Source organism: Paenibacillus sp. 1_12 (assembly GCF_900114475.1).
GTDB lineage: Bacteria > Bacillota > Bacilli > Paenibacillales > NBRC-103111 > Paenibacillus_S.
Window position 1 is genome coordinate 585,681 of sequence record NZ_FOTE01000003.1, and the last position, 57,671, is coordinate 643,351.

At 43.3% G+C, this 57,671-nt stretch carries 48 protein-coding genes (2 of these 48 cut by a window edge); 41 read left to right on the plus strand and 7 right to left on the minus strand.

Annotation, left to right across the window (positions count from 1 at the left end; translation table 11 throughout):
• From BM210_RS10215 to BM210_RS10270, 12 genes are all read left to right on the plus strand, one after another.
• A protein-coding gene (locus BM210_RS10215; protein WP_091167550.1) for a lipopolysaccharide biosynthesis protein crosses the window boundary here: on the plus strand, window positions 1–192 show its 3' portion. It extends 1,374 nt beyond the left edge of the window; the window shows 192 of its 1,566 coding nt (coding positions 1,375–1,566); its start codon lies beyond the left edge, outside the window; the stop codon is at window positions 190–192.
• A gap of 324 nt (window positions 193–516) precedes the next feature.
• Window positions 517–2,343, plus strand: a complete 1,827-nt coding sequence (locus BM210_RS10220) for a polysaccharide biosynthesis protein (protein ID WP_091167551.1) — start codon at window positions 517–519, stop codon at window positions 2,341–2,343.
• Between the two features lie 25 nt (window positions 2,344–2,368).
• The gene (galU, locus tag BM210_RS10225; RefSeq protein ID WP_091167553.1) at window positions 2,369–3,250 is read left to right on the plus strand and encodes a UTP--glucose-1-phosphate uridylyltransferase GalU; all 882 of its coding nucleotides are present in this window, start codon (window positions 2,369–2,371) and stop codon (window positions 3,248–3,250) included.
• Window positions 3,251–3,278: 28 nt separating this feature from the next.
• Window positions 3,279–4,445 carry a glycosyltransferase family 4 protein gene (locus BM210_RS10230; RefSeq protein ID WP_091167555.1) on the plus strand — a complete coding sequence of 389 codons (1,167 nt, stop codon included), beginning with the start codon at window positions 3,279–3,281 and terminating at the stop codon, window positions 4,443–4,445.
• Window positions 4,408–5,475: a glycosyltransferase gene (locus BM210_RS10235; RefSeq protein ID WP_091167556.1), complete on the plus strand. Its 1,068-nt coding sequence runs from the start codon at window positions 4,408–4,410 to the stop codon at window positions 5,473–5,475. The genes BM210_RS10230 and BM210_RS10235 overlap by 38 nt, the downstream gene beginning before the upstream one ends.
• Window positions 5,476–5,522: 47 nt before the next feature.
• Window positions 5,523–6,596, plus strand: a complete 1,074-nt coding sequence (locus BM210_RS10240; RefSeq protein ID WP_256223462.1) for a glycosyltransferase family 1 protein — start codon at window positions 5,523–5,525, stop codon at window positions 6,594–6,596.
• A 20-nt stretch (window positions 6,597–6,616) separates the two neighbouring features.
• A complete protein-coding gene (locus BM210_RS10245; RefSeq protein WP_091167559.1) occupies window positions 6,617–7,510 on the plus strand; it encodes a glycosyltransferase family A protein in 894 nt (297 codons plus the stop codon).
• Window positions 7,507–8,574, plus strand: coding sequence for an EpsG family protein (locus tag BM210_RS10250; protein WP_091167561.1), 1,068 nt, complete (start codon window positions 7,507–7,509; stop codon window positions 8,572–8,574). Before BM210_RS10245 ends, BM210_RS10250 begins: the two co-directional genes overlap by 4 nt.
• Window positions 8,575–8,716: 142 nt before the next feature.
• Window positions 8,717–9,313, plus strand: coding sequence for a sugar transferase (locus tag BM210_RS10255; protein ID WP_091167563.1), 597 nt, complete (start codon window positions 8,717–8,719; stop codon window positions 9,311–9,313).
• An 18-nt stretch (window positions 9,314–9,331) separates the two neighbouring features.
• Complete coding sequence (locus BM210_RS10260; protein ID WP_091167713.1) at window positions 9,332–9,979, plus strand: acetyltransferase; 648 nt, start codon at window positions 9,332–9,334, stop codon at window positions 9,977–9,979.
• Window positions 9,980–10,094: 115 nt separating this feature from the next.
• A complete protein-coding gene (locus BM210_RS10265) occupies window positions 10,095–11,258 on the plus strand; it encodes a DegT/DnrJ/EryC1/StrS family aminotransferase (RefSeq protein ID WP_091167564.1) in 1,164 nt (387 codons plus the stop codon).
• Window positions 11,259–11,532: 274 nt separating this feature from the next.
• The gene (locus BM210_RS10270) at window positions 11,533–12,093 is read left to right on the plus strand and encodes an acyltransferase (RefSeq protein WP_091167566.1); all 561 of its coding nucleotides are present in this window, start codon (window positions 11,533–11,535) and stop codon (window positions 12,091–12,093) included.
• Between the two features lie 139 nt (window positions 12,094–12,232).
• Here BM210_RS10270 and BM210_RS10275 read toward each other — a convergent pair whose 3' ends face one another.
• A complete protein-coding gene (locus tag BM210_RS10275; protein WP_091167567.1) occupies window positions 12,233–13,666 on the minus strand; it encodes a SpoVR family protein in 1,434 nt (477 codons plus the stop codon).
• Window positions 13,663–14,823 carry a sporulation protein YhbH gene (gene yhbH / locus BM210_RS10280; protein ID WP_091167569.1) on the minus strand — a complete coding sequence of 387 codons (1,161 nt, stop codon included), beginning with the start codon at window positions 14,821–14,823 and terminating at the stop codon, window positions 13,663–13,665. Before yhbH ends, BM210_RS10275 begins: the two co-directional genes overlap by 4 nt.
• Before the next feature lie 566 nt (window positions 14,824–15,389).
• On the opposite strand from yhbH, the gene BM210_RS10285 reads away from it, so the two are divergent.
• From BM210_RS10285 to BM210_RS10340, 12 genes are all read left to right on the plus strand, one after another.
• Window positions 15,390–16,445 (plus strand): tartrate dehydrogenase, encoded by a 1,056-nt coding sequence (locus BM210_RS10285; RefSeq protein ID WP_091167571.1) that lies wholly within the window; start codon window positions 15,390–15,392, stop codon window positions 16,443–16,445.
• Between the two features lie 89 nt (window positions 16,446–16,534).
• The gene (locus BM210_RS10290) at window positions 16,535–17,152 is read left to right on the plus strand and encodes an SGNH/GDSL hydrolase family protein (protein ID WP_091167573.1); all 618 of its coding nucleotides are present in this window, start codon (window positions 16,535–16,537) and stop codon (window positions 17,150–17,152) included.
• A gap of 69 nt (window positions 17,153–17,221) precedes the next feature.
• Complete coding sequence (locus tag BM210_RS10295) at window positions 17,222–18,442, plus strand: mandelate racemase/muconate lactonizing enzyme family protein (protein ID WP_091167574.1); 1,221 nt, start codon at window positions 17,222–17,224, stop codon at window positions 18,440–18,442.
• A 738-nt stretch (window positions 18,443–19,180) separates the two neighbouring features.
• The gene (locus BM210_RS10300) at window positions 19,181–20,092 is read left to right on the plus strand and encodes a hypothetical protein (protein ID WP_091167576.1); all 912 of its coding nucleotides are present in this window, start codon (window positions 19,181–19,183) and stop codon (window positions 20,090–20,092) included.
• Window positions 20,093–20,115: 23 nt separating this feature from the next.
• Window positions 20,116–21,666 carry an extracellular solute-binding protein gene (locus BM210_RS10305; RefSeq protein ID WP_091167577.1) on the plus strand — a complete coding sequence of 517 codons (1,551 nt, stop codon included), beginning with the start codon at window positions 20,116–20,118 and terminating at the stop codon, window positions 21,664–21,666.
• 88 nt (window positions 21,667–21,754) lie between these two features.
• Window positions 21,755–22,663, plus strand: coding sequence for an ABC transporter permease (locus BM210_RS10310; RefSeq protein WP_091167715.1), 909 nt, complete (start codon window positions 21,755–21,757; stop codon window positions 22,661–22,663).
• An 86-nt stretch (window positions 22,664–22,749) separates the two neighbouring features.
• Entirely contained in the window at window positions 22,750–23,628 is an 879-nt protein-coding gene (locus BM210_RS10315) for a carbohydrate ABC transporter permease (protein WP_091167579.1), read from the plus strand.
• 53 nt (window positions 23,629–23,681) lie between these two features.
• Entirely contained in the window at window positions 23,682–24,572 is an 891-nt protein-coding gene (locus BM210_RS10320; RefSeq protein ID WP_091167580.1) for a hypothetical protein, read from the plus strand.
• Window positions 24,573–24,967: 395 nt separating this feature from the next.
• Window positions 24,968–27,268 carry a helix-turn-helix domain-containing protein gene (locus BM210_RS10325; RefSeq protein WP_091167582.1) on the plus strand — a complete coding sequence of 767 codons (2,301 nt, stop codon included), beginning with the start codon at window positions 24,968–24,970 and terminating at the stop codon, window positions 27,266–27,268.
• A 520-nt stretch (window positions 27,269–27,788) separates the two neighbouring features.
• On the plus strand, window positions 27,789–33,350 hold the full coding sequence (locus BM210_RS10330) for an S-layer homology domain-containing protein (RefSeq protein ID WP_091167583.1): 5,562 nt from the start codon (window positions 27,789–27,791) through the stop codon (window positions 33,348–33,350).
• Window positions 33,351–33,791: 441 nt separating this feature from the next.
• Window positions 33,792–34,589, plus strand: a complete 798-nt coding sequence (locus BM210_RS10335) for an S-layer homology domain-containing protein (protein WP_091167585.1) — start codon at window positions 33,792–33,794, stop codon at window positions 34,587–34,589.
• Between the two features lie 449 nt (window positions 34,590–35,038).
• Complete coding sequence (locus BM210_RS10340; protein WP_177237738.1) at window positions 35,039–35,728, plus strand: MgtC/SapB family protein; 690 nt, start codon at window positions 35,039–35,041, stop codon at window positions 35,726–35,728.
• Window positions 35,729–35,821: 93 nt separating this feature from the next.
• Here the strand turns inward: BM210_RS10340 and BM210_RS10345 are convergent, their stop codons facing one another.
• On the minus strand, window positions 35,822–37,051 hold the full coding sequence (locus tag BM210_RS10345) for an alpha/beta hydrolase family protein (protein ID WP_091167587.1): 1,230 nt from the start codon (window positions 37,049–37,051) through the stop codon (window positions 35,822–35,824).
• Between the two features lie 129 nt (window positions 37,052–37,180).
• Here BM210_RS10345 and BM210_RS10350 point away from each other — a divergent pair, with 129 nt between their 5' ends.
• From BM210_RS10350 to BM210_RS10360, 3 genes are all read left to right on the plus strand, one after another.
• Window positions 37,181–37,732, plus strand: a complete 552-nt coding sequence (locus BM210_RS10350; protein WP_091167588.1) for a PadR family transcriptional regulator — start codon at window positions 37,181–37,183, stop codon at window positions 37,730–37,732.
• Window positions 37,733–37,999: 267 nt separating this feature from the next.
• Entirely contained in the window at window positions 38,000–39,082 is a 1,083-nt protein-coding gene (locus tag BM210_RS10355) for an alcohol dehydrogenase catalytic domain-containing protein (RefSeq protein WP_091167590.1), read from the plus strand.
• Between the two features lie 470 nt (window positions 39,083–39,552).
• Window positions 39,553–40,566, plus strand: a complete 1,014-nt coding sequence (locus BM210_RS10360) for an SDR family oxidoreductase (RefSeq protein WP_091167591.1) — start codon at window positions 39,553–39,555, stop codon at window positions 40,564–40,566.
• An 80-nt stretch (window positions 40,567–40,646) separates the two neighbouring features.
• Here BM210_RS10360 and BM210_RS10365 read toward each other — a convergent pair whose 3' ends face one another.
• A complete protein-coding gene (locus tag BM210_RS10365; RefSeq protein WP_091167593.1) occupies window positions 40,647–41,123 on the minus strand; it encodes a MarR family winged helix-turn-helix transcriptional regulator in 477 nt (158 codons plus the stop codon).
• Between the two features lie 114 nt (window positions 41,124–41,237).
• Window positions 41,238–42,017, minus strand: a complete 780-nt coding sequence (locus tag BM210_RS10370) for an ABC transporter ATP-binding protein (RefSeq protein ID WP_091167594.1) — start codon at window positions 42,015–42,017, stop codon at window positions 41,238–41,240.
• Window positions 42,018–42,200: 183 nt separating this feature from the next.
• On the opposite strand from BM210_RS10370, the gene BM210_RS10375 reads away from it, so the two are divergent.
• The 3 genes from BM210_RS10375 to BM210_RS10385 are packed head-to-tail and all read left to right on the plus strand — an operon-like array spanning window position 42,201 to window position 44,892.
• Window positions 42,201–42,500, plus strand: a complete 300-nt coding sequence (locus tag BM210_RS10375) for a hypothetical protein (RefSeq protein ID WP_091167596.1) — start codon at window positions 42,201–42,203, stop codon at window positions 42,498–42,500.
• A gap of 27 nt (window positions 42,501–42,527) precedes the next feature.
• The gene (locus BM210_RS10380) at window positions 42,528–42,908 is read left to right on the plus strand and encodes a DUF423 domain-containing protein (protein ID WP_091167598.1); all 381 of its coding nucleotides are present in this window, start codon (window positions 42,528–42,530) and stop codon (window positions 42,906–42,908) included.
• 55 nt (window positions 42,909–42,963) lie between these two features.
• Entirely contained in the window at window positions 42,964–44,892 is a 1,929-nt protein-coding gene (locus tag BM210_RS10385; protein ID WP_256223465.1) for an EAL domain-containing protein, read from the plus strand.
• A 46-nt stretch (window positions 44,893–44,938) separates the two neighbouring features.
• On the opposite strand, the gene BM210_RS10390 is transcribed toward BM210_RS10385, so the two are convergent.
• Window positions 44,939–45,478: a hypothetical protein gene (locus tag BM210_RS10390; protein WP_256223466.1), complete on the minus strand. Its 540-nt coding sequence runs from the start codon at window positions 45,476–45,478 to the stop codon at window positions 44,939–44,941.
• Window positions 45,479–45,654: 176 nt separating this feature from the next.
• On the opposite strand from BM210_RS10390, the gene BM210_RS10395 reads away from it, so the two are divergent.
• Window positions 45,655–45,957, plus strand: coding sequence for a YunC family protein (locus BM210_RS10395; RefSeq protein ID WP_091167600.1), 303 nt, complete (start codon window positions 45,655–45,657; stop codon window positions 45,955–45,957).
• Between the two features lie 185 nt (window positions 45,958–46,142).
• On the opposite strand, the gene BM210_RS10400 is transcribed toward BM210_RS10395, so the two are convergent.
• Entirely contained in the window at window positions 46,143–48,119 is a 1,977-nt protein-coding gene (locus BM210_RS10400) for a beta-galactosidase trimerization domain-containing protein (protein ID WP_091167602.1), read from the minus strand.
• Between the two features lie 251 nt (window positions 48,120–48,370).
• On the opposite strand from BM210_RS10400, the gene BM210_RS10405 reads away from it, so the two are divergent.
• From BM210_RS10405 to BM210_RS10450, 10 genes are all read left to right on the plus strand, one after another.
• Window positions 48,371–49,243 carry a helix-turn-helix transcriptional regulator gene (locus BM210_RS10405; protein ID WP_177237739.1) on the plus strand — a complete coding sequence of 291 codons (873 nt, stop codon included), beginning with the start codon at window positions 48,371–48,373 and terminating at the stop codon, window positions 49,241–49,243.
• A 519-nt stretch (window positions 49,244–49,762) separates the two neighbouring features.
• Window positions 49,763–50,476: a FadR/GntR family transcriptional regulator gene (locus BM210_RS10410; protein ID WP_091167605.1), complete on the plus strand. Its 714-nt coding sequence runs from the start codon at window positions 49,763–49,765 to the stop codon at window positions 50,474–50,476.
• A gap of 943 nt (window positions 50,477–51,419) precedes the next feature.
• A complete protein-coding gene (locus BM210_RS10415) occupies window positions 51,420–52,166 on the plus strand; it encodes a (Fe-S)-binding protein (protein ID WP_091167607.1) in 747 nt (248 codons plus the stop codon).
• Entirely contained in the window at window positions 52,147–53,661 is a 1,515-nt protein-coding gene (locus tag BM210_RS10420) for a LutB/LldF family L-lactate oxidation iron-sulfur protein (RefSeq protein WP_091167608.1), read from the plus strand. Before BM210_RS10415 ends, BM210_RS10420 begins: the two co-directional genes overlap by 20 nt.
• Window positions 53,651–54,598, plus strand: a complete 948-nt coding sequence (locus tag BM210_RS10425) for a LutC/YkgG family protein (RefSeq protein ID WP_091167610.1) — start codon at window positions 53,651–53,653, stop codon at window positions 54,596–54,598. Before BM210_RS10420 ends, BM210_RS10425 begins: the two co-directional genes overlap by 11 nt.
• 278 nt (window positions 54,599–54,876) lie before the next feature.
• On the plus strand, window positions 54,877–55,599 hold the full coding sequence (locus BM210_RS10430; protein ID WP_091167611.1) for a response regulator transcription factor: 723 nt from the start codon (window positions 54,877–54,879) through the stop codon (window positions 55,597–55,599).
• A gap of 20 nt (window positions 55,600–55,619) precedes the next feature.
• Window positions 55,620–56,168 (plus strand): SiaB family protein kinase, encoded by a 549-nt coding sequence (locus BM210_RS10435; RefSeq protein ID WP_091167613.1) that lies wholly within the window; start codon window positions 55,620–55,622, stop codon window positions 56,166–56,168.
• 15 nt (window positions 56,169–56,183) lie between these two features.
• Window positions 56,184–56,573, plus strand: a complete 390-nt coding sequence (locus BM210_RS10440) for a DUF1987 domain-containing protein (RefSeq protein WP_091167614.1) — start codon at window positions 56,184–56,186, stop codon at window positions 56,571–56,573.
• An 8-nt stretch (window positions 56,574–56,581) separates the two neighbouring features.
• The gene (locus BM210_RS10445; RefSeq protein ID WP_091167616.1) at window positions 56,582–57,595 is read left to right on the plus strand and encodes a sensor histidine kinase; all 1,014 of its coding nucleotides are present in this window, start codon (window positions 56,582–56,584) and stop codon (window positions 57,593–57,595) included.
• Window positions 57,592–57,671: the 5' end (the start) of a SpoIIE family protein phosphatase gene (locus BM210_RS10450; protein WP_091167618.1), read on the plus strand. Its footprint extends 1,735 nt past the window's final position; 80 of the gene's 1,815 nt are visible here — the first part of the coding sequence; the start codon lies at window positions 57,592–57,594; its stop codon lies beyond the right edge, outside the window. Before BM210_RS10445 ends, BM210_RS10450 begins: the two co-directional genes overlap by 4 nt.

Below are 57,671 nucleotides of genomic sequence, written 5' to 3' on the forward strand. Positions count from 1 at the left end.
GATAATCTATCGAAGCTCATATTAACGGTGTTGATCGTTTTGATAGTCCCTAACATCATCTACATATGCATATTTCGTAAAACAGAGGAATTTAAATATCTACGTAAAATAGCTGTGCGGTTAATTGGCTTGGCAAGCGAAGCGGTAAAGAAATTGCTCAAAAAGAAAAAATGGGACAAAATGTCGACTTAATCAAAAATATTTTGGATGAAAATGTAAAGTTTTTATTACTTAATGAGTAAAAAAATGCCGAAATACCAGATAAATCAAGGGTTTCCCCATTCTCCATAGAGTATAAATAAGGAATATATGTATTGACTTGTTATTTATTAGCAACTACAATAAACTTGCAGGGAATAGGCTTTTGGACCTACTTCAGGGCTGAGTTTATTCGATAATTGGACGGTATTTTAGCTCTCAACATTTCAGACTACATAACTCGGGCTTGCTTTTAAACACAAGACCTTACAATTCAAGGGCTTTATTCAAAATCAATTGACTGAGAGGGTGGAGGCTTTGTCTTATCGCCAGAGGTATTTTTTGTTAATCTTGTTGGATTCCTCTATTGTGTTAACCGCCGTATTCTTCAGCAGCTTTCTAGTTAACGCTACGCTTCACGTCATTACCTTCCCGATCATTGTTAGTTCTATTGTCTTAGTAATTAGCCATCACTTTTTCTCATACGCCTACAAGCTTTATAAAAAGGCATGGGAATATGCTAGTGTAGGTGAACTCATCATTATCTTGAAGGCTGTTACGTATTCTATTCTTATCACAGGCGTCATACAGGTCATTATGATACAAACCGCTTACTTTCGTTTACTAGCTGTCACCTGGATGCTGCACATGCTCTTAATTGGAGGTTCAAGGTTTTGTTGGAGGATGGTCAGGGATACCTATATTACATCGAGTAAGAATAAGAGCCGAACATTGATCATAGGTGCTGGATCTGCGGGGACTATGGTGGCAAGACAGTTGATCCAAAATCAGGATTCTGAATTAGAACCTATTGCTTTTATTGATGATAATTTAAGTAAACAAAATCTTGATATCTTGGGCATTCCTGTGATTGGTGGAATTGACAGGATTGAGCAAGCAGTTAAAGAATGGAAAATCGATAATATTATTATTGCTATTCCATCCTTGAGCAAGAAAGAACTAAATATTATCTTGCAGGAATGCGCGAAAACAAAGGCGAAATCAAAAATTCTTCCAATGCTGGAGGATTTGATTACTGGGAAGGTTTCAGTTAGTCAATTCAGGGATGTTCAGGTAGAAGATTTATTGGGGCGCGAGCCGGTTGAGCTTGATATCAATAGTATTTCAGAATACATAAAGGATAAAGTTGTGTTAGTCACAGGAGCGGGCGGCTCCATTGGCTCAGAGATTTGTCGTCAGATCGCAAACTTTCATCCTGAAAAGATGGTTTTATTGGGTCATGGCGAGAATAGCATTTATTCAGCTGAGATGCAGCTAAGGGACATGTTCGCTGGTACCAACATTAAGTTCTACACAGAAATTGCAGATGTTCAAGACGCGGATAAGATGCAAGATATCATGGCTTTCCATCGTCCAGACGTTGTATACCATGCTGCAGCACATAAGCATGTGCCATTAATGCAGCGTAATCCGGAAGAAGCGGTAAAGAACAACATCATCGGGACCATGAACGTAGCACGGGCTGCAAGCAAAAGCGGCGTTGGGAAATTTGTTATGATCTCTACGGATAAGGCGGTAAATCCAACCAGTGTCATGGGGGCTACCAAGAGGTTGGCCGAAATGATCGTTCAGTATATGGACACGATTAGCAGCACTACGTTCGTTGCAGTTCGCTTTGGTAATGTACTAGGCAGTCGTGGTAGTGTAATTCCAAGATTTAAAACTCAAATACAAAATGGTGGACCCGTTACCGTTACTCACCCTGATATGGTTCGTTATTTTATGACGATACCCGAAGCTTCCAGACTCGTCATTCAAGCAGGCGCTTTAGCAAGAGGAGGAGAGATATTCGTCCTTGATATGGGTGAACCGGTTAAAATAGTAGATTTAGCAATAAACCTGATTAAATTATCGGGTAACACGATTGAAGATATCGGAATAGAGTTTAACGGGATGAGGCCTGGAGAGAAGCTTTATGAAGAGCTTTTGTCCGAAGATGAGATGAATATTAAACAGCAAGTGTTCCCCAAAATCTATATCGGAAAAACATCGGATCTCTTTATGCCGGAGATTGAAGAAATTATTAAAACTTATGCGACTCTGGATATAGAAACGCTTAAGAATAAGCTGCTGAATACAGCCAATGGTCGAGTGGATCCAAAAGAATTAGTTTCTACAGGTTAATTAAATTTAATAGGAGGGTGTCACCATGAAGGTAAGAAAAGCAATCATACCTGCAGCAGGGCTTGGCACAAGATTTCTTCCGGCTACGAAGGCGATGCCTAAAGAAATGTTGCCGATTGTTGATAAACCAACCATTCAATATATTGTTGAAGAAGCTGTAGAATCCGGTATTGAAGATATTATTATTGTTACAGGTAGAGGAAAGAGGGCAATTGAAGATCACTTCGATAACTCTTTTGAGCTGGAGCAAAATTTGCTGGAGAAGGAAAAGTTTGAACTGCTCAGCGAGGTACGTAAATCCTCCAATATGGTAGATATCCACTACATACGTCAAAGAGAACCGAGAGGTCTTGGTCATGCAATCTGGTGTGCACGTAAGTTTATAGGTAATGAGCCCTTCGCTGTATTGCTTGGTGATGACATTGTTTCAGCCGAGAAGCCTTGTCTCTTACAGATGATAGAGCAATTTGACCGCTATCATGCATCGATTATTGGGGTCAAGCATGTGTCGGATGAAGAAGTTTCAAGATATGGGATTGTAGACGGAAAGGCAATGGACGAACGGATCTATAATGTAAGCAATCTGGTTGAGAAGCCTAAGCAAGAGAATGCACCTTCCAATCTGGCTATCATGGGTCGCTATATCCTTACTCCTCGCATATTCGAGATCTTAGGAAAACAGGAACCAGGTGCTGGGAATGAAATTCAACTTACCGATGCGATTGCCCGTTTAAATCAACATGAAGCGGTTTATGCTTACGAATTTGAGGGTGTTCGATATGATGTGGGTGATAAAATGGGCTTTATTCAAACAACGATCGAATTTGCACTGCAGCGCGAAGACTTGAGGTACAATCTTTTGGAGTATTTAGCTAAAGTGGTGGCAAAAGAAACGATACAAAAGTAATCCTATTGATTTGGAACGGATGAGAAGTATGCCTAATAAAATATTGTTTGTTGCAACTGTGGATTATCATTTTAAAGCGTTCCATTTACCACATATGAAATGGTTCAAGGAACAAGGATGGGAGGTTCATATTGCAGCACGCGGAAAATTGGAGCTCCCATTCGTAGATCAGAAATATGATCTGCCGATTGACCGCTCTCCATTCAAGAGAAGCAATTGGAAAGCTTATCGTGAGCTCAAAGAGATCATTAATGCTAATAAGTACAATATTATCCATTGTCATACCCCTGTAGGAGGCGCCTTGGCACGTCTAGCTGCACGTGAGGCCAGACTACAAGGAACAAGCGTAATTTATACGGCACATGGCTTCCACTTCTATAAGCGCGCACCGCTCATCAATTGGATGATTTATTATCCGGTTGAGAAAATGCTCGCTCGTTATACAGATTGTTTGATTACGATTAATGAAGAAGATTATCAAAGGGCAGTGAGCCACCGATTTAAGGCGGGACGAATTGAGCGAGTCCATGGTGTGGGTGTTAACACTGAACGTTTTAAGCCTGTGGATCTAGCGCAGAAGCTCGATATGAGGACGAAATTAGGTTTTCAACACAATGATCATTTAATGTTTTATGCTGCTGAATTTAATAAAAATAAGAATCAACAGCTTCTTATTGAAGCTCTTGCACGAATAAAACACGATGCGCCTCATGCAAAGCTTTTACTTGCAGGTGTTGGGGTGCTTGAGGAGTCTTGCCGAGAGCTTGCTGATAGATTGGAAATATCGTCCAGAGTATTTTTTCTTGGATATCGGGATGATATCGATCAAATCTTACCGATGTGTGATATTGCGGTTGCTTCTAGCTTAAGAGAAGGGTTACCTGTAAATATTATGGAAGCGATGGCATGTGGCTTACCAGTCGTTGCCAGTAGCAACAGAGGTCACTCAGAGCTTGTACAGGAAAGTGTAACTGGTCATGTGGTATCACCAAAAGATAGTACTTTATTGGCAAAACAACTGCTGGAGCTTATCCGATCGGAAGAGCTTCGTGAACAAATGAAGATTGAAAGCTTACGCAGAGTGCAGACATACTCGCTGACCCAGGTTGGAATGGAATTAATTGAAATTTATACCCGGTATATGGTGGGAGATATAGATGAATCCAAAAGTCAGCATCGTAGTGCCTATATTTAATATTGAGAACTATTTAAGACGATGTCTGGATAGCCTGCTCATGCAGACCTTAAAGGATATTGAGATTATTGCAGTCAATGATGGATCAACAGACGGAAGTGGAGCCATTCTTGCTGAATACGCAAGTAAAGATGCAAGGCTAGTTGTCATTGATAAACAAAATGGTGGTGTATCGGCAGCACGTAATGATGGAATCCTTGCTTCTCGCGGGGATTATATTGGTTTTGTGGACCCAGATGATTGGATAGACCTTGATATGTATACAAGCTTATATGAGACAGCCGTCCAAGAAAAAGCAGACATTGTGATGTGTTCTTATTTAAGAGAGTTCGGTACGCACTCCAAGTTAAAGGAATACCAGCTTCCTGAAAAAGTATGTTTTCGTAATGAAGATGTTCAAACTATGGTAATGAGACGTATAGTCGGACCATTAAACGAAGAAATTGCCAATCCGGAGATGTTGGATGCTTGGGGGACTGTATGGTCTAAGCTGTACCGCAGTGATTTGATTAAGGACAATCAAATTCAATTTATTGATTTAAGTATTATAGGCACGAATGAGGATTCCCTCTTTAATATTCATGCAGTGTATTATGCTCACTCATTCGTTTTTCTTAACAAGCCTTATTACCACTATTGGCGGGTTAATGGTACCTCATTGACCTCCGGATATAACCCAGATTTACAAAATAAATTTTTAAAACTATACGAGCAGATTGAAACCTTTCTTCAAGAAAAAAAGCTTGATTCAGATTTTTTTACTGCTTTAAATAATAGGATTTGTCTGAATGCCCTAGGGCTTGGTTTAAATACGATCAGTTTGAACAATAAGGCTTCCATTTGGCAAAAAATGAGCAAGCTTCGTTTTATTTTAAATGATAAGCGTATCAAAGATTCCTTTCAACATCTCGAGATGAAGCATTTTTCAACGATCTGGAGGGTGTTTTTCTTTTCTGCAAAATTCAGGCTGGTACCGGCATTTTATTTCATGTTGGTAGCCATAGACAATCTTAGAAAGATGGTTAGATAGGAGGGATTCCTCTGGAACCCATACGAGTATTACAGGTAGTAACCCATATGAACCGTGGTGGACTGGAAACGATGCTGATGAACTATTACCGGCAGATGGATCGCAGCCAAATACAGTTTGATTTTATGGTGCATCGTAACGCTGAAGGACATTATGATCAGGAGATTCTGAGTCTCGGTGGACGGATTTATCGAATGCCGCAGATCAGGCCAGGCAATTACCGACGCTATTTCAAAGTTTTGAATCATTTTTTTGAAAATCACCCTAATTACCGTGTAGTTCACTCGCATATTAACGAAAATAGCGGCTTTGTGCTTCGTGCGGCCAAGCAGGCGAATATTCCCTACCGCATCGCGCACAGTCACCTGAGTGATCTGGGCATCGATTTGAAGCTTCCGTTTCGTTTATATGCCAGACATATCATGAAGGATCAGCCGAGCGAATATTTCGCTTGTTCTGAGAAAGCTGGTCAATGGCTATTTGGTGGTAAAAAATCAGTTGCGAATGAAGTGACCGTTCTCAACAACGCTGTGAATGTAGCAGAATTTAAGTATGATGAGGAAGTCCGCAAATCCATAAGAAATGAGCTCGGTATAGGCGACCAATTGGTGATCGGACATATCGGTAGATTCAACAAGCAGAAAAACCATAAATATTTGATTGATATATTTAAAGCCGTTACGGAAAGTTGCCCACAAGCGTTGCTTTTAATGGTTGGTGACGGTGATCTTCGGGCTTCCATACAAAAAAAAGCAGATCAATTAGGATTGTCGAACAACGTTCGTTTTTTGGGAGTTAGAAGTGATATTTCTGTATTGATGCAAGCAATGGACTTATTTTTATTTCCTTCCTTATTCGAGGGGTTACCCGTTGTTCTCGTAGAAGCACAAGCGGCAGGCTTACAATGTGTGGTTGCGGATACAATCACTAAAGAGAGCGATGTGACAGGTCGTGTTCAGTTTGTAAGCTTGAATGAATCACCTGACAAGTGGGCACAACGGATTCTAAATGCCTCCTATGAGCATGCAGATACATCCGAGCTGCTAAGTGTTAAAGGATACGATACCCAAACGATGTCCAAATGGTTGATGAGCTATTATTTACAACCTAAGCTTATATAGATTTACGGAGGTTATTTGTCGTGACTGCTATTTTAACTATTTTCACCCCTTCGTATAACCGTGCGTACACGCTTCACCTTTGTTATGAAAGCTTATTAAGACAGACATTCAAAGATTTTGTGTGGCTCATCATCGATGATGGTTCTACTGATAATACCAAAGAATTAGTCGATTCTTGGATTTCCGAGGGAACCCTTAACATCCGCTATCATTATCAAGACAATCTGGGGATGCATGGAGCACATAACACCGCTTATGAATTAATCGATACGGAGCTAAATGTGTGCATTGATTCCGATGACTATATGTCTGATAATGCCGTGGAAACCATCATTTCATTTTGGGATAAAAACGGAAGTGACGCGTACGCCGGAATGGTAGGATTAGATGCGACACCTGCTGGAGAAGTCATAGGAACTAGGATGCCGGAAGGGCTGCGAGTGACAACGCTCACTGATCTTTATGATAAGCACAAGGTTCAAGGTGACAAAAAACTCGTATATAGGTCCGAACTAACGCGAAAGTGCCCACCCTATCCAATATATCCTAATGAGAAATATTGCCCACTCAGCTATAAATATGTTCTTATAGACCAACAGTACCCGCTATTGGTTGTTAATGAAGTTCTTTGTTATGTAGAATATTTGCCTGATGGCTCGAGCTTGAACATGATCAAGCAGTACCAAAAGAACCCACGCGGATTTTCATTTTTTAGAAAAGTGGCCATGCAGTATGCTCCTTCTTTCAAGGAGAGATTTCGGGAATCCGTACATTATATTTCGAGCAATATTATGCTTGGTAATTATAAGTATTTGTTAGAGTCGCCTTGCAAATGGACGACCTTAATGGCAACTCCACTCGGTGCGATGCTCTATGTTTATATCCAATATAAGAATAAAAGGATTGCGAAATGACGGTATTTTGGATTACTTTATGCAGCACGTTTATGATTGCGCTATTAGCCAGATTTGTTGCTAAACCAACTTTGACAGGTCATCTATTTGTCGAGCCTAATAAGGTGCTTGTATTTATTGTGATCACTGTGATGGTTCTGGTTTCTGGATTGCGAAATGGCATAGGCGATACGTATTTCTACATGTATTCTTATCGTACAACGGTATTTAGTTTGGAAAATATCCTGTTTAAGGCTGATTTTGGATTTAATCTCATACAATATGTGTTACAATACATTTCGATGGACCCACAACTGCTTATATTCGTAGTTGCATTGGTGACCAACGTACTCATCCTTCTTGTATTACTTAAATACTCAAGGTTTTTTGAATTAAGTATTTTTCTCTACATTACAAGCGGACAATATTTGGTTTCCATGAATGGAATTAGACAGTTTCTTGCGGGAGCTCTTCTCTTTGCTGCAACGAAATATATATTTGACGGCAACTGGAAGAAGTACATGGTTATAGTGCTCATTGCTTCAACTATACATCAATCGGCACTTATTCTAATTCCTATTTACTTTATCGTACGTCAAAAGGCCTGGACAACTCAAACCTATTTACTTCTCACATTAGCCGTGTTATTTGTATTTGGCTATGGTCAATTCTCACAAGCTTTTTTCAGCGTAATTAAAGATACCAAATATAGCGAGTATGAAAACTTGGAAACGCATGGCGCCAATTTTTTAAGAGTTATTGTGACAGCTGCGCCTCTCATCATTGCTTATTTTGGACGAGAAAAATTAAGGCGAATTTTTCCAAAGAGCGATTACATCGTCAATATGTGCTTAATTAATGTCGTAGTGATGTTGATTTCGACGCAACAGTGGATATTTGCTAGATTTAGTATTTATTTCGGGTTGTATATCCTTATTCTTATCCCTTGGATCATAGAATTGTTTGTGCCCAAAGATCGTAAGCTCGTTTATTACGCTATTTTGGTATGTTATTGTATCTATTACTACTATGAGAGTGTTATTAGTTTAAATATTAGATATACAAGTAACTTTTTTAAATTATGAATGAACTGAGATACTTTTAAAGCAATATGTGATTGGAATGGGAACTTTAAGCGGTCGCAGTTCAATCGTTTCCATGTGTAATGGTGGAAATAACCTGAAAGCATGTATTGCTGGTTCGATTGTCACTTGAGGAGTGGAGAAGATGAAAAGACTTTTTGATATAATGGTTTCTGTTATGATGCTATTGCTATTATTTCCATTGATCATCGTATTGGCCATTCTAGTCAGATTCAAGTTAGGTTCACCGATTCTCTTTAAGCAGGAGCGTCCTGGTTTACATGGTAAGCCGTTTATTTTATATAAGTTTCGTACGATGACGGATTCAAGGGACCGTGATGGGAACTATTTATCGGATTCTGTAAGACTGACGTCCTTCGGTCAAATTTTGCGTAAATATAGTCTGGATGAGCTTCCTCAGCTCGCTAACGTCATTAAGGGGGATCTGAGTTTAGTAGGACCTCGACCATTATTAATGGATTACTTACCACTATATACGGAGGAGCAGGCGAGGCGTCATTTAGTGAGACCGGGGATAACAGGGTGGGCTCAGATTAATGGAAGAAATGCGATTTCATGGGAAGAAAAATTCAAGCTAGATGTGTGGTATGTAGACAATCAAAGTGGAGCACTAGATGCCAGAATCATCGTGGCTACATTTCTTAAAGTCTTCAAACCCGAAGGGGTCAGCCATGCTAATCATGTAACGATGGAGAAGTTCATGGGGTCGAAGCTTTCTTAGGAAAAGGATGTGGAAAAACTGAACATCGTAATAATTGGATCAGGCGGACACAGCAAAGTTGTTCGAGACATCATAAGCTCAAAGGAGGACTATTGTGTAAAAGCTGTCCTGGATGATAAATATGATCAGTTAACATCGAACGGAGACATATATACAGGACCTATATCTTCAGCGCAGCATATTATTAGCTTATATGAAGGGATCAAATTTATTATCGCTATTGGGAATAATGAGATCAGACAGTCGATTGTCTCGAAGTTAGGACTATCTCATGAATCTTATATCTCACTGGTACACGAAACAGCTGTAATCAGTCCAAGCGCCTTCGTTGGTTCGGGAACTGTTATCATGGCCAATGCCGTTGTTCAGGCTGACGCAATAATTGGTCGATACACGATTATTAACACGTCTGCTATTATTGAGCATGACAATTGTATTGGAGATTATGTGCACATTGCTCCTCGGGCAACCCTTACTGGAGATGTTAAAGTTAAACATGGGTGTATGATCGGTGCGGGGGCAACTATTATTCCTGGACTTTCCATTGGGGAGAGGTCGGTAATAGGCGCAGGCTCTACCGTTATCCACTCCATTCCCTCGGACTGTACAGCCGTTGGAATTCCGGCGAAGGTGATTAATAAGAATAAAAGATCGATGGACAGTTGATCGTAAGAATGATCAATGCGCTGAAACTTTACCAATACGACTATTTGGCCGTCCGGAAATTACGGTTTATCATAAATCTTAATCCCACATTTTAATATGAAAGGTGTTTCGTCATATGACATCAATAAAAAAGCGAATATATTTGTCTTCTCCCCATATGAGTGGCCAAGAGCAAGAATACATTGCACAAGCCTTTCAAACCAACTGGATTGCTCCATTAGGACCTCATGTTGATAACTTTGAAAACGAATTTGCGGCTTACGTCGGTATCCAAAATGCGGCTGCTGTAAGCTCTGGAACAGCGGCTATTCATCTGGCTCTGCGTTTGCTGGATATAAAAACAGGAGATTTCGTTTTTTGTTCAAGCTTAACTTTTGTGGCTAGTGCAAATCCTATCATCTATCAGGGAGCCCAACCAGTGTTTATTGACTCGGAACCGGAAACCTGGAATATGTCACCTGTTGCTTTGGAACGTGCACTAAAGGATGCTGATCGGATAGGAAAGCTGCCTAAGGCAGTTATTGTAGTGAATTTATATGGACAAAGCGCTAAGATGGATGAAATTCTGACTTTGTGTGATCACTATAGGATACCTGTTATTGAGGACGCAGCAGAGTCATTAGGCTCAACGTATAAAGGTCGTGCAAGTGGTACATTTGGTAAATTTGGTATCTACTCCTTTAACGGCAATAAAATTATTACGACCTCCAGTGGTGGAATGCTTGTATCTAATGTTGCAGATGCCATTACGAAGGGGAGGTTTTTGGCGACTCAAGCAAGAGATGCTGCCGCTCACTATCAGCATAGCGAGCTGGGATACAATTATCGAATGAGCAATGTGTTGGCAGGTATTGGCAGGGCTCAATTAAAGGTACTGGATGAGCGAGTGAATGCAAGAAGAGCTATTTTTGATCGATACCGTCAATGCTTGTCGGATATTTCTGGTATACAATTTATGCCGGAGCTAGAGAATACAAGGTCAAACCGTTGGCTTACTGCAATCACAATTGATGAAAGTCAACTCGGTGTAACTATTGAACAATTACTTGAAGCGTTGACTGAAGAAAACATCGAAGCTCGTCCGGTCTGGAAGCCGTTGCACCTGCAGCCTCTCTATGAAGGGACTTCGTATTATTCACATAGCGAAAACGTAAGTGTTTCTGAGAGATTGTTCCGTACAGGGATGTGTCTTCCATCCGGGTCCAATATGACGGAAGAGGACCAAATGAGAGTTATCGATTGCATTAAAAGCTCCATACTGAATAAACTCATTACCTAGTAAATAAGGGGCTGTTCAAGAGGTTTACAGAGACCCACGGGATAGCCCTTTGTCTAGGTTTTTAGTTGTTTTTGCGAAACAATAAGGTCTATGTATCTTCTGATCCTCAGCATCGAACTCACCCAATTCAGCCACGAAATACACAACCTTCAGTCTTTCGATTTTTTCAAAATTTCAGTTAGTGCGCCCTCACTTTAATTTCCGTGGTTTCAACTGGTAAAAGCGATCCAAAGTCAACTTTAAAAATCCATTTCCTGAGGTGGGTGACTAAAGCATGATCAAAAAAATAATCGTATTTTTGATTGTAAGGACAAGGAAAAAAGTATTAGAAGAAATTTGGATGGAAGACTACATTAAATTAGGAATGAAGGTTGGTAAGAACTGTTCAATTCAACCAGATGTGCTCTTTGATTACTCGCATTGCTGGCTTATTCGAATTGGTAACAATGTGACTATCGCCCCTCAAGCTTATTTATTAGCACATGATGCCAGCACAAAACAATTAATTGGCTATACAAAAGTTGGCGATGTAATAATTGAAGATAATGTGTTTATTGGAGCAAGAGCCATTATCATGCCAGCAGTCACCATAGGCAAGAACTCTATTGTAGCTGCGGGAAGTGTTGTAACAAAATCTATTCCTGATAATAGTGTTGCAGCGGGAAATCCAGCAAAAGTAATATGTACCATTGAGGAATATATCGAAAAGACTAAATTGAATCAAAAGACATCTCCGATATACGATTATGACTATACACTCGGTGGGGAAATAACTGATCAAAAGAGGGATCAGATGTTTGAGGAACTGAAAAATCGAATTGGTTTTGTGAAATGAAATAACATCAAGCAAAGTCAGAAAATGGAGACGGTTTCAGGTATCATATCCGAAGTTGACAAAAGGATCTGAGAGATTGTTGTCCTCCCTCAGATCCTCATTTTTTACAAGGGTTCACGAGCTGTTTTCTACATCATAGTCACAAAAACTTCCTGTTGTGCTTCTTACCGTCATAGCTGAACAGCACAGGCTTTGCTTCCACAATCGATTCCAAATGCACCGTTTTTCCCCACAGCTGTTGAATGTAGGGCATCGTTCTTTCTACATATTTCAAATCCAGCTCCATACCTTCGTAAGCATGCTTTAAGTATAGCTCCCCGTTGCGGTCATAATTCCCATCCTCCACAACGATGTAGGGAAACCCGCCATTCACACGGGAATAAATCAACTGATCACGGATGCTTTCCCACGATTTATCGGTTATTTTCCACTCGGGCCCCTTTTTCTCGAATACATACAGATCCAGCTCATCAACCAGCTTCTTGGTCATATAGTTGCGGACGAACGATATATCTGAATCATATTCGCGGACATCGAACATTTTTTGCCGACCTTCACCACCCTTGCGGCCTAAGCGATCCCGTTCCTCCTGGGTGGGCTGATCCCAGCGTTTCTCAATATCCTCGAACATTTTTAAGCCCAGATAATAAGGATTCAAGCTGTGCTGTGATGGAATAACGACGGACGAATTCAGCTTCGCATATTCAATGGTTTCTTCCACGTTAAGATCCAGCTCCCGCAAAATCCTTTGATGCCAATACGAAGCCCAGCCTTCGTTCATGATCTTCGTTTCCAGCTGCGGCCAGAAATATAACATTTCATCGCGAAGCATTGTCATAATGTCACGCTGCCACGGAGCCATGTGAGGAGCATGCTCTTCTATAAACAGGACAAGGTCCTTTTCGGGAGCGGGCGGGAACTTCGGCAGCTCTTGACTACGCGTTTCCTTCTCCTTGACAGGGTGATCCAAATTCCACAAGTCCTCATAGCCGAGCTTGCGGTCGCGATTATCCGGATCGGGAGATTGCTCTTTGTTCTTACCGCCTCCATAACGTCCTGCCTCATAGGGTTTGGAGATAATCGGGTCAACATGCTCCTGAATCGCAAGTACGGCATCGATAAAACGCTCGACCTCATCGGTTCCATATTCAACCTCATACTGCCGGATACGCTCAGCGGTTGCAGACATACTTTCGACCATGTTGCGGTTGGTTTTGGAAAAGCGCATATTGTTTTTGAAAAAATCGCAGTGGGCCAGCACATGAGCCACAATCAGCTTGTTCTGGATTAAAGAATTGCCATCCAGCAGGAAGGCATAACAAGGATCGGAGTTAATGACCAACTCATAGATTTTACTGAGTCCAAAATCGTACTGCATTTTCATTTTGTTAAATGTCTTACCAAAGCTCCAATGGCTGAAGCGGGTCGGCATGCCATAGGCTCCAAATGTGTAGATGATGTCGGCGGGGCAAATTTCATACCGCATCGGATAGAAGTCAAGTCCAAAGCCGCTGGCAATCTCCGTAATCTCAGCAATAGACGTTCGAAGCTCCTGCATATCGGTACTATTCATTGCACAGCCCTCCCTGAAGAGGCATTAGGAAAAAAGGTACGCAGTGCTTTGTATACTTCATTTTTCTCTTTGATCACGTAATGAACGAACTTGGGATTATGAATATTGCGATAGGCCGACATCAGTGTGCTGCTGCGGTTATATTGATTGACCTCCCCGTAGCCGAACAGATTGCAGCGTGCGACAAGCTCTCCGATCAATCTCACGCAGCGGTCGTTATCCGAGGTCAGATTATCGCCATCAGAAAAGTGAAAAGGATATATATTGTAACGGGAAGGTGGATAGCGGCGGTCGATCATATCCATAGCCAGTTGATAAGCAGAGGAGCAAATGGTGCCGCCGCTCTCGCCCTTGGTAAAAAATTCCTCCTCGGTTACCTCCTTGGCTTCAGTATGATGAGCAATAAATACAATCTCTACATGCTCATATTTGGTACGCAAAAAACGCGTCATCCAGAAAAAGAAGCTGCGCGCCATATATTTTTCAAAGGAGCCCATGGAACCAGACGTATCCATCATAGCGATGATCAGTGCGTTGGATTGCGGTGTAATCTTTTCATCCCAGGTTTTGAAACGGAGATCGTCGGGATTAATATGGTGAATGCCGGGATCACCTGCTGTTGCATTGCGTCGCAAATTTTCGAGAATCGTCCGCTTTTTATCGATATTGGACATGATCCCTTTTTTGCGTATATCGTTAAAAATAACTTCTTTGGAGGTGAGCACATCCTTTTCCTTCTGCTGTAAATTGGGCAGCTCTAATTCCTCGAAGAGCAGCGATTGTAATTCTTCCATCTCAATTTCCGCATCATAATAATCCTCCCCAGGCTGATCGCCAGCACCTTCTCCCTTACCGGGTCCCTTGGCAGGAGTCGGGTCAACGCCTAAGACGTCTCCGACCTGACTATCTCCATCTCCTTGACCAACATGTTTGCTCTTATTGTAATTATACCGAAGGCGATATTCGTCGAGACTGCGAATGGGCACTTTGATGATTTGCTTGCCATCGGACATAATAATGCTCTCATCGCTAACCAGATCAGGCAGGTTCTGCTTGATTGCTTCACGTACTTTTTGCTGATGGCGGGTTTGATCCTGATAGCCTTTGCGATGCAGGGACCAATCCTCGCGGGATACGGTAAACAAGGGCTCTGTCATGACGGACACCTCCTTAGAGTTTTGCGAAGCAAAACTAACTCCGTAAGCATTTGTTGAGTTTGCGGAGAAACTGACTGCGTAAGCTTTCACTGAAATTTGGGAAGCCAAACAGACTTCGCAAGTCTTAAATGGCTTAAGAGCAAGCAGCGGGAAAATGAGTGCTTGTTACTAAATATATTCAAGCAGCAGGGGGATATGTGATAGGACGCATGGCTATTTTTGAAAGGTTTTTTCTATCGGCAAATTTTTAATAAATATAAAATTTAGTAAATAAATGATAAATTTAACAGAGTGGTCTATCTTAATGCTCCCGATATGGGCAGTAGGAGAAGATTATAGATATGCTTGCTAATGATTATTGACATGCACAAAGTACTATTGGATAAGGCTCTTTGAAGATGTAAGCTAAAGATTATATCATGTAATCGCTTGTTGTATTAAAATGAGTATAAGATTTACCTTACTGTGCTCTGTCCAACGCATCATGCTAAGCAGAGTTCACTGTGAGTGTAGGGTGCAGGAAGAAAACTAAGAAATGAATAGAGCAGAGAGGAGAGGTGAAGTGGTTGAAAAAATTTGAGCTTGCGGTTATTCCAGGAGATGGTATCGGTAAGGAGGTCGTGCCGGCTGCACTGGATGTACTGGATACTTTGGCTGAGGTGCATGGAGGGATTTCTTTTACCTATACAAGCTTCCCTTGGAGCTGCGATTATTATATGAAGCATGGACAAATGATGCCGGATGATGGCATGCAAACTTTACAAGGCTTCGAAGCGATTTTTCTGGGTGCGGTGGGTGATCCAACACGTGTGCCAGACCATATTTCGTTGTGGGGCCTTTTGATCAAAATTCGCCGTGAATTCGAACAGGTCATTAATGTACGTCCAGCGAAATATTTCCGTGGGTTGGAGTCGCCGCTGTTAAAGCCCAATGATTTTGACCTGCTGGTAGTCAGAGAAAATAGTGAGGGTGAATATAGTGAAATCGGTGGGCGTATCCATAAAGGAGAGGATGAGCTTGCCATCCAAAGCGCCATTTTCTCAAGAAAAGGAACCGAAAGAGCGATGCGCTATGCGTTCGAGCTGGCACAAAAGCGAAGAGGGCATGTCACCAGTGCGACGAAATCGAACGGAATCGTACATACGATGCCTTTTTGGGATGGTGTTTTTAAAGAAGTAAGCCATGATTATCCAGATGTTCAAACAACATCTACGCATATTGATGCACTAGCGGCATTTTTTGTAACCAAACCTCATGTTTTTGATGTGGTTGTAGCTAGTAATCTATTTGGGGACATCCTGACAGACATTGGAGCGGCGATTATGGGAAGCATTGGTATTGCCCCTGCTGCCAATATTAACCTAAACGGTAAGTATCCGTCCATGTTCGAACCTGTTCATGGCTCCGCACCGGATATTGAAGGGCAGAACCTGGCCAATCCGATTGGTCAGATTTGGACAGCCAAGCTGATGCTGGAGCACTTGGGGGAGCACGAGATGGCGGAGCGGCTGTTGAATGTGGTGGAGGATGTAACCGATTCCGGTATCAAAACCCGTGATATTGGAGGAACTTCAACAACGACAGAGGTCACATCCGAAATATGCAAAAGGCTCAAGCAATAAGCACCATTAGATGAAGGTTGCTGCTTTTTAAAATAGTAATTAGGAAAATCGTTCATAGCATTATAGTTGTCAGTAAGGGAGGGTGCGGAATGAGACACATTTTCGTAATAGGTGACAGCATTTCAATCCAATATGGTCCTTATTTAAAAGAACAATTGGAAGGCGAATTTGGATATGATCGCAAAAGAGGCGAGACTCAAGCTATGATCGATTTGGATCAGCCGCTTGGGGCTAATGGCGGAGATAGCAGCATGGTTATGGCGTATTTGGAATCGGCAGAGGCTTTAGGGACAAAATACGATATTCTCCTGTTAAACTGTGGGCTTCACGACTTGAAAACCGATCTTGTGACCGGCAACAAGCAGATTACACTTGTGCAATATCGTGATAACATTTCGGGAATTGTGGACCTTGCATGCAAAATGTCGAATTCCTTGGTATGGATCCGAACTACTGACGTTATTGATCATATCCATAATGCGAAGTCCCGAAATTTCCATCGTTTTCACGCTGATGTCCTGGAATACAATGCTGCTGCGGACGCGATTATGCGGGAGCGTGGAATCTTAATCCTTGATTTGTATGGCTTCAGTAGCAAGCTGGGTGAAGAAGCATTCCTTGATCACGTGCACTATACAGATGAGGTCAGGAAACTACAGGCCGCCTTTATTTCCGGTTATGTACATGCACAATTTGCCGATGCCTAGTCACGATCATTTCAAAAGTCTGGTGAATCCAGAGCAGAGCAAGTAACAAAAATAGTAGGAGGTTCATTGATGATAAACACATATAACGACTTATCTTATCTTCATTTAGACAGTTCGCTTACCCAAGCAAAAAGTAACGTAAGTATTGCGGATTTGGAGGCGGCAGCGAATTCTACCGTGCTTAATGTTGAAGGCATCACATCTCCATTAATCATAGAGTCTATGGAAATGCTGTTTAACAACGGTTTATATTTCTTGCGTACAAGGACGACTGATGGTTCAGAAGGTGTGGCTGTGGCGAGTGAACGTGCAGCTTACTTATATCCTCTGCTCAAGCAGTTGATCATTCCTTATTTTATAGGCAAGGATGCCAGAGATCTGGAAAAGCTGCTGGACGGTGTGTATGTCTATGAAAACAATTATAAGCTGTCTGGTCTTGCTTTGTGGTGCTGCATATCTTGGTTGGAGGCGAGCGTGCTTGATATGATGGGCCGAATCGTTGGCAAGCCAATCGGGGATTTATTGGGAGGCGTCATTCGAAACGAGATCCCTATTTATGTAGCAAGCGGCAACAGAGGCACGACACCAGAAGAGGAAATTGAAGTTCTGCAGCAAAAGGTCGCGGAAACTGGAGCAAGAGCAGTGAAATTCAAGGTAGGCGGCCGGATGAGCAAAAATGCTGATTCCATAAAAGGACGTTCAGAATCGCTCATTCATTTAACGCGCAAAACGTTCGGAGACGATTTCACCATACATGCTGACGGAAATGGCTCCTATGATCCTGCTGTAGCTATTGAATATGGCAAAATTTTGCAGGATATTGGTGCTTTCTTCTATGAAGAGCCTTGCCCATTCGAGCATCTTGAAGATACCAAGGAGGTTGCGGACGCGCTTCAAATTCCTCTGGCCTTCGGTGAACAGGAAACGAGCATAAGACGGTTTAGATGGATTATTGACAATGACGCCGCACAGGTTGTACAGCCCGATTTACAATATAACGGTGGATTTATCAGGAATACCCGTGTTGCCAGAATGGCGGCTTTAAAGGGCATACCGGTTACACCTCATATTTCGGGCGGTTACGGATATATCTATATGCTTCATTTTGCATCGTACATTCCGAATATTGGGAAGTTTCAAGAAGATAAAGCAGGGGTCAAAGTAACCGATTATTTATTCACACCGCATATGGAAGTGAAAGATGGTGTTTTTAGAGCGCCTACTGCTCCAGGTCTGGGTATGGATGTTAAGGTTGTTGAGAAAGAGCTTCGTAAAGCATACGTTCTTTAAACTAACGTTGCGCATGGTTTGAAGCCGGACAAGCTGGAGACAGAAATCACCAGCACGGAAATAAACCTTACTTGATCCGGTTTTGCCAACTGTAAAACCTTCAGTTCCACTTCAATGTGGTTCTGAAGGTTTTTTTGTGCAATGAGGCGCTGCGAAAGCAGACCCCTCTTCCAATCGCTGTTGCAGCCAGATTCTTTGTATTCTTAGCCTCATAGGGGTAAGAATCCGTCTGCAAAGGCGAACACTTCGTTTCTCCAGAAGGGTCCGCTTTCTCCGCTCGGGCTGTGTGTTTCTTTGGTTCGTCTTATATAGTATGTAAATTTATAGAAAATGAACTGCTGTCTATTTCTCGAACAGACTGTACAGGCTGTACATGCTAATAACTAGGCAATTGCTGAAAATGTGGGTCAAGCCGAATAATCCTGATCTCGTCAGGGGCTGGCTCTTACTGCAAATCAGGATTGCTTATGATTATGCCCAGACCCGCTGAAGATTGTTTCGGTATGAAAAAGCTTGCTGCATCACTATTTGCCGACATTTGAGAAAATGGCTTTGTATTGATTGTATCTAGTTATGGAGCTCCAATGCTATGCTCAGACCAACAACGATAAGGAAACCAAAAATGGATCTGAATAGCAAGGAGGACCTATGAACAATCATCCGTTTATGGAACGTTCACCACCCAATAAAGAGGAAGCATCCCAAATACCAATATGCCAATTAAACGGAGGATGAGAAATGTCAGAGAACGTAACCCATACAGCGGTTGTAGAAGATTGCTTTAATATGATGTTTGCCACCGACAGCATTTGCAAAGCCTTCAAAGAAGCAGGCCGCGCCCATATCCAGTTTTCGCAGTTCGGCAGTGTAACCCGCTCCGGGGATAAATTTACAGTTGCGTTATTGGAAAAATACCGGACGAACTGGGATGAACGGAAAATAGAGGAGAAGTTGGACTATAAGCTAGCTTTTGTTCTGGGTTGGTTGTGCCACCGTGCAGCCGACCGTCAGATGAAGGTGGTATTCCGAGAAGCAGAACCGGAATCCAGACAGTTCCCAACGGACTGCAGTATCTATCATGATGCGTTCATTTTCCACAGATTGTATGAAGACAATAATAGCACGCCATTTCCCTATCGAAAGGCTCATTTCGAAACCAACATGGAGAGTCTGCAGGCTTCAGCTGCTCTTAACGTCCATGCTGCGACAGATACGTTCCGCTTTATTTGGCAGCGAATGCTCCTTGAAATGCAGACGTTTGTCACCGATACTCATGATATTGACGGTTGGTTCGATAAGCTGCATGCCAAACATCAGGAGCAAACGATTCATCTGGACCGTTATGCAGAAGCTGTGTTAACTCCGGACCCGGATAAAGTCAAGCGATTTATTAGCGACACGAACTTTTATAACGAAGAGGATGCGATCATTCAGCTTGCTCAGGCGTTTCGTCAGGGTGCAAAGTTTACTCAGGATGAGCTGGAAGCAGCTTTAGCAGTAGAGCCCACGAGCCATTATGCGCATGCTCTGAAAATGGGGTTTGGTTATTTACAAAGCGCAAGCGCTTACTTCATAGGAGAAATCGATCAGGACACTTTGAAGGATCAGTTGGATGTAGGCAAGAAAGGGAGAGACGGTCAATCGGTTTAACTATATTCATAGGGGGTTATCAAATGTCTATTCAATGGAAATCAAAGTCTATGCTCACACTAGCTGGAAGTCTGCTGGTTACGACAGCATTAGCCGGCTGCAGCGGTCCAAGTCCCGCAGCAACAGATAGCAAGACAAAAGGGAATACATCCGCGGGAGATGAGAAGCCATTCACGATCTCGATGATGAATTTATCTGTTTTATCAGAGCCTCCCAAGGATAACGATCCGATCATTTCGGCCGTCAAAAAACTGACCAATACGGATTTACAAATTCAATGGGTGCCTAACGGTACTTACGATGAGAAGGTCAACGCAACGATTGCCTCCGGGCAGCTGCCGATGGTTCTGCTTGTCGGTACGCCCATGCCATCAAATATTAAAAATGCGATGAGGACCGGACAATTTTGGGAAATCGGGCCTTTACTTAAGGATTTTCCGAATTTGGAAAAAGCGTTGAACCCGCAGGTTCTGAAAAGCTCTGCAGTCGGTGGCAAGTATTACGGGATCAATCGCGCTCGTTCGCTTGTTGGTGATGGTATGATTTACCGCACTGACTGGCTGAATAAGCTTGGTATGAAGCCACCAACTACATTAGATGAAATGTATGAAGTCATCAAAGCCTTTTCAACTAAGGACCCTGATGGCAATGGCAAAAATGATACAATCGGTCTCGCTGAAGAAAAAAGCATTCGCGGTTTCAAGTTAATTCTAGCAGCAGCCGGTGGCGGAAACGTATGGGAAATCAAGGACAATAAAATCGTGCCAGCCCATGAAAGCAAAGCTTATGTGGATGCGATGAACTGGTACAAACGCTTGTATCAGGAAAAACTGATCAATCAGGATTTTGCTATCACGGAGCGGGTGCAAAATATTGATAACGGCAACAAAGGACTTTTCGGATTCAGAATGGGAGACAATGATTTTATTTCCCGCCATTCGGAGCTGTTCAAGATCAATCCGAGTGCAGAAATGGATACCTCAAGTATTCTTAAAGGTGTAAATGGCACGAAGCTGCTGATGGACACCGGGATGTCGGGCAGTTTCGTTATTCCGAAGCAATCCGTCAAGACGGAAGCCGAGGTAAAGAAAATTCTTCAATACTTTGATAAGCTCTCTACCAAAGAGGGTCAAAACATCTTCGAGTGGGGTATAGAAGGCGTACATTATTCTGTAAAAGACGGCAAGGCGGATCGTACACCTGAGCAAGCTGCCAAATATGCTGCGGAAGTGATTCAGATGCAGCAGGCTATGCAGATTTCAGATGGTTCCCTGGCTATGGAGGGAACTCTGGATAAATATACCGCCAAGTATAAAGCCGCGAAAAAAGAGGCTGCAGCTGTTTCCAATATTTTTGTTGTCAATCCTGCAGCTGCATACAGCTCGGCTACGTATGACCAGAAACGCACCCAGCTGGATAAAATTATTAATGATGCCCGTGTTAAATATATTATGGGCGAACTTGACGAAAAAGGCTGGCAGACAGCACTTGAAGGCTGGCAGAAGGCAGGCGGTGAGAAAGTGCTTGAAGAGCTGAATAAAGAATATCAGGCAGATCCTGCCAAAGGTAAATAAGCCTGTTCACATTTCCGTACCTCTCAGAAAGGCGGTAGATATATTGAAAGCACAAGCGGCAAACCTTTCCAAACCAACAGCCGCTTCAATGGGAGCAGCACTAAAAAAACGACTGATGAAAAATCGGTGGATGTATTACATGCTGGCGCCAGGCATCCTTTATTTTCTCGTTTTCAAATATGCACCCATGTGGGGCGTACTGATTGCCTTTCAGGATTACTCGCCGTTTACCGGGTTTTGGGATAGCCCGTGGATTGGCTTTGAGCATTTCCAAACCTTTTTTAGTGAGCCTGAGTTTGGGCTGCTGTTCAGGAATACCTTGATTCTCGCTATTTACAATATGGTGTTCTTTTTTCCGCTGCCCATTATTATTGCACTCTTGCTTAACGAGGTGCGCAAGGAAGTGTACAAACGTACAATTCAAAGCTTGATTTATATTCCTCATTTTATATCATGGGTCGTTGTCGTAGGTCTCGCTTATATTTTGTTTACGACCGAAGGCGGTATTGTCAATGAGTTGGCTGTCCAATATGGCGGCGAAAAAATAAATTTTCTGCTCAATAAGGATTGGTTTCGGATTATGATCGTCGGTGAAATGATTTGGAAGGAAACCGGCTGGGGCACAATTCTTTTTCTGGCAGCTCTGGCTGGCGTAGATCCTCAGCTGTATGAAGCGGCACGAATGGATGGAGCAGGGCGCTGGAAGCAAATGGTTCATGTGACGCTCCCCGCTATCAAGAGTACCATCGTAGTTCTGTTGATCCTGCGGCTTGGTCATTTTATGGATCTTGGTTTCGAGCAAATTTTCCTCATGCTGAATCCTATGAACAGAGAAATCGGGGAAGTTTTCGATACGTATGTGTACGAACGCGGTATCCAGCAGGGAGACTTCAGCTATTCCACAGCCGTCAATTTGTTTAAATCCACGATTGGTATCGTCCTGGTCGTATTGGCCAATACTTTCGCCAAAAAAATAGGGGAGGAAGGCATCTACTAAATACGGAATGATAAACTGCTACGGTTTAGAATTTAAGGCTTTATTCAAGCAAAAAAGCCCTCTGCCGGCAGACAAGGAGAACTCATATGATTAAGGAATCGCTTGGAAGCAGACTGTTCGACCTTTTGAATTACAGCTTTTTGGGGTTATTTGGTTTAGCGACGGTGCTCCCATTTATTTATGTTCTGGCAGGCTCTTTCACATCACCACAGGAGTTCATCACCCGGAAGCTGGTGTTATTTCCTCATGAATTCTCACTGGAAGGGTACAAATATATTTTCTCCACAGACGTGCTGCTTACAAGCCTGGGAGTCACGATCTTTATAACCATTGCCGGAACGGCTATCAACCTGCTGTTTACCTGTCTGATGGCTTACCCATTAGCGCGTAAAGACTTGGATGGACGTAAAATTATTATGCTGGGTGTGGTGTTCTCGATGCTGTTCAGCGGGGGGATGATTCCGACCTTTCTGGTCGTCAAATCAGTAGGAATGCTGAATACGTACTGGTCCCTGCTGCTGCCCGGAGCGATCAGCGCTTTTAATTTGATCGTGCTGAAAAATTTCTTCCAGCAGCTGCCGGAGGGGCTTGAGGAGTCGGCTAAAATTGATGGCTGCAACGACCTGCGGATTTTATGGCAAATTGTGCTGCCGCTGTCACTCCCGGCGATCGCCACCTTTTCACTCTTTTACGCGGTAAACCATTGGAATGCCTTTTTTCATGCTGTGCTGTACATCAATGACAGCTATAAATGGCCGATTCAGGTGTGGCTGCGGCAAATCGTTATTCTTTCATCGGGTGGTTTGGGCGATTCAGCTGCCTTTGATTCGAACTATGTCGTCCCGCCCGGACAAATTATTAAAATGTCGGTCATTGTCATCTCTACCCTGCCTATCTTATGCGTGTATCCATTCCTGCAAAAGCATTTCGCCAAAGGCGCATTAATCGGTTCGGTTAAGGGGTAATAGTCGGCTTACTCGTAACCAATTTAATCAAATCAAATCATGGAGGATGAGACATGTCAGAGAACGTAACTCACACATCGTTAGTGGAGGATTGCTTTCGTATTATGTTTGCCTCAGACAACATTTGCGATGTCTTTAAAGAAGTAGGCTTTGATCATCTCAATTTTGCCCAATTTGGCAGCATAACAAGCTCTGGCGATCGATTTGCAGTTCCCTTGCTAAGCAAATACCGGGATAACTGGGAGGCACATAAGAAGGTACCGGAAGAAATAGGCTTTAGGTCCGCACCTGCGGTGCCCAAATCACAAGCTGAATCTATCCTTGCATTCGTGTTGGGTTGGCTGTGTCATCGAGCGGCTGACATTCAGATGAAGACAGGATCGGTGGAAGCTGGTCTTTATCAGGATGCTTTTATTTTTCATAGATTGTTTGTAAACAACAACAATACCCCGATCCCTTATAGAACGGTGTTATATGAGAAAAACATGGAGATTCTGCCGGCGTCAGCTTCCATCAGCAGCGAGGATGTGTCAGAATGGTTTCAAGCGATGCAGCAGCGTTTTTTCATCGAAATGCATACGTTTGTTCCGGATGTTGAAGATATCGAGGGATGGTTCGATAGATTGGACGCTAAGCTTAGTGAGCGGACGGCTCATATGAATCGTTTTGCAGAGATCATGATGGATCCTGACCCGGCGAAAGTTAAGCAGTTTGTGTCCGACATCCACTTTTATGAAGACGAAGATGCGATTATTCAATTAGCCCAATCACTACGCAAAGGTGCACAGCCTACACAAGCAGAGATCCAAGCCGCTTACGAAGCTGCGCCTAATAGTCATTATGGCAAGGCGTTGAAGCAGGGCTTCGGCAATCTGTTGAGTGCCAGTGCCTTCTTCACAGGGAATATGGAGCCTAACAGTTTGAATGCGCTTTTGGCTGTATAGAAGCTAAATGAATCAACTTGTAGACTGGGACGGCACTTGAGCCGATCCGGTCTACTTGTCTATACATACTTGGAAGATCGATTTCGTAATCTAAAGATGTTATCTAATGATAATCAAAAGTCGCTCTAATGATTATTTGGGTAAAAATGAGCTTAAAATCAAACTGTTTGTAAGCGTATCCAAATAGCTTTGTGGTGATTGTTTCTGGTTACGGCCTAAGATGGTATGCTTGCGCTATCAAGCCAGCCAGAGCGATTGTACTCTACCCATTTGTGGATCAACCATCCTTTCTGAACACGTTCTCATAGTATAATGAGGGAATCATATGGCCTGTTGTTATTAGGGTTTGGTCTTAGGGCAGATATTGAAGCCGTACAAATAGGTGGTGGCAGCTCATGTTCAGATTTAATACATATTTGACTAAAATGATTGTTTTCACAATTGGGGTCAGCACCCTTCCCATCATTATGCTCGGTCTCTTTTTTTACATGAAAACATCGGAAACGATTCAGGAAAAAGTAAATGCAGGAAATGTGCTCATTTTGGAGCAAACACGCCTGCGTGTAGAGCAGATACTCACGGTTCTCGATTTGCAGATTGAACGGCTTGCTGATACCAGCTATGTCACAGAAGCATTGGAATCAGGCATTGTGCCGTCCCAGTTCATATTGGTTCAAAATTTGCTAAGCTCCATGTCTCGTGTTCAAACCTTCGACGTGGGTGTGCAGGATATTCATCTGATTAATTTAAAGAAGAGATGGATCTTAAATAGCGGAGGACTGAATTCACTGACCGCTGTAGAACCCAAAATATCACGATATCTTCATATAAAAAGGGACAAATTTTGGATTGCCGAGAATGAGAGCTTACTCCGAGCAGGCAATAGCGAGACCAACCCAACGATTAAGCTGATCAAAAAGATTCCTGCATTTTCAGAGAATCCTGATGGTTTGTTTATTGTTGAAATTCCTGGCAAGCAGCTTCGCAGCTACTTGTCTGCCGATAATACGCTCGGAGAGGTTATGATATTGGATGAGTCTTATCGTATTCTGGCCTCCCAGAAAGATAACAAGCTGCTGGACCCGCAAATGCTGGATACACTGATTGCTGAACTGCACCAATCGAGCGCGTCATCAGGTCTATACGAAACCAACTATGGCAAAAATCAGGTTGGCGTTGCTTTTCAGCGTTCATCATTTAACGGATGGATATACATTTCAGTTATTCCCATTGAATTAATCCGTCTGGAATCCAGAAAAACAGGATGGATTATACTTGCAACCTGCGTCATCATGCTGCTATTGGCTGTTGTTATTTCTCTTGCTGGTTCACAACGTATGTATGCCCCTATTCAAAGATTATACCAATCCTTATTTACTAACCAGGACAAGGAACGCAAACGCATTGATGAATTTCATATGATCAATGAAGGCTTTGTAAGGATGCGTACTGTTCAAGTACAGATGGCCGATCAAATTAAAAACCATATGAGGCAACTGGAAGAATATTATGTGCTTAAGCTAGTAAGAGGGGACATAACACCTTCGGAAATGAATGAACGGCTGGGGCAGCTGGATGCCAACTCAAACAAATGGAAGCGAATGGGTGTTCTCACCATCAAAATAGATACATTGAAGGGCACACGTTACAGCGAAAGTGACAGTGAACTGCTGCTCTTTGCCATAAGTAATATGGTTGGCGAGTTAATTCCAGCCCACAACCGACTGATGCCAATTGTTGTTCAATCCTCTCAAGTCACGCTCATTTTTGATGATCCCAAATCAACAGAGGAATTCCGAACCTATATGTATGCTATGGCCAAGAAGATCCAGGACGAGGTTGGAAATTATTTATCGCTGCGCATCAGCGTTGGAATTAGCAGGTCTTATGGTGGGCTCAAGGACGCTAATCGAGCCTATAAGGAAGCCATGGATGCATTGAAATACCGGGTATTGTTTGGGCAGCAGACCATTCTTCATATTGATGACGTCCAGCCAGCTCACAATGTAACTACTGAATATCCCAAAGAACTGGAAAGGCAAATTTTTGATGCGATAAAAATGGCAGACAGGGAAAAAATCCAATCGCTGCTGGATCCTTTTTTTGTGGAAATTTCCGGGCAGTATCATAACTATAATGACTATCAAATTGCCGTGACGAGGTTCTTTGTCAATCTGATCAGGCTTCTGCAGGAAAGCGGCGTATCGCATTTAGAGCTGCTTGGTGGCGATCCACCCCTTATGGAGCAGCTTCATGCGCTCTCATCGGTCGAAGATGCAAGGAACTGGTTTCAATCGCAAATTATTGAACCCGTAGTAAGCGTGTACGAGGATCAGCGCAAGACCAAATACCAAACCATTTCCCAAGAAGTAGTAAGGATGATTCATGATCGATATGATACCGACATCAGCCTGGAAGCTTGTTCCAATATGCTTAATTATCATCCGAGCTACATTAGCAAAGTACTTAGGCAGGAGCTTGGGATCAGCTTTAGCGATTATTTGATGCAGTATCGGTTAAACAAGGCGAAAACGATGCTGGAGGATACGGAAATGAAAATATCTGAAATTGCCGAAAAGCTGAGATACAATAATTCACAGAATTTTATTCGTTCGTTCCGTAAGCTTGCAGGTATGACCCCTGGTACATATCGAGCTCAATTTATTGAACAACAATATCGGGCAAGGAAGTTTTGAGGAAGTTAAAGAATGGGATATTCGATCCCGGACGTATTGAACTTATTGATGTTTCCTCAGGCGGCCATTTCGCGGCACTAATCATCAGGCTGAGCCTGATAATGACCAAAACCTGCTTGGGGATACAATCATCCTACGAGCTGCGAATGCCCATGACCAACGATATATGGGACGGCATCCAACCGTGCTTTTTTGTAATATCCAGAAAATAATATTCATAAAACTAATGAAATTACAATGGCATCTAGAAATACTCCATATTACTGCAAATAAAAAGCAAGTATAATTATGAATGCGCTTTCATTTAGTTTCGGTTTGATGTACAAACGAATGAATACTTGCTCAAAGAATCGGAGGTTACATGATGACAGATATACTTCAACGTTGATTCTTCGGAGAAGTCCTCGATTTTTACCTGCATCGATGATGTAAGTACGACAAATGAAATCTTTTTCTGTACAAGTTGAAGAGACAACTGGTGAAGTTTACTATCTTATTAATTGACAGAGGGGTGTATGTGATGATTGGACGAAAAATAAGGAAAAATATCAGTATGGTTCTTTGCTTGGCTATGCTATTTATGTTATTACCGCAGATACAATCGGTTTCAGCAGTAACTTTGAATACTACTAACGAATGGTTTGAGGATTTTGAAAACTTTCCTACAAGCACAGCATTTGGAACAAGCGGTAATGGAGACCTTCAATATGGCTGGAAATCCAATTCGGGTACCAATCCTTGGACTATTGCCAAAGATACGAGTTCCAATTCGAATGTCTTGAGAGCAAACAATACTGGGATTTCAACTGTATTTATCGGGGGAACCGGAAGTTATGTGTTTGATGCAACAGATGTCATGGTTTCAGCTGATGTCAAGGTTGTTACAACCAGTAGCACAGGTCAGATCGGTATCAATGCCAGACAGAATAGTAATAACGATTTCTATGCCTTAGTCATTAAAAACGGGGAGTTACAGCTTCTTAAAAGAGTGGGCGGCACTACACAAGCAGCACCTTTAGCCCAGAAAACAATCCCCAATTTTACCCTCAACAAATATTATACATTAACGCTGCTTGTGAAAGGCTCTACATTGATTGGCTCCATTAGTGGTGGACCAACAATTGTAGCTACGGATACTGCAATTACAGCACCAACTAAGGTTGGTGTTAATGTGAATTTAACGATAGACGCATATGTTGATAATTTTCATGCAATGAAGGTTTTTCCTAATGCTCCTACCGGCTTATCTGTTATATCGGCAGTGGATAATCAGATCAATTTGAAATGGTCTGGCGCAGCAAGCGCAGAGAAATATACAGTAAAACGCAGTACAACACCTGGTGGTCCCTATTCGACTATAGCTACCGTGACTAGCGGTGTTTACACTGACAGCAACGTTCCAAGCGGCACCTATTATTATGTAGTGGGTTCAGTCGCTAAAGCCAGTAATGGAGACAATATTGACGGAGCGCTATCATCTGAAATCTCCGTTACTCCACAGGCTTCCACCCAAATCCCTGGTGTTCCAACTAATTTGCGCATTGCTCCAGGGGAAGGACAAGCTGTATTGTCTTGGGATCCTGTAGGGCAAATTACTGGTTACAAAATAAAACGCAGTATGGTTAGCGGGAACTTTAGTAATCAAGATACCGTAGTGAAATCTGTGTATCCTACGGTTACGAATTTCATGGATACCGGTTTAAGTATAGGCAGCACTTATCATTATGTGGTATCCGCAGTTAATGTAAGAGGAGAAAGTCAAAACTCTTCTCAAGTTTCTGTATTCATTGCTCCTGCTTTGGAAGCTCCTAAAGGTTTGACTGCCATTCCTGGCTTCAATTTGACCAAGCTGCAATGGCAACCTGTAGCAGGTGCCGTCAGTTATGAGGTGAAAAGGGCAAGCACATCCAACGGCTCCTATACTTCAATAGCATCCAATGTTACAGATACGGCTTATACGGATACAACAGCACAAAACGGAACCACTTATTTTTATGTGGTTCAAGATGTAAATTCAAGTAACATTCACAGTGTTAATTCCAACGAGGTTGCGGTTACTCCACAGAAAAAATATGACTTAAACGTTCAAATTTCAGCAAGCAGCTATGACGGGATTCGAGATCAAGATCCTGCAACAGGAAATAAAGAAAATAATGTAAAGGATGATTTAACTACTAGATGGGGTGCAACTGGTAAAGGTCAATGGCTACAATTCGACTTGGGCGGGGTGTCGTCCATCGGCTTTGCGGGCATCGCTTTTTATAAAGGTGATGAAAGATCTTACTTTTTCGAAGTCCAAACGTCTAACGATTTAGTAACATGGAATAAGATATATGAGGGACGAAGCAGTGGTGCTACACTCAGTATGGAGAATTTCGATTTGCCTGATACGGATGCGCGTTATGTCAGAATCATTGGTAAAGGTAATACTGCCACAGACTATAACGGCTATACGGTAGTCCATCTCTATTCCTCAAATCCAGGCGGGATGGTCAACTCTGCGTATTCACAAGGCACACCGGTAACACCGGATACAGCAATAAGACCAACAAAGCCAGGTTTGTATAACCCAGATGGTACGGTCCATGTGATGCCTGATCCAAATAAGGTAACGGGTAGAACATTGAACGTCAAAGACACAGCATTTGGTGCCAAAGGAGATGGAGTGAGTGATGACCGTGCAGCGATCCAAAGAGCAGTTGATGCAGCTCTGCCAGGTGATGAGGTCTATTTGCCAAATGGCATTTATAAATTAATAACTCTTACAGATGCCAGCTCACAGATCAAATTAAAAACTGGAGTGAACTTTAGAGGGGAAAGCCGGGAAGGGACTGTTCTACTTTCAGATATTGCTTCAACGGTTGGCAGCAGTAGAGTACTGTTAGCAACCAGTATAAACGACGTCGTAATCTCTAACTTTACTATTACATCTACCTGGAATGATAAATATCCAACAGATCCGGTATTACCAAGCACTACAAAAGGCGGTCCGAAGAACGGAATTTATATCGATCAAGCCGGAACGTCTGCAGGGCCCAAAAATATCGTTGTGGATAATCTGATTTTTGAAAAATTTGAACAAATGGGTATACGTCTTAGTAAGGCAAGCGATGTTGTGGTGAAAAATTCAATATTCCGTAAGGCTACTGACATTGGTCCAAGTGGTGCGGGATACGGAATATCTATACAAGGTAAGCCGAAAGACGATCATTTTGGTAAGAACGACGATTCATTGTATACCTTGGTCGAGAACAATATTTTTGATGGCACAGATGCTTTACGACATGGGGTTATCATTCAGTACTATAGTCACAACAATGTTGTAAGAAACAATCAATTTATTAATACTACTCTAGACGCGATCGACCTCCATGGTGAATACGAATATCTGAATGAAGTCTATGGAAACACTGCTGTTGGAATCAAAAGAGGAGCAGGTGTTGGCTTAGGGAATACGGGCGGTGGCGCTCCAAGCAACCATGCTGAGTCTGGATACGGGAATTATATTCACGATAATATCATAAGAAACTCGGCTGAAGGCATATCAGTTACAATGGGCTCGCCAGATACCATTATCGAACAGAATACCATAGAGCTTGATAATACGTTAGTACGCACTGAGTATAATCAAGAGATCGTGGGATTCAGTCTATTGAATTCACCGAGAACGATAGTAAAAAACAATGTCTTCCGTAATTTTACAGCTAAAGATTGGCCGATCGTGGCTGATTATGATCTTGGTGATAAAAACGCTAATTTCGTTGGAGCTGGTGACCCGAAAGACATCCAGCTTATCGGGAATACGATTGTCGGTAACGCAAATGGAATCAAAATTCAAAAGGGCTCAGGGATTTTAGCCCAAAATAACAATTTGAATAACACTATTAACAACATGGTCAACTTTTCTGGAAATGTGGTCTATGATTCACTGAGTTATTCTACAGAGGATGCATGGGTAGATGCAGTCAACCCACAACAAAATAACGGAGTGGGATTATCCGACAAAGTTAAAAACATGACTGTGAAAAGTACTATAAGTAACAATTCCTTAGGTATTGCCTATTTGAAATACGATTTGAGTGGTATGTCTACAGTGAACCATGTAGCGCTTCAGCTTAGCGGTAAACTGACGGATATCAATCCAGGGGATGAATCGGTTACATTAAGCGTTTACGGGTTGACAGATAGCAGTTGGAGTGAAAGCGGAATTAACTGGAGTAATTCACCTAATCATAATCCAAACAACTCGGAAGTAGTTGGTTCGGGAGCAACAGCTTTTTTCCTTGGAAGTTTTACGATGCAGGGGTATAAAGTCGGCTCCTACGATGTAGCTACAAAAGAGTTGACGGATTTTGTGAACTCACAGGTTGGTGGAAAAGCTACCTTTATGATTGTGGACACACAAAAGCAAGGTGTGAACGTAGAGCTTTATTCAAGAGAAAAAGAGCTTGAATCACTTCGTCCTGCATTGAAATTATCTTCTATAGAGCCAAACAACGCCAACTTGAGCGGTCTGAAGATAATGGAAGGAACATCTACATTCGATCCAACTCCTGCTTTTGCTGCAGACAAAACAGTATATACATTAAATGTAGCCAGTTGGGTTAGCTCGCTCGTGATCAATGCTACATCTCTTAGTAATAGGGCAATGATTAAAATCAACAATAATGTACAAGCAAGCGGGACCGATGTAAAAATAGACTATTTAAAGCCTGGAGCAAATACCATAACGGTTGAAGTGACAGCTGAAGACGGTATTACTAAAAAAACTTATCAAATCAATCTCATACGTATGTTCTATGATAATAATAGTAACAGCACGGGCTCCTCATCTGGAGGAACAACGACTTCTCCAACGCAGGGTGAACAAAGTAATAATAACAACCAAGCCACCCCAATTAATGCAGAGGTTAAAAACGTCGGAGGAAAGTCAGTAGCCCAAGCTAAAGTCGATGACAAGTTGATCGATACGGCTTTGAAAGCTTCCATTAACGGTAAAATCAAACTAGCCGTGGAAACTAGTGTTAAAGCCGATCAGATCAACGTATCTTTGAATAGTGCCGCACTGCAAAAAATCGTGACCGATGGGCAAGTGAAATCACTGACTGTTGAGACGAAATTAGGAAACTATGAACTGCCTGTCAAACAGATCAACCTTCAGGATCTAGCGGCTAAACTAGGAGTTGCTAAGGAAAATGTGAGTTTGGATATAGGTATTTCCAAAAATAATACTGCTGTGGAAGTGGCCAAGACTTCAGGCCAAAAGGTTATTGGAGCCGTCGAGTTCATAGTTAAGGCAACTTCACCAGATGGAAAAAGCATAGAGATTTCAACATTTACTCAATATGTACCTCGTACCATCAAGACGGAAGAAAGCTTTAACGCACATAACTTGGCAGCAGTCCGTGTCGAAACGGACAACCAAGGTACCACCACTTATCAGCCTGTTCCTTTTATGGTGAGTGGAACAGAAGTAACACTATATAGTAGAACAAACAGTACCTACCTTTTGTTGGAGAATAACGCTACTTTTGCTGATATTAAGAATCATTGGGCAAAAGACGAAATTGAGGGTATGGCCAATAAGTTTATTGTTCAGGGTATATCGAAAGATGAATTCCGACCGGAGCAGGCGGTTACCCGTGCAGAATTTGCAGCTCTGATTACCCGGACAATCGGTTTAAAATCCGCAGCATCGTCCAAAATCAAGTTCAACGATGTCCGTTCCAGTGATTGGTTCGAGGGTCAAGCATACGCTGCGACGGAAGCAGGTATCGTTACGGGATACGATGATCAAACCTTCCGTCCGAATCAACCTATTTCCCGTCAGGAAATGGCAGTCATGATTTACCGTGCAATGAAGTTTGCCGGATACGATGAGGCTAATACAGGACAGAAAGTAACATTTACAGATGAAAATCTGTTCGAGAATTGGGCCAAAGAAGCCATCTCCGTAATGGCTGACAAGAAGATTGTGGAAGGTGTCGATTCGGGTAAGTATGACCCAGCGGCTACTGCTACTAGAGCACAAAGCTCTGTAATTCTAAGCAGAATGCTTTCCAAAGTAAATTTTACACAATAATATGAGCCTTTCTTAACAATATAAGATGAACTAACATCATGACAGCAAAGAGGCGCTGCGAAAGCAGACCCCTCTTCCAATCGCTGTTGCAGCCAGATTCTTTCGATTCTTAGCCCCTTAGGGGTAAGAATCCGCCTGCAAAGGCGAACACTTCGTTTCTCCAGAAGGGTCCGCTTTCTCCGCTCGGGCTATGTGTTTCTTTGGTTCATCTTAACTAGTTTTGATTAGAAAGACACCTCTCCGCTTAGATGTTGAACTCACCTTGAGTGAGTCCGATACCTAAGCTGTGAGGTGTTTTTTATTTTGGTACGCCATAGTATGGGATATGCTAATTTCAAATTTTTCAAAGTCATCATTGAAATACGATGAAATACAATGCCCGGATTATTGTTGTAACTTCTGTACTACCTGGATGTTAAAGATGTAAAGCTTAACATCTTAGTGGAAAAACTAAGTGGAGTCGCAGCGGATACGGTTATAGCTAATGCAACTAAGAAGGGGATCACCACTCTAGCTGGTGCTGTGGATTTTACGATTACGGCTGAGGCTAACGGAAAAACGATATCGGTAAATGATTTCGGTAACGTTTATGTGCCAAGATCGTTCGAGATATCCAACTCTGTAGATACGAATAAAGCTGCTGGTGTTTTGTACAATCCAGATACGGGTACTATGACATTCGTTCCTACCCTATTTTCAAAAAATGGAAGCAGTCTAATCGTAACGATTAAACGTCCAGGCAATAGTATCTATACAGTTGTTCAAGCAGACAAAACATTTGCTGACCTAAGCGGTCATTGGGCGCAGGCAGACATTGAACAGCTGGCATCCAAACTGCTGATAAATGGTTCAACGGATACGACCTTCGTACCGCAGAATTCCATCACACGTGCTGAATTTGCTGCACTGCTGGTGCGCGCGGCAAGTCTCATTGAAGGATTGGACAACGGAAAATTCCAGCCAAATGTAACAATTACACGCGAGCAAATGACGGTGATGATTGCTCGTGCAATCCAGCTTGCATGTAAAAAATCAGACACAGATACCAAGAAATTGGCTGCTTTCGATGATAGCTCTGCTATCTCTGCATGGGCCAAAGACGCTGCGGCGGGAGCTCTAAATGCCGGTATTGTGAAAGGAACAACTGATCGGACATTTTCTCCTGACAGCAAGGCTACTCGTGCTGAAGCAGCAGTTATGCTCAAGCGTTTCCTTGTATTCGCCGAATTCATGAATTAATCAGAAAGAATGGCCTTAGGGGGCCTAAGGCTCCCCAAGCCATATAAATGACAAGCTTGCTTATGCCATCTTAGTGGCTATAGCAGGCTTTTTACTGTTCCTACGAAAAGGATGATGAGACTACTAGTAGCCTGAGCGGAGAAAGCGGTCCCTTCTGGAGAAACGAAGTGTTCGCCTTTACAGACGGATTCTTACCCCTATAGGGCCAAGAATAGAAAGAATCTGGCTGCAACAGCGATTGGAAGGAGGGTCTGCTTTCGCAGCGCCTCTTTGCTGGTATGACGTTTAATTCATCTTATATAGCAGCATAATCATTGGATCATCGTTCCTGACTGTTCAATGTCAGGTATTATTTGATATAATAAAGCGATTCCGTCTCACATACAGTCATAAATACAAAGAGTGCAGTTTTAACAGAATGTTGATCGTAATTAGAAGGTGGATGCCTGATGGAAATAGGTTGGTTTGAGCTTGAAATTTTAATGAAGCTGGGCATATCAGCTGTTTTGGGTATGTTTATCGGCGTAGAGCGGGAGATTCGCAACAAGCCATTGGGATTGAAAACCTCTTTGGTTATTTGCCTCAGTAGCTGCTTGTTAACAATTGTGTCTATAGAATCCGCGAACAAGTATGCGATAGCTGGGCTTCACGTTATGGACCCGATGCGTTTGGCTGCCCAGGTTGTGAGCGGAATCGGTTTTTTGGGAGCGGGTGTAATTCTTAGAAAATCGAATGATGTCATAGTAGGCTTGACGACTGCTGCCATGATTTGGGGAGCCAGCGGTTTGGGAATTGCTGTAGGAGCTGGTTTTTATATTGAGGCTATTTTTGGTTTGATTCTCATTTTGGCGAGTGTTGTAGCCGTTCCGTTTTTTATCAAAAAGATAGGGCCAAAAAACTTAATCTTAAAAGAGCTTCGTATCAAGCTTGTTGTCTTGCACGAAGGAGATTTGACAAGTATTATCAAGCTGATAATAGCCAAGCATTATAAGATGAACAATATTCACATTAAAGAGTTGAGCGCCGAGCAGCAGGAATTGAATTTTATTCTTCTTGTTGAGAAGAAATTTGCCTCTGAGGTCTATTATGAGATGAAAAGCTTGCCCTATATTGAAACGGTAGAGGTTGAAACTCTTTAGTAAATGCTCGTAAACCTTTGTTCGCGCCAGCCCCTTTTGCAGTTGATGCAAAAGGGGCTTTTGCTGTATGGATTCCAAGCGTTAAGTAAGCCATTATTGTGCACGATAAGCTGGCTGCGAATTGTATGAGTTGATCTCCAGCGTCCGATCCAGCCATTCGAACAGGCGATGATTGAATAGCAGCAGGGCTCCAAAATGACAATGCTCCTCAGCGCCATCCTCAGCGGTAAACTTCATAAAGGTTTTGGAACAAGTAAGTGCATCATACAGCCTCTGGGGCTGGCCAGCAAAAAAAAGGTCGGCTTCGGCCTCGCATATCAAAGTCGGACAGGTAATAAGTTCAGCAACGCCTTCAAGAGAATAGGGTTCGGTTTTGTGTACAAGCTCCATAAGGGAACTCGCTTGAAAGGTAAACATTCCATTTTCTATTGCCCAGCGTACGCCGCTATGCTGGTTCATTATTTTTCTAATAACCTCTTCATAGTCTGTAGGTTGAACATCCTTTTTGCCGTTTGCTATCATAAAAGGCCTGCCCATTTCACTGAATCGAAAGGTGTATAAGCCATCGTTCGCGATACAAGCTGCAAGACGTTGTTCATAGGCCGCTGCTCGCGGAGCAAGGTAACCGCCAAAGCTGATACCCATCAGCGCGATTCGTTGTGGATCGATTTCCGAGCGGGTGCATGCATAATCAACCACCGGTGTGACGACTTTTTCCCAATCGGGCCGGAATGGGAGCTGCTGCAGACGAATGGCAGAGCCTTGACCTGGCCCTTCAAAGGTAAGGCAGTTATAACCGCGCTGAATAGCAGCGGCGGCTCCGCCGAAATACAGCTCTTCGCCTGTAGAATCGTAGCCACCATGAATAATGAGCGTAGGGCGGGGCTTATTGGAATCGTCAACCTTATATAAATAACCTGTTAAATTTGTTCCTTCATAAGGGATATTCACTTGTTCGACGGGCGTATCCATGAGTTGAGCAGCTTGCCAGAAGGTGATTCTGCTGTTTTCCCAAGTGGACAAAATTCTGGAGTCGTGAACATTGCCATGCAGAAAAAACTCTGCCGTACGATAATAATTGGAAGCGCGGAGATAAGCCTCGCGAGCACTTACCCGCTGACCAGCTGCAAGTGCTGATTCTGCCAAGGAATGAACCCGTTCGGCGGTTGCGTGCCATTCCTTATACCAGCTTTCAAAATTGCCTTCCTCAATGCGGTTAGCAGTTAACAGGCATTCCCCAATGTCAGCCCCTCCATAAGGTGCATAGCTTAGAGTACGCAGTAATTCAAATGAAAATGTTTGATCGTTAAAAACAAGACGCATGTTGATCTCTCCTCAATGTTTAGTTGTAGTAGTTCCCTTAATAGGTTAATATTAACTTATAATATTTGAATTTATATGTCAACAATAACTTATGTTAAAATTAACTTATATTTTTAGGGGGATAAAGCAATGAGTACGATCCAATATGTATTACTCACTTTATTGGCGCGTGAGCCTTTAAGCGGATACGACATGAAGCAGCAGATGGACGGCAGAATTCATATTTTTTATAAGATCAACAACAATCAGCTGTATCCGGTTCTTTCCAAGCTGGAGGCTGAAGGTCTGGTTCAGCTACAATCGTTTGAACGGGAATCGTACAGGCCGGCACGGAAAGTATATGAAATCACGGAAGCAGGTATCGAAAAACTGAAGGCGTGGGTCATTGAACCGAGTGAGCCTGGGGCTTGGGATGAATTTCTTCTCAAGCAGTACAGCGCATGGTTGGTGGATCCGGATACAATGATCAAGCTCCTAAAGGAAAAAAAGCTGGAGCATCAAAACCGGCTTCAGGATTATATCCAAAAGGTTGACGGGTTCCGTGAGCAGTACGGTCGATTAACTAGTGAGCACCCTATATTTTCTACGATTGCCGTCGTCGAGATGGGGATCGGCTTCGAGCGGAGCTATATGGAGTGGTGTGATAAAATGATTGGATGGCTGCAGGGAAATCAAATTTAACTACAAGCCCCGTAAATGCTTCCGGTGCTCTTTTCAAACAAAGAATAACCAATTACCCTCTTGCCTAACGGTAGAGGGTAATTTATAATAATCCCCAAATAGTAAACGTTTACCAGTCATCTAATGATAGACAGTGTGACAATGGTGTTATTGTAGGGAAGAACTTGTCATTATGTATAGCCATTTTCAAATTAGTGAGCAGGAGCAGCAGATCTTAGTGACTGTCCGTTTAACTTGCAGCAGTATGTATGATTGGAGGATAAGCCAATGGAGCAGATTCAAGTTCCCGATAAAATGAAAGCGCTTGTCGTCTATGGAATCGGCGATTACAGGCTTGAGATGGTTGATGTGCCTACAGCGGGCGATGGGGAAATTTTGATTAAAGTAGAGGCATGCGGCATTTGTGCAAGCGATGTCAAAACCTTTCTCGGTGCACCCAAGATTTGGGGCGGTGACGGAAATCCACCTTATATTCAAACACCGGCCATACCGGGGCATGAATTTGTCGGAGAAATTGTAAGTATGGGAGCAGGTGTCAAGGGCGATTTTAAAGTGGGAGACCGGGTAATCTCCGAGCAAATTGTTCCCTGCTGGGACTGTCGATATTGTAAAACAGGGAAGTACTGGATGTGTCAAAGGCATGATATTTATGGCTTTCAAACTCATGTAAACGGCGCAATGGCTGAATATATGAAATTTCCGAAGGAAGCGATCAATTATACGATTCCCAAGGAAATCCCGATTGAAAAAGCAGTTCTCGTAGAGCCTTATGCATGCTCCAAGCATTGTGTTGATCGTGCGAATATTAGCAATGAGGATATTGTGGTGCTTGCGGGTACAGGTACATTGGGGCTTGGCATGATAGGCGCAATTAAGCTGAGAAATCCCAAAAAGCTGGTTGTACTCGACATGAAGGACGATAGACTGGAGCTGGCGAAGGCTTTTGGTGCTGACATCACGCTCAATCCATCCAAAGAAAATATTAAAGAAATCATCATGAACATGACGGACGGCTATGGATGTGATATTTACATTGAGGCTACAGGGCATCCGGCCAGCGTCAAGCAGGGGCTGGAACTTGTACGCAAGCTGGGCACCTTTGTGGAATTTAGTGTGTTCAAAGATTTGGTGACCGTCGATTGGAGCATTATAGGGGATTCCAAGGAATTGAACATCTATGGCGCCCACTTAAGCCCTTATTGCTATGAGTCTGTCATTGAATGGATCGGCAGCGGAAAGCTGCCAACGGAAGGAGTGGTCACGCATCAGCTCAGTCTTGAGCAGTGGCGGGAAGGCTTTGACATGGTGGAGAAGGGAGATCAGTGTATAAAAGTTATATTAACTCCTTAGAGGCAGCCACAGCTTCAAGCCGATGCTCCAACAGGTAAGCAGGAGTGAATTCTTACACAACATAGGCAAAAGAGCTTTCAAAATCATTTAAGAAGTGGTTTTGATGGCTCTTTTGCATGCGCATATTATGTACAAAGCGGAGATTGATTTTGCAGTACTTTGTTTCAGGACAATTTAAAAAAGTTCCAATTATCGGTGAAGTTTGGGTCGGCAGTGCACACATCGTGAGCATCCGTCGTTTTTCAAAAATTTACAATGTCAGTTTGTATAATAAAATGAATGTAATACTATTCTACTTCTTATGAACCTTCTTATGTTATTATTTTATATGGTAGTTAAGCAGAAACATACGATACAAGCTTCCTAACGGAAGCTCAGCACATGCTTACGAGGTGAGCTTCCTGAAGGAAGCTCAGCACATGCTTACGAAGTGAGCTTCCTGAAGGAAGCTCTTAGGAGGGAGAATGGACATGAAGGTTTTGTTTATTGGAGGAACGGGATTAATAAGCCAGGCAGTCTCCAAGCTTGCCGTAGAAAGAGGAATCGAGTTGTACCTGTTGAATCGGGGGCAGCGGAATGATTATGTACCTGAGGGCGCTCATGTGATTAAGGCGGATATCCGAGATTCGGCAGCCGCGGCTGAAGCGTTGAAGCCATTTGAATTTGATGTTGTCGTAGATTGGATTGCATTTACACCTGATCATGTTCGCATAGATCTAGAGCTGTTCAAAGGAAAAACCTCCCAATACATATTTATCAGCTCGGCCTCGGCATATCAGAAGCCTTCAACACAATATTTGGTTACTGAATCTACACCACTTGCCAATCCTTATTGGCAGTACTCCAGAGATAAAATCGCTTGTGAGGATTTGCTGATGAATGCTTATCGCAATGACAGCTTTCCGATCACGATTGTACGACCGTCGTACACGTATGGAGATACGATGATTCCATCAGCGTTAAATAGCTGGAGCCACCCATGGTCTTTAGTGGATCGGATGCGCAAAGGCAAAAAGATTATCGTACACGGGGATGGAACTTCTCTTTGGACCATGACTCATAATACGGACTTTGCCAAAGGTTTTGTTGGATTATTAGGCAATCACAAAGCTATTGGACACGCTTTTCATATTACCTCTGATGAAGTGCTGGATTGGAACCAGATCACTCGTTTCATCGGGGCAGCAGCAGGTGTAGAGCCGAATATTACGAATATCTCATCCAATTTCATAACGGCATTTTCTCCTGATAGTATTGGCGGCTTGCTGGGTGATAAGGCAGTGAGCAGTGTATTTGATAACAGCAAAATCAAGCGATTCGTTCCTGGCTTCGTGGCAACGGTACCTTTCCATGAGGGGATCAAACGGACTGTGGAATGGTTCGAAAGCCACCCAGAGAGATGCACCGTGGACACAGCTTGGAATGAACTGATGGATCGGATTGTTGAGGCCCACGAGGCGGGACGGCAGCGGGCCAACAGCTAGCCTTCGTCCGAAAATGAACGCAAAATAACCCTTCAACGTCACGACTAGTGTAGGAGGGTTATTTTTAGTTTGAATGCGGTTTATATTTGATTGTAGTTATTCATCATCGAATTGATTTTGCCTAACTCACGTTCCATAATTGCGAGCTGCTCTTGGGGAATGGCAGTGAAAATATGCTCACCCCGCGCCGTGAATTGCTGTCTTATTTCGGATAGCTGACGGATGCCTTGTTCGGTCAGGCGAACATTAATAATTCGCCGATCCTCCACAGAACGAATGCGCTCAATCCATCCTTGTAATTCGAGCTTGTCAACTAAACTAGTAGCTGCACCGACGGTAATGGACAAAAAACCGGCTATATCGTTCATTTTCAATGAGGGAACATGCTCCAGTTTGAAAATAAGGCAGACGGAAGAATAGGAAATACCGCTCTCTATACTCATCAGTTGAATCATTTGCTTGACTTGACGATTTAATTCCATTAAGGATTTCCACAGGGATGTTACGGTTGTCGGCTCTAGTATTGTATCCTTACTATTGTCGGAAATTGTGCTCATCAGACTCCCCCTTACTTCTAGTTAAGTAACTGATATATTTACTATCATAGCACAAACCTACACGAATTAGTTCATTTAGTCCTTTAATATAAGTGTCTGCAGTCTTATGGAATGTTAGGTAGCCGACAGCCAAGGCCGTTCTTGATGCCATCGGACATCGACAGACGTTTCAAAAAATGTTGATAGATTCGCCTCTGTCATCACATCACGAGTTTGGCCCTGCATAAAAGCTTCTCCACGGCGGATCAACAAGCTATGACTGAAAAGGGGAAGTATTTCCTCCGTATGATGAGTAACATATAAAAGATGTGGGGCATCAGGCTGCGCAGCCAGTTCTGTGATGCTTGTGAGCAGCATTTCTCTTGATATGAAATCCAACCCATTACAAGCCTCGTCCAAAATCAATAATGCTGGCGTAGCCATTAAAGCTCTCGCTATTAGCAGCTTTTGTTTTTCTCCTTGCGAGCAGGTTTGATAAGTACGGTCTACCAGATGGCTGCACCCCAAGCGCTTCATCAAAGTTAACGACCGCTCGTAATCCTCCTCAGTTGGCTTTTCATATAAACCGATGGATGCATATTTACCACTGATTACAACATTCTGAGTTCGATCCGAACCGTATAGCTTTTCTTGCAAGGAAGAGCTGACCCAGCCTATCGTTTTGCGGAGCTCCCGTACATCCACATCGCCAAATTGATGCCCCAAAACTTGAATACTACCCGAGGTTGGCCACATATAGCCATTCAACAAATTTAGCAGAGTGGTTTTACCGGAGCCATTCAAACCTAGAATAGCCCAATTTTCGCCTTGATTGACATGCCAGTTGATATGATTGAGCACGGTCTTCTTATCTCTTTGATAACTAACCTCGTTCATTTCAATAATTTTATTCATAAGCGGATAGACCCTCCTACAAGTGCTATTCGAAAAATTATATCGTACGTTGAATCTTCAATACAAGTGATATTACCATAAATAGGACTTGGTCTTACAAATTTTTGGCATAAGCAGGAATTAAGGGGGATTATGTCGAATTCAAATTTTTGAAGCAATAGCAGAGCTTAAGGGGGAGTTTGAGTGAAATATTCAATCAGTCAATCTGTAAAAATTGTTGATATGAGTGACGAGATCATGAGCGAGGTATTGTTTGACCATGGTGATTTTGAGCTGTCCGCGCTCGCTGTAGGCTCTTCCATTATTACAAATGAATTGGGATTAAGACAGTTTGAAGTTGTCTATGATAGAAGAGAGGGCAAGAAACAGCGCATTCGAATCGTAGATATTGAAATTGATCTGATCACTCAACCCGCTACAACTCGAGTGTATCTCGAACCTATAACATTAATTATTGGCCAGCATGATGTTGGTGAGGTGTAAATTTACTATTAAGTGGAGGCTAATGGAATGAATGCTCGTTTTGTGATAATTGGCTGCATTTGCACCTTTTTGTCAGTTTTATTTGGTGCTTTTGGTGCACATTCACTGAAGGATATATTACCACCGAACATGCTCGCTAATTTCCAGACAGGCGTACAATACCAAATGTACCACGGGCTTGGATTAATCTTGGTTGGATTCGCATCAGCCTACTTACCGAATAATAGCAATTTGAACAGAGCAGGTTGGTCGTTGTTGATCGGAATTGTACTATTTTCGGGAAGCCTTTACGTACTTAGCTTGACAGGAGTAACGATCCTTGGCCTGATCACACCATTTGGCGGTGTAGCATTTTTATTGGGATGGTTATTTTTTATTATAGCAGCAAGGAAAAGTATCAAGAAATAGCTGTTGATAGTTTGGAATCATATCTGTAATTATGTGCAGAAGGGGGGGAGCTTTAATGATTAAAGCTGCCGGCTCCTGTAAGGTTCCCGCGAAGCTTTATGTAGTATTCGCTTCCAATTTTCTATTGTCCTTGGCAGTGGCTTTGTGGTTCCCCAACCCGCTTGTTTTGGGATTCAGTGCAGTTACATGCAGTTATCTCTTACTTTTGATATTTCGCCCCAAATGGTTTATCAGCAACAAGCAGATCCAATATGGTACTGTGCATGATTCGATGGAAAGCTGGTTAAAAGAGAATCAGCCTATGTTTGAATCCCTGTTTGAACACAATCCTAACATCGTATTTTTAATGGATTGCCAAGGTGTGATAATTAAAGCAAACGGGAATACGGAACAACTTATCGGTTATTTGAAAGAGGATATGATCAACATCTCCTTTCATTCATTACTCTCCGAGGAAAGCGCAAGACACTCCCTACACGCTGTTCAACACGCTTGTCAAGGTACTCCGCAAACTTTCAAAACAGCTGTGCAGCATAAGGATGGCTACCGGGTTGACCTCGATGCTACGGCAGCACCGATCAAGCAAGGTATGGATATTACAGGCATTATTGTAATTGGTCAGGATATTACAGCTAACAAACGGACAGAAGAGCGAATTCGCCATATGGCTTATTATGACGACATGACGGGACTTCCTAATCGCAGTTTGTTTATTAACCAACTGAACGAATCGATAACCAAGGCAGTGCAGCATCCTATATTTCTGGCTGTATTCTTAATAGACATTGATCGGTTTAAGGTGGTTAATGATTGTTTTGGACATGATTATGGGGATATGCTGCTGCTGCAGCTTGCGGAGAGATTCAGCCGATGCATTACACAAGATGACTTTTTGGCACGTACCCAAGGTGATGAATTTGCATTGTTTTTCGCGAGACGTTCCGGTACAGCCTCAGTTACGGAGCTTGCGGAGCAAGTCATCGCTGTTCTGGAGGAGCCCTTTACTTTAGAGGCATACCAATTACATATTACAGCTAGTATCGGTATTTCTCAGTTATCGGATGAAGAACTAGATGCGGAAACGATAATCAAATATGCAGATATTGCTTTAACTCATGCCAAAAACAAAGGTAAGCAGACCTATCAAATCTTTAATACGGAGATGAAATCCGATTCATTACAGCGGCTAACCCTAGAAAATGATCTGCGACGTGCACTGAGTCATAATGAGCTGCTGCTGCATTATCAACCTCAAATGGATATTCAAACGGGTAATATTGTCGGCTTTGAAGCCTTAATTCGTTGGCTTCATCCCGTTAGAGGACTGGTACCACCAAATGAGTTTATTCCTTATGCGGAGGAGAGCGGCTTAATTGTACCGATTGGTGAATGGGTGATGCAGGAGGCATGCCGTCAAAATAAGCTTTGGCAGGATGAGGGATTTCTGTTTGTACCTGTGTCTGTGAATTTATCAACACGGCAGTTTCTCCAGCATAACCTGCGTGATCAAGTCTCTGCAGTTTTGCAACGGACTGGCTTGGCTGCATCTTACCTCGAACTGGAAATTACCGAAAGCAGTACGATGGATGTGGACTTTGCCATTGGGGTATTGCTGGAGCTGAAGGCATTGGGAGTGAAGATCAGCATTGATGATTTTGGAACAGGCTACAGCTCGTTATCTTATCTAAAAAGATTTCCGATCGATAAGCTGAAGATCGACCAATCCTTTGTGCGTGATATCATGACTGATCCCAATGATGCAGCTATTGTTGCTTCCATTATTGCGATGACCCGGCATATGAACCTAAGGGTTATTGCCGAAGGCGTTGAAACAGAGGATCAGCTTGGTTTTTTGCGGAACAATCATTGTAATGAAATTCAAGGCTACTGGTTCAGTCCTCCAGTCAGCACGGTAAAAGCTGAGGAGCTTATGCTGCATTTTCAGCAGGTTGCGGCACACCAGGATGAGGAGACAGGCGAATAAAAAAAGCCTTTAACGTTGGAGATTTTTATCCCGTTAAAGGCTTTTTTTATGAACTTACTGCGAAATCATCAATTTCATTGATTTTGAACAGATAGACTTGCTTCTCATCAACATGATATACGGATACCATGCCTCCAGGGGCATCAACATTGAGAATACGGCAGGGCAGGCTCAGCTTGATTCCTTTGGCTTTGACAATGGTAAGTCGAACCAGGGAGTTGCGTTCCTTAAAGCTCTGGAATTGATCCCAGATAGGTTGATGCGGATCCTCCAGCTTGGCGGGGCTGGCAGCACTATTCTTTTTCGTGGCGGCTGCTGCTTTGTCCAAAGGTTTGTTTTCTTTGGTTATATCTGGTTTTTCCTCGGAGTGGGTGTCTGCTTGTTGCTTACTAATGGTTTCGCGCATGATGACTTCAATGGTTTTACCTAAATGAATTCCCTCTTTGACCAAATAATCTTGAACTTCGGATGTATTTAACAAGTGTAGTAGCTTTTCCAGAGCACGGCCATTGGATTCGCTTTCAATCAGGATATCTACATTGAATAGAAATCTGCGTCTGTCTATAGTATTCTGCTTAATATCCATGTGGACTCCTCCATTTGAACGATACCTAATTTAACTATATCATTTTTTCTAGTACAAAAGTAGCCCACAATTTGGGAAATTCAACACTACATTGGTATGTGTATTTTGTATAGCCCATCACCAACATTAGCCTTGATCATATACTGCAGTATACGTTTGGAAAAGGAGGTGCGTATATGATCCAGATGCATCCTGTTGTTATAGACGGTTTCACGGCTTTGGCAATCGAGGTTAAGCTGCCCAAAACAACGCTTATTGTGGTGTCAACAGATCGTGGATATATTATGTGCGGGGCCCTGGATGTTGGACTGTTGAATGAAAAATTGAAAGACCGTCAAATACTGGCGGCCAGGGCAACAGGGGTCAAGACGATCGAGGAACTGCTGGAAGCTCCTCTGGAATCCGTTACCTACGAGGCAGAACGACTAGGCATTGTACCAGGGATGAAGGGCAAGGACGCGATTGGGTTAATGCGTTGATTATATCTGAACAGCACGAGGATCGAAACAATGAAACCCGAACATCGGAATCAATGAACATCGTTTGTACAAACCGAAAAAAGCTTGATTGCTCAAGCTTTCTCCTCAAACATGCAACCGATCTCACCGTATCCAGCGCTGTATGTACACGCTGATGACATTGCGGTAGCCATCCACAGGTTTCTTCAAACCTCGATTACAATCATCTGATGACATTCCAGCTTCGGCACATTATAGGATACATCAGTCCCCGCTTCACTCACCGCAAATGGCAATGGCTCCATTTGCGGTGCTAGGTAAACCTGCTTGGCCTTCTTTCCTAATTTCAGTGTGATCTGGGTATCGTAAATAGGCACAATGTCCTCAATAACCTCCACACCATTGCCGCGCTTGACGGGAGAGGCGTACAGCAAGTGATTGATATAGCGGTGATGAGCCGGCTGCTCCATTAAGGTGACGATACCTTGCGCAGGCATATTAGTAATCAAGGTTTTATTAGGGAGCAGTCGGTTCAGGGCAAACAGCATGCATTCCTTCAAAGCTAGACTTCCTTTGGTCGCATAATCACTGAATACGTTCCAAGCCAAATAAATTCCATTAGTGCTTTCTACCATGCCAGGACCATCGTGCTGTTGGGCGCTTGGCGTATGCTGATGTGAGCAGAAAGTAAACACCTCACGGTTAAAATAAGGATATTCACGCCTTCCCAGCTCTTGTCCGTTGGTTAAACGAATGCGCTGGCCATCGGCATAGAAGATAAATGCGGCATTCGAAAGGTTATTTAGTTCAAAGCTTGGACGAAAATAATCGGGTTTATACGGATTAGGCCCTTCCCAGACGACACCCAGATCAATGGCAAATGCATCTCCTGCTTCGTTCAGTCCAGAACGACCTGTTGCCAGAATCTTGCCACCTTGCGCCAAGTATGCATTCAGCTTGGTCTGCAGCTTGGAATTAACCAATATATCGTCAGGAAGGATTAGCACTTTATAGCGTGTGTAATCACTTTCCAAATCGACAACATCGAATAAAATCTTGCCTTCAAGCAGCATGCGGATGGCGCCTGCATCAGCTGATCCTGAACGATCCTCACGCTTTTCTTCCTTGGAAGCACCGATAGCTTCAACAGACAGCAGGGCAACGTCGGCAACCGCTTGGACATCGCTGCACCACGCTTCTTTTTGCTCAACCTCCCGATAAGCCTTACCAATTAATACATAGGTGGCCGGGTCCATCAAGCCTTCTGGATGAAGCTGATCGCCTATAGAGCAGCGGGCGCCATTAGCTAAACTAAGGGAGGTTTCATAGCGAAGCGCGTTTGGATGCTTGTATCCACCGAATTCTCCCCAGGTGGTGTGAAATTTTCCAGTCATCCCGAGATAATCCATGCCAAGCCCCTGGGCGTAGCGTGCGGATAAGGGGAAATGATCATAACCCCAGCCGCCAGTAGGCAGCGATTCCAGCTCTAAATGGGTATTCATGGCGGATAAGTCTCTGCGTCCGCGACGAATATGGCCTCCATTGTGGAACACAGGTAGCCCCGGCTTGATCGCATCAATCGCATCGCGTATACGCTTCGTGTAATGGGCATAGACACGCTCCCCTAATGCGACGACCGCAGCAGAGTCTCGCGGATCATGGCCTTCATCCCGCAGTGTGCGGACACAAGTATGACAGTAGCATTGGCGAACGCCAACAATATCGAGGAAAATGCCATCCCCCTCATATTTACGGACGACCTCTTCCACTTGACGTACGAGTAAGTCCAGATAGGGAGAATTCAGACAAAATTGGTGATAACCCGGCTTCATAAAGCCATCCTGCCAATTAGTGTTGTCGTTAATATCGCGGATCAACCATTCGGGATGGCGGCGGGCCAGCTTTTCATCCAGTCCAGCGGATACATAGATAGGGGTTTTGACATCGATCTCATGGGCTGCTTCAATCATGGCACCTAACAGATCAAAATTCAGCTGGGGGTGAATTTCATTAGCTTCAGTAGGATGATAGGCCCAGCCATGATGACATTTGGAAAAAACCGTTATGGAGTCCACATATCCTTGGATCAGCATTTCCTGAAATTGCTGCTTGGAAAAATGTTTACCGATATTAGGAATCGCTTCTGAGGTGTGAAAATCCAAATGAACTTGACGAAAACGCATGAATGATACACTCCTTCAAGAGTAAGTGATGATAATTACGGATGGAATATAAACCACCTCTCAACTATAATGCTTACCTATGGAAGGGAATAGGCGGGAAAGCGACTTTATATAGCACATTTTCGACTGAGGTAATTTGTGAATGAGCTTTTTTTGCGATACACTACCTATACAAAGACCTGACAACTTGAGACAACTGATTACGCCTTATGATACAAGCCTTGCTACGCAAAACGCTAAGGAGTGTTGAGATGGATATCCTCCAGTTATCTATTCCGCCGCTTCCGCAGTTTTTGACCATTGGTCATACGATTTGGAAGCCGGGCATGCAGCATTTTGAGCGCTGCTTTGAAGTCTATGATATGTTGATTGTATGCAGTGGTGCCTTGTACATGATGGAGGAAGGCATATCGTATGAGATTCAGAGTGGGGAAATGCTGTTGATGGAGCCGGGACGGACGCATAGTGGATTCATGCCCTGTACGGAGGATACATCGATTTATTGGGTTCATTTCAAACACGAACGTCCGGTGGCAAAAATGGCCGAGAAGCAGATCCCTTGGTCAACCTGGGTAAGTAGGGGAACGGATAGTGACCTGATTCCTTCAGAGCAGTCACTGTTTCTGCCCAAATATGGAAAGATTGATATAAGGCCGCTTCTGCCAACCCTTGAAGACATGCTGCGGCTGCAAAGCAGTCTCACCCTGGAGCATGCTGTTGATGTGCAGGTAGCCTTGGGAAAACTGCTGTCCCTGGTGCAGGCTGGTTTGAGGGCAAACAGAAACTCAACAAGATCTTATGTGATCGCCGAGCAGATCAAGCTTTATATACGAGAGCACTGCAATGAACCATTCGAAGCACAGCGGATTGCCGATCAGCTGCATTTCGACTTTGATTATGCTGCCCGCTGTCTGAAGCAGCATACCGGCCTGAGTCCGCTGCAATATCATCATCTGATGAGGATGGAGGAGGCCAAACGGCTGCTTGTACATAGCAATATGCCTGTTCAGGAAATAGCGGCGCACATAGGTATTCAGGATTACAACTACTTCATCCGCTTATTCCGCAAGACTGTTGGGATGACCCCAGGGCTATTTCGCAAATCATCGCAAAGCTACATATAGCTAACTATATAAGATGAACCAAACATCCGGACAGCAGGGAGACGCTGCGAAAGCAGACCCTGCTTCCAATCGCTGTTGCAGCCAGATTCTTTGTATACTTAGTCCTATAGGGGAAGAATCCGTCAAAGGTGAACACTTCGTTTCAACAGAAGGGGGCCGCTTTCTCCACTTGGGCTGTATGTTTCTTTGGTTGATCTTATATAGTCGAGTACGCCCATTACTTATCTTCTGTTTATTTCGGACTTTCTGGATCAACAATCCGTTTTCTATTCATATAGCACATTACCGTTGAACATTTGAATTCGGGGTTTGTTTGGTCCATTAGAATTTTCCGATGAACTACGAGTGAAGCAGTCCAATGGTCCTGGAGAAGGGTAAGCCCTCGACTATTTAGCTAATGATTATGGTTGTTAACCGGACTTCTATGGGAAGTCTGGATATACTTTTAACAGGAAGTTTGGTACTTTTAATAAGGATTTTAGGGAATGAAGCCATTTTGTATGAAAAGAGGCGTCGGGATTGGACATTCAAAAAATATCTTCACGTAAAATATATGAAGTGATAGCGGACCAGATCAAGGGGCAAATTGTCAGCGGTCAGTTGAAACCAGGAGAGAAGCTTCCGTCTGCCAAGGAGCTGTCGGAGAGGTTTCAGGTAGGCAGATCTACACTACGCGAGGCGCTTAGCGCATTAAAGGCAATGGGGCTTGTTGAAATTCACCAAGGTGAAGGCAGCTATGTCCGAAGCATTGAATCACAGGATGTGGATTTACCTGTATTTGATGCGTTGCTGATGAATCGGGAGACAGTCATAGAGCTGATCGAGGCTCGTAAGGCGTTGGAAATTTCAAATGCCGCATTGGCTGCAGAGAAACGAAATGCAGAGGATATTGCTAAATTGGAAGGAATCATCCGTAATATGGAGGATTTTCTTGGTAATGAGCAGGAAGGCGAGCGCTCTGACCTTTTGTTTCATTTAACCTTGGCGCAGGCGGCGCATAATTCGATCATGGCAAGGATGATTGATTCGATCTCCACACAAATGCAGACGGCTATCAGGGAAACGAGACGGCTGCAAATGTATGCGAACGAAACGGTATCCAAGCAGTTATGGGAGGAGCATAAAGCGATATTTGAAGCCATTCGTGATCAGGACCCAACTGCAGCTCAGGAGGCCATGCGTAAGCATCTGTTCCATGTCGAACAGGTACTCCTGAAATTTTTAAAAAAATAAGAGCTTGGTTTGCCATATATGGATGGCAACATTCATATAGATAGCATCATAGAGTATTTGAATGGAAAAGGCAGGAATCGGGTAGAAGAGTGAAAAGAATAGGCTTTTAACCCCGAAAATAGAATTATCTGAATATTTACAATAATCTAATAATATATTAATATGAACTTAACAAAAGCACAGCAGTACCACATCAAGTACTCCAATTTCCATCCTTACATTCATTTACAAGTTTCGGTTCGAGAGGTTTATGCCTCTTGTTACTGAAAGTAATCATACAATGTCCTGTTGTAAAGAAATTGAATGGAGAGGGGATAGTCCAATGACGTAGGTTAGCGAAGCATGCTTAATCTGAAACCATTCAAGCATGCGGGGACCCAATGAACATATCCAATGTACAAGGATCACCCAATAGCTGCAAGCTTGACCAAAGCCATTAACAAGTTTCAGTCTAGGGTGCAAGAAGTTAACCTTGGCGCTGAAAGTTAAATACAAGCAAAGGATCTGAAGGGAAAGGGGATAGTCCAATGACGTAAGTTAGCGAAGCATGCTCATTTTCCGAAGCATTCAGAGCATGTGGGGACCTCAACCAGAAACCGTAAGACTGACATGTAAGTGTCACAGCAACAAAAATTTAAAGCCTTAATAAATTTGACCTGAAGATGTTCATTCTGAAGATGTTCTAATGATGTAAGGTAAATGAATGGAGCTTAAGAAAAAAGTGAATAGAAATACCCCATAAAGGTCCCTGTTTATTGGCAAAATAGACAGGGGCGTTTATTATTTATGCGTACATAGTCCATTCGATACAGCAGCCTTCAGCGGAAGCTGCGACTGCAGCAGTTTTTTGCGGATCTGAATAAAAGGCTTTCAAAATACCAACATATCTGATAACCTGATAAGTATAAGAATGATGGTTATCATAGAGAAGGTAGGTATCCCGATGCGAGTTTCCTTGTTTATTACTTGTTTAGCGGACCAGTTGTATCCCGAGGTTGGCGAAAGTGTCGTAAGAATGTTAACCCGATACGGGTGTGAGGTTGATTTTCCCGAGCAGCAAACCTGCTGTGGACAGCCGGCTTTTAACAGCGGCTATCAGGATGAGGCCAGAGAGGTTGCTCGAGGGCTGATTCGCGCGTTTGAGCATAGTGATTATGTCGTATCACCTTCCGGTTCCTGCACCGGTATGGTTCACCATTATTATCCGCAGTTATTTGCCAATGAACCTGAATGGCTGCTGAAGGCCGAGCAATTGGTAGAGAAGACGTATGAATTTTCACAGTTTCTGGTAAGGGTGCTTGGTGTAACCGATGTTGGCGCAATCTTTGACAAGAAGGTGACTTACCATCCGTCCTGTCATGCGATGCGGTTACTGGGTGTGAAGGAAGAGCCTGGAGCCTTACTATCGAAGGTTCAAGGTCTTGAGCTGATCGAGCTCCCCAAAAAAGAAGATTGCTGTGGCTTTGGCGGTACCTTTGCGGTTAAAATGGCGGATATGTCAGAAGCTATGGTATGTGAAAAAGCAGGAAATGTATGCTCGACTGGGGCCGAAGTGCTGGTAGGAACAGATATGGGCTGCCTGATGAATATCGGTGGGGCTTTAAATAAGGATAATAAGCCGATTCGCGTGATGCATTTGGCACAGCTGCTGGAGGAAGGAGTGAAGCGCAATGAGTCAGGTCGAAACTAGAGAGTTAATCGGTAGCGGCTTAAAGCAGCGGACAGAAGAAGCTTTGGCTGATGATTTTTTGCGAAAGGCTGTAGCGTTTACAACCGATAAGCTGAAGACCGGTAAGCTGAAGGCGACAGATGACTTTGGCGATTGGGAAGAATGGCGCGAGCGTGGGCGATTAATTCGTACTCATGTCATAGATAATCTTGATTATTATTTGACCCAGTTCACAGATAATGTATCTAAGGCAGGGGGACATGTACACTTTTGCCGTACAGCCGATGAGGCCGTACAGACCTTTATGGACATTGCTGAGAAACGTAAAGCGAAGCTGGTTGCCAAAGGCAAATCCATGGTGTCTGAAGAGATTCATTTGAACCACCATTTGGAGGATCATGGGATTGAAGCGATCGAGACTGATTTGGGCGAATATATTTTGCAGCTTGCGAAGGAAACGCCATCTCACCTGATTATCCCTGCGATTCACAAGAACAAGCAGCAGATTGCCGACCTGTTTAATGAGGAGTCCGGTGAGTCCTTTCCGCCGGAAACACGGGTGCTTGCCGATTTTGCCAGACAACGGCTGCGTAATTATTTTCTGGAAGCCGATATTGGTTTGACGGGCTGTAACTTCGGTGTGGCTGAATCCGGCTCAATCACGCTTGTATCCAATGAAGGAAACGGACGGATGGTCAGCACGATACCGAAGTCGCATGTAGTGATTATGGGCATGGAACGGCTCGTTCCAACCTTTGATGACTTGGAGGTTGTACTGAATTTGCTGGCGAGAAGCGCAACAGGGCAGAAGCTGACAACCTACACTTCCATGATTACAGGGCCTCGGCGTGAAGGTGAGCTGGATGGACCCGAAGAGCTCCATCTGATTGTACTGGATAATGGACGCTCTGAGCAGCTTGGAGATCCGGTATTTCAAGAGGTATTAAATTGCATCCGCTGTGCGGCCTGTCTGAATGTATGTCCTGTATATCGGCATGTTGGCGGTCATACTTACGGCAGCGTGTACAGCGGTCCTATTGGAGCTGTTTTGACACCGCTTCTGCAGCAGGATTATAAGGAAGCCGGCGAGCTGGCTTATGCATCAAGTTTATGCGGGGCTTGTTATGAGGCATGTCCTGTGAAAATTCCGCTGCATGATATGCTCGTACAACTGCGTAACCGCAAGGTAAAGATGGGGTTGACCCCGTTTGCAGAGCGCACCGCCTTTAAGACATTCCAAACTGTGTTTGGTAACGTCAAGCTGTACAAGGTAGCGATGAATTCTGCCTACTATTTGCAGAAGCCCTTCATAAGCAAAGGCTTTATCAAGAAAGGACCGGGACCTATGTCCGGCTGGACGCAGTCGCGATTTTTCCCAATGAAGCCTAAGGAGTCGTTTCGCGACAAGTGGAATAAGCTGCAGCAGGAAATGAAATCCTCAGTAGGAAGCCCTGCTGTTCCCATAGCGCCATCTTCGGCAGATTCAAAAAAAAGAGGTGAGCATCATGAGCATTAAGTCCGGACAGATTCATGGCCGAGATTCTTTTATCGCTAATATTTCTTCAAGATTGGGGCGCAAGTCGCCAGATGCCGTGGCACCGGAGCACCCATTCAGAGGGGCACCAGAATTTTATAAAGAAATCGAACGGACAACCGAGGAGAAAATTCAGCTGTTTACCGATAACTGGACAGCATTGACAGGTAAAGTGCTTGTCGTTGAAGCGAGAGAAGCGGAGGAACAAATCGGCGCGTGGCTGCAGCAGATCGTCGAGGAGCTGCAGGTCAAACGTGTATCACGCTGGGAGCATGCAGGTTTGATTGGATTAAATGTGGATGGAGCGCTGACAGCTGCCGGTGTAGAGGTCGTTCCATGGACACTCGATTCGGGTGCAGGCGATGGAGGAGGAGCGGCATGTCCGGATTCTTTGGGCTCTATCGGCGCTGTTAAAACAGACTCCAGGGCTGTGACAGATCAAGCTGATGAGGTAAAGCCGATTGAAGCCGATTCTGTCAATCCGAGCGACCTTGAAGCGACGGCTGACTCCGGTCCAATCGAGCTGTCTGCGGTACACGCTGACGGACAAAGCTCAGCTCCTTCGAATTGGTCGCAGCGCAGTCGGCTGCTTCAGCGGACAGAGCGGTGTGAGCTGGGTATTATATGGCCCGATTATGCTGTTGCCAATACGAGCACGCTTGTTTTGCAATGCTCGCCAGAACATGGCCGTTCGGTAAGCCTCCTGACCGATATTTTGTTCGCTGTTTTCCGCGCTGATCAGCTCGTCACTCGAATGGGTGAAGCTTTTAAGCAAGTTACGAATGGCAAGCTGGATGCGAGTCAATATGCTTCCTCCTTAAATCTGATCACAGGTCCGAGCCGCAGTGCGGATATCGAAAATGATCTGACTATCGGTATCCATGGTCCTGGAAAGGTATATGCAGTCATCATCAAGTAACTACGGGTTCACCATGTTTCTTACACATATGAACGCCTAATTAGGGTGAGAAGTAGTGCCGGTTTGTGATAGAACTGGTGATGCTTTTCGCTCTTTTTGTCGTAAGGATGCTTCACAGGTTATTCATATTCGCCAAATCTTTACATTTTTCTTAAAAAAGTAGTTCAAATGATATGCTCGTAGAAGTATAATAGAATTAATGATTTTTTTGTGAAATTTATACACAGAACAGGTAATTGAGAAAATGATAAATTTGATTTACATAAAGGGGTGAAATCATGTCAGGTGAATTAATATTGCTAGTAGAGGATGATCGGGAAATCAGCAGTTTGATTGAGCTCTACCTTCGTAAGCAGGGTTTTAACGTCGTAATAGCCGAGGCGGGGGAAGAAGCCCTCGATCAATTTGAGAACAGCACACCCGCATTGATTTTGCTCGATATAAATTTGGATGGAATGAATGGTTTTACAGTATGTAAGGAAATACGTGAGGTTTCCAACGTTCCGATTGTGTTTATTAGCTGTAATAAGGATTCGGATGACATTGTAGAAGGCTTGAAGCTGGGTGCTGATGATTACATCACAAAGCCCTTCGATCCAGAGGTCATGGTTGCGAGAGTGCAGGCAAATCTCAGGAGAGCACCGATTTTTCGCAGGGGTACGGCTCCGGCTAAGAAGGATGAACTGCGGACGCTTGCTTTTGATGGATTGACCGTAGATCTGGTTAATTTTCAGGTACACGTTAACGGAGTTCATGTGCCACTGTCAGCGAAGGAAGTACAGCTTCTCATATTTTTGGCGCGGCAGCCGGATCAAGTCTTTTCATTGGATGAGCTCTATCAAAATATTTGGGGTGCAGACAGCATTTCCGATACCCGTACCGTGATGGTGCACATTAGCAGTCTACGCAAAAAATTGGAAACACCTGTTGCTCAGTTCAAGTATATTCACAATATTAGGGGGATCGGTTATAAATTTAATTCCTATTTGCCCAAATCTTAAAATAGAGGTGTAGACAAACCATGAATCATAAATTATTGGAGCTGCAAACCTTATTGCGCGAGAATAGTCTATTAATCACCTTCTCTGGAAAATTTACTCAAAGTATTATAGAAGAGCTCGGTGAAGCGGTTAAGAAATATTTGGAGACCGAGGAACGCCCGCAAAATGCAATTTTTGACCTGTTTTCGATCTTTATCGAGCAGACGCAAAATATTAAAAACTATTGTTCTTTGATGCAGGATTCCGATTTTGGCGAACGAATTTCAGAATCTTGTATTGTGACCATCGGCAAAACCGACACCGGCAATTATGTCTGCTCCGGCAATCAGATTCAAAACCGTGATACCGCTAAACTGATCAAGGCGTTGGACGAGATTAACCAGCTAGATAAGGAAGAACTCAAAAAAATGTACAAGATGAAACGTAAGCAGGATATTTCATTGTTGGAGGGGCAGGGAGCTGGATTAGGATTAATCGATATTGCCAGAAAGGTTAAACAGCCATTGGAATATACGATCACGGAACTGGACTCGCAATTTTCTTTTTTTACATTAAAAGCGACCGTATAGAAAGCAGGTGAATAGATGTTAGACGTATTGCGTATTGAAGCTACAAGAAGTACACCGGAGATTATTTTCAATCCGACTCATCATAAGCTATCTGTTCGCGGACAGTCCTATCCTGAGAATTCGTTTAAATTTTACGAGCCTATTCTTCAGTGGGTTGATCAATATTTGCAAGATCTTGACAGTGATAAGGTAGAGATCGAATTTTGCCTGCCCTACATCAATACAAGCAGCTCGAAGTGTATCATGATGCTTCTGGAAAAGTTTAATAAAGCACACCATGATGGCAAGGAATTGAACCTGAACTGGTTTTGCAGCGAAGATAATGAAAGCGAAATCGAATGTGCTGAAGAATTTAAGGAAGATCTGGAGCTGCCTTTTCAAATCATTGCTCAGAAAGAGGTTTGAGTCCAGTAATGAATCAAGAAAATCTGTTTGGGAATGAACAGAAAATATTAGAGTCTTCCCGTAAAATTATGGAGGATGCTGCCAATGAGGACAACGAGCTGCTGCCAGAATTCAAAAGGCTGGTCATAGATTATGAACGCCTCATTAAGTTGACGACCAAAATATTCAAGATCAGTGATATCCAAAGTAAAAACATCAAACAGCACGAGGAAGAGATGCGTCAATTGAACCAGGATCTACAGCATTTGGAGAAATCGCGCCGAAAACTGATGAGCGATATCTCACATGAGCTTGGGACTCCAATGACTTCGGTTCAGGGCTATGTTAAAGCAATGCTTGATGGTGTGATCGAACCGGGTGAACCGCATTTACGGATGATTTATAATAAGGTGCTGCTCGTTAATGATCTGGTCGATGACTTGTTTGAGCTATCGAAGCTTGAAGCAAGCAAAGCTGGTTTTCATTTTTCTGAATACCCGCTTGAGCAACTGCTGGAGCTGTTACGAGGAAGATTTGAGCTAGAAGCCAAGGATCGAGGATTTGTGTTCAGTGTGGAGGACTTTCAAGAAAAGCTGCCGCCTGACCGATATGTATCGATTTCGATTGACCTGAAGCGGATCGAACAGGTTATGAATAATTTTGTTAATAACGCGTTTCGCTACACGGCTCCCGGAGGCATAATCAAAATCCACGGTGAGGTGCGTATGGTTGAGCAGGCGCTGATCGATAGAGGAGGTTCTGCTGGAGAGCTTCCCTGTGAGGTTACCTTTAAGGTAAGCGATTCCGGAGAAGGAATCGAAGAGGAAGCGCTACCACACGTTTTTGATCGTTTTTATCGGGCTAAGAAGGCTAAATCGAGTGTCAAATCGGGTACTGGATTGGGTCTGGCCATTGCAAAGGAAATCATTCAACAGCATAACGGGCATATTGGCGTTAACAGTGTGAAGAATCATGGCTGCACGTTTTATTTTACTTTACCGGGAGCGATTATTCTGGAGCAAGCTTGGGAGACTGAATCATGAGCACAAAAGATCAGAACCTGATGAAGGTTATTCTTATTGCAAGCATTATTATTGTGCTTTCTATTGTTCTCGCAGG

Bases quoted from the DNA above. Each gene is read 5' to 3' on its own strand.
- galU (WP_091167553.1), top strand. From the start codon at position 2,369: ATGAAGGTAAGAAAAGCAATCATACCTGCAGCAGGGCTTGGCACAAGA.
- BM210_RS10230 (WP_091167555.1), top strand. From the start codon at position 3,279: ATGCCTAATAAAATATTGTTTGTTGCAACTGTGGATTATCATTTTAAA.
- BM210_RS10235 (WP_091167556.1), top strand. From the start codon at position 4,408: ATGAATCCAAAAGTCAGCATCGTAGTGCCTATATTTAATATTGAGAAC.
- BM210_RS10240 (WP_256223462.1), top strand. From the start codon at position 5,523: ATGAACCGTGGTGGACTGGAAACGATGCTGATGAACTATTACCGGCAG.
- BM210_RS10250 (WP_091167561.1), top strand. From the start codon at position 7,507: ATGACGGTATTTTGGATTACTTTATGCAGCACGTTTATGATTGCGCTA.
- BM210_RS10255 (WP_091167563.1), top strand. From the start codon at position 8,717: ATGAAAAGACTTTTTGATATAATGGTTTCTGTTATGATGCTATTGCTA.
- BM210_RS10265 (WP_091167564.1), top strand. From the start codon at position 10,095: ATGACATCAATAAAAAAGCGAATATATTTGTCTTCTCCCCATATGAGT.
- BM210_RS10270 (WP_091167566.1), top strand. From the start codon at position 11,533: ATGATCAAAAAAATAATCGTATTTTTGATTGTAAGGACAAGGAAAAAA.
- BM210_RS10275 (WP_091167567.1), bottom strand. From the start codon at position 13,666: ATGAATAGTACCGATATGCAGGAGCTTCGAACGTCTATTGCTGAGATT.
- yhbH (WP_091167569.1), bottom strand. From the start codon at position 14,823: ATGACAGAGCCCTTGTTTACCGTATCCCGCGAGGATTGGTCCCTGCAT.
- BM210_RS10290 (WP_091167573.1), top strand. From the start codon at position 16,535: ATGAGACACATTTTCGTAATAGGTGACAGCATTTCAATCCAATATGGT.
- BM210_RS10295 (WP_091167574.1), top strand. From the start codon at position 17,222: ATGATAAACACATATAACGACTTATCTTATCTTCATTTAGACAGTTCG.
- BM210_RS10300 (WP_091167576.1), top strand. From the start codon at position 19,181: ATGTCAGAGAACGTAACCCATACAGCGGTTGTAGAAGATTGCTTTAAT.
- BM210_RS10305 (WP_091167577.1), top strand. From the start codon at position 20,116: ATGTCTATTCAATGGAAATCAAAGTCTATGCTCACACTAGCTGGAAGT.
- BM210_RS10310 (WP_091167715.1), top strand. From the start codon at position 21,755: ATGGGAGCAGCACTAAAAAAACGACTGATGAAAAATCGGTGGATGTAT.
- BM210_RS10315 (WP_091167579.1), top strand. From the start codon at position 22,750: ATGATTAAGGAATCGCTTGGAAGCAGACTGTTCGACCTTTTGAATTAC.
- BM210_RS10320 (WP_091167580.1), top strand. From the start codon at position 23,682: ATGTCAGAGAACGTAACTCACACATCGTTAGTGGAGGATTGCTTTCGT.
- BM210_RS10325 (WP_091167582.1), top strand. From the start codon at position 24,968: ATGTTCAGATTTAATACATATTTGACTAAAATGATTGTTTTCACAATT.
- BM210_RS10330 (WP_091167583.1), top strand. From the start codon at position 27,789: ATGATTGGACGAAAAATAAGGAAAAATATCAGTATGGTTCTTTGCTTG.
- BM210_RS10340 (WP_177237738.1), top strand. From the start codon at position 35,039: ATGGAAATAGGTTGGTTTGAGCTTGAAATTTTAATGAAGCTGGGCATA.
- BM210_RS10345 (WP_091167587.1), bottom strand. From the start codon at position 37,051: ATGCGTCTTGTTTTTAACGATCAAACATTTTCATTTGAATTACTGCGT.
- BM210_RS10350 (WP_091167588.1), top strand. From the start codon at position 37,181: ATGAGTACGATCCAATATGTATTACTCACTTTATTGGCGCGTGAGCCT.
- BM210_RS10355 (WP_091167590.1), top strand. From the start codon at position 38,000: ATGGAGCAGATTCAAGTTCCCGATAAAATGAAAGCGCTTGTCGTCTAT.
- BM210_RS10360 (WP_091167591.1), top strand. From the start codon at position 39,553: ATGAAGGTTTTGTTTATTGGAGGAACGGGATTAATAAGCCAGGCAGTC.
- BM210_RS10365 (WP_091167593.1), bottom strand. From the start codon at position 41,123: ATGAGCACAATTTCCGACAATAGTAAGGATACAATACTAGAGCCGACA.
- BM210_RS10370 (WP_091167594.1), bottom strand. From the start codon at position 42,017: ATGAATAAAATTATTGAAATGAACGAGGTTAGTTATCAAAGAGATAAG.
- BM210_RS10380 (WP_091167598.1), top strand. From the start codon at position 42,528: ATGAATGCTCGTTTTGTGATAATTGGCTGCATTTGCACCTTTTTGTCA.
- BM210_RS10385 (WP_256223465.1), top strand. From the start codon at position 42,964: ATGATTAAAGCTGCCGGCTCCTGTAAGGTTCCCGCGAAGCTTTATGTA.
- BM210_RS10390 (WP_256223466.1), bottom strand. From the start codon at position 45,478: ATGGATATTAAGCAGAATACTATAGACAGACGCAGATTTCTATTCAAT.
- BM210_RS10395 (WP_091167600.1), top strand. From the start codon at position 45,655: ATGATCCAGATGCATCCTGTTGTTATAGACGGTTTCACGGCTTTGGCA.
- BM210_RS10400 (WP_091167602.1), bottom strand. From the start codon at position 48,119: ATGCGTTTTCGTCAAGTTCATTTGGATTTTCACACCTCAGAAGCGATT.
- BM210_RS10405 (WP_177237739.1), top strand. From the start codon at position 48,371: ATGGATATCCTCCAGTTATCTATTCCGCCGCTTCCGCAGTTTTTGACC.
- BM210_RS10415 (WP_091167607.1), top strand. From the start codon at position 51,420: ATGCGAGTTTCCTTGTTTATTACTTGTTTAGCGGACCAGTTGTATCCC.
- BM210_RS10420 (WP_091167608.1), top strand. From the start codon at position 52,147: ATGAGTCAGGTCGAAACTAGAGAGTTAATCGGTAGCGGCTTAAAGCAG.
- BM210_RS10425 (WP_091167610.1), top strand. From the start codon at position 53,651: ATGAGCATTAAGTCCGGACAGATTCATGGCCGAGATTCTTTTATCGCT.
- BM210_RS10430 (WP_091167611.1), top strand. From the start codon at position 54,877: ATGTCAGGTGAATTAATATTGCTAGTAGAGGATGATCGGGAAATCAGC.
- BM210_RS10435 (WP_091167613.1), top strand. From the start codon at position 55,620: ATGAATCATAAATTATTGGAGCTGCAAACCTTATTGCGCGAGAATAGT.
- BM210_RS10440 (WP_091167614.1), top strand. From the start codon at position 56,184: ATGTTAGACGTATTGCGTATTGAAGCTACAAGAAGTACACCGGAGATT.
- BM210_RS10445 (WP_091167616.1), top strand. From the start codon at position 56,582: ATGAATCAAGAAAATCTGTTTGGGAATGAACAGAAAATATTAGAGTCT.